The sequence below is a fragment of the Burkholderiales bacterium genome (genome assembly GCA_023511995.1).
Lineage (GTDB): Bacteria > Pseudomonadota > Gammaproteobacteria > Burkholderiales > Thiobacteraceae > Thiobacter.
The window spans coordinates 1-56,613 of sequence record JAIMAL010000011.1; the positions used below are offsets into that span (position 1 = coordinate 1).

The window sequence follows — 56,613 nt, forward strand, 5'->3', positions numbered from 1 at the left end:
GGCTCGCGCCGATGATAGTGGAGATCCCCTCCGCGAAAGTAGGTCACCGCCAGGCACCCCCACCCCACAAAGCCCTCAAAAAGAGGGCTTTGTCTTTTGCACGAGGTACACTTCGCATCCCCCTGGCCCTGGCGCACTGTCGGGCATGCCCCGGGGTGCCGGCCGTCTAAGTCTCCACCGGAGCATCCCAGCCGCGCTGGCGACAGCTTGAGTGCGCCAGCCTTAAGATGCCGGGCGGACCTGCCTGAGCCGCGGCGCACCCGGGGGCTTTGCCGCCGTGGGGAAGCCGTGGGCCTCTTTGCCGCGGGCCTCGCGGCAAAGAGCGGATTCCTTCCCTTAGTTCTTGTTTTCCTGTTATAATGGCCGACTCAAAGGGATGGGCGTTGCGCCCATTTTTTGTTTCTGGCGGTCGTATGGACTTGCAGGCGCTGTTGGAGAAGACATTGCCCGGACTTGGGTACGAGCTCGTGGACCTGGAGAGGGGCCACCGAGGCAGGCTGATTCGCCTATTCATCGACAAGCCGGGCGGGGTCACCATCGATGACTGCGTGCGGGTGAGCAACCATCTCACCCGGCTGCTCGCGGTGGAGCTCGACTATGACTACGACCGCCTGGAGGTGTCGTCGCCCGGCCTGGACCGCCCCTTGAAGAAGGCCGCCGATTTCGAGCGCTTCGCCGGCGAGCGGGCGCAGCTCAAGCTGCGTGTGCCGGTGGAAGGACGTCGCAACGTAAGTGGGGTGCTCAAAGGCGTGCACGAGGGCGTACTGGAAATGGATGTGGACGGAATGCTGAAGACGTTCGAGCTCGCGAACATCGAGAAAGCGCGTCTCATCCCCAATATTTGACCGGAGGTTGTTGTATGAGCCGCGAAATTCTTCTGGTGGTGGATGCGCTGGCGCGCGAAAAGAACGTGGACAGGGAAGTGGTGTTCTCCGCCCTCGAGCTCGCGCTCGCCTCGGCGACGAAGAAGCGGTTTCACGAGGACGTAGATGTCCGGGTGAGCATCGACCGGGAAACGGGCAAATACGAGACATTCCGTCGCTGGCACGTGGTGCCCGATGAAGAGTATGTGGACGAAGGCCTGCAGATCCCCCTTTCCGAGGCGCGCAAGAAGCAGCCGGACATCGAGGTGGGCGGCGTGATCGAGGAACACCTGGAACCCGTCGAGTTTGGGCGCATCGGTGCGCAGACGGCAAAGCAGGTGATCCTGCAGAAAATCCGGGAAGCGGAGCGGGAGCAGATTCTCAATGACTTCCTGGAGCGCAAGGAGCACCTGGTCACGGGCGTCATCAAGCGCATGGAGCGGGGCAATGCCATCATCGAGTCTGGTCGCATCGAGGCCGTGCTGCCGCGGGATCAGATGATTCCCAAGGAAAACCTGCGGGTGGGCGATCGGGTGCGCGCCTATCTACTCAAGATCGATCGTGCGGCGCGGGGCCCTCAGCTCATCCTGTCGCGCATCACGCCGGAGTTTCTGGTCAAGCTGTTCGAGCTGGAGGTACCCGAGATCGAGGAAGGTCTGATCGAGATCAAGGCGGCGGCACGCGACCCTGGAGTACGGGCGAAGATCGCCGTCAAGTCCAATGACCCCCGCATCGACCCACAGGGGACCTGTATCGGCATGCGGGGATCGCGCGTACAGGCCGTCACCAGCGAGCTCGCCGGTGAGCGGGTGGATATCGTGTTGTGGTCAGCGGACCCCGCGCAGTTCGTGATCAACGCACTGGCTCCAGCGGAAATCTCCAGCATCGTCGTCGACGAGGACAAGCACAGCATGGACGTGGTGGTGGAAGAGAACCAGCTTGCCCTGGCCATCGGCCGCGGTGGCCAGAACGTGCGCCTTGCCTCCGAGCTCACCGGCTGGGACCTCAATATCATGACCGCGGAAGAAGCCCAGCAGAAGAGCGCCGAAGAGGCGGAGCGGATCATGAAGGAGTTCATGGAAAAACTCGACGTGGACGAGGAAGTCGCCCAGGTGCTGGTGGAGGCGGGTTTCACGTCGTTGGAGGAAATCGCTTACGTGCCTTTGTCCGAGATGCTGGAGATCGAGGCCTTTGATGAGGAGACGATCAACGAACTGCGCAGCAGGGCCCGTAACGTGCTCCTCACCGACGCCATCGCCAGTGAAGAGAAAGTGGAGCACGTCGCCGAGGATTTGGCGAACGTGGCCGGGATGGATGCGGAAACCGCCCGCCTGCTGGCGGCCAAGGGGATCTCCACCATGGAGGAGCTGGCCGATCTCGCGGTGGACGATCTGGTGGAGATGACCGGCATGGACCCGGAGCGGGCCAAGAGCCTCATCATGACGGCGCGTGCGCCGTGGTTTGCGGCGGAACAGAGCGGCGGTTGAGAGAACGGACGGAATAGAGGGAGGGCTTCAATGCCACAGATGAGCGTAGCGCAATTTGCCTCGGAGCTGGGCGTGGCGGAAACGGTGCTGCTCGAACAGCTCAAAGCGGCCGGGGTGAACAAGAGCGCTGCCGAAGATCCCCTGACCGAGCAGGACAAGGCGCAGCTTCTGGACTATCTGCGTCGCGCCCACGGGGTCAAAGAAAACCGCAGCAAGATCACGCTCACCCGGCGGGAGACGACGGAAATCCGCAAGGCGGACGCCACGGGCAAGGCGCGCACCATCCAGGTGGAGGTGCGCAAGAAGCGCGTCCTCATCAAGCGTGACCTGGTAGCGCCGGCGGCCGAACCCGTGGCCGAAGCCAAGCCCGCGCAGGCGGTGATCGATGCAGAGCAGCAGATCAAGCGCGAGGAAGAGGCAAGAAAAGCCGCCGAACTCATCGCCCGCCAGAAAGAGGAAGCGGAGAAACGGGCGCAACGTGCCCGCAGCCGGAAGGCCGGCGAAGAGGCGCCGAAAGCCGAAGAGGCAGCGCCTGCCGAGGTGGCGCCGCAGGTGACGGCGGAGACCGCACCCGCCGCCCCCGCGGTGGAAGCAAAAGCGGAAGGCACGCTGCACATTCCCAAGGCCGAGGAAACCGCGGAAGCCGAGAAGAAGAAGGGCGCCAAGAAAAAGGCTGCTCCGGCCACCGGCTGGGTGGAGGAAGGGGCAAGGAAGCGCGGCATCAAGGTGAAAGGGGATGTGAGCGGCGCCGGCTGGCGGGAGAAGCCCAGGGCGGGCCGGCACAAGGCCGAAGAGGGGGCCCATGCCTTCACCGCGCCGACGGAGCCCATCGTGCGCGAGGTGCTCGTGCCGGAGACCATCACGGTGGCGGAGCTTGCCCATCGCATGGCCGTCAAGGCGGCCGAGGTCATCAAGGCCCTGATGAAGATGGGAACCATGGTCACCATCAACCAGGTGCTGGATCAGGAAACGGCCATGATCGTGGTGGAAGAGATGGGGCATGTGGCCAAGCCGGCGGCGTTGGACAACCCCGAGGCCTATCTCGAGGAAGCCCAGGTCAAGGAGGTGGAAGCACTGCCCCGGGCGCCGGTGGTCACCGTCATGGGGCATGTGGACCACGGCAAAACCTCCTTGCTCGACTACATCCGCCGGACGCGGGTGGCGAGCGCCGAGGCGGGGGGCATTACCCAGCACATCGGGGCCTATCACGTACAGACCCCGCGCGGCATGGTCACTTTCCTCGACACACCGGGCCACGAGGCGTTCACCGCCATGCGCGCCCGGGGAGCCAAGGCAACTGACATCGTCGTCCTCGTGGTGGCGGCGGACGATGGCGTGATGCCGCAGACCATCGAGGCGATCCATCATGCCAAGGCGGCCAACGTGCCTCTGGTGGTGGCCATCAACAAGATCGACAAACCCGAAGCGAATCCCGAGCGGGTGAAACAGGAACTGTCCAACCACGGGGTGGTGCCCGAGGAGTGGGGCGGTGACACCATGTTCGTCGAAGTCTCCGCCAAGACCGGCCAAGGCATCGACGACTTGCTGGAACGGGTGCTCCTGCAGGCAGAGGTGCTGGACCTCAAGGCACCGCGGGACTGCCCGGCCAAGGGCCTGGTCATCGAATCCCGTCTGGACAAGGGCCGCGGGCCGGTGGCCACTGTGCTCGTGCAGTCGGGCACCTTGCATCAGGGTGATGTGGTGCTGGCGGGCACGGCTTTCGGCCGCGTGCGTGCGATGCTGGATGAGAACGGCCGGCAGGTGAAGGAGGCGGGGCCGTCCATCCCGGTGGAGATTCTCGGTCTGTCCGATGTTCCCCAGGCGGGCGAAGAGGCGATCGTCGTCCTCGACGAGCGCAAGGCGCGGGAAATTGCACTGTTCCGGCAGGGCAAATACCGGGACGTGAAGCTCGCCAAGCAACAGGCGGCGAAGCTGGAGAACATCTTTGATCAGATGGCCGAAGGCGAGGTGAAGTCCCTTGCCCTCATCATCAAGGCCGACGTGCAGGGGTCCCAGGAAGCGTTGACCCATGCCCTGAGCAAACTCTCCACGCCCGAGGTGAAGGTCAACATCATCCACAGCGGGGTGGGTGGCATCACCGAATCCGACGTCAACCTGGCCCTGGCCTCCAAGGCGGTGATCATCGGCTTCAACGTGCGTGCTGATGCGCAGGCGCGCAAACTCGCCCAGAGTTCGGGGGTGGACATCCGCTATTACAACATCATTTACGATGCGGTGGACGAGATCAAGGCGGCGCTGTCCGGCATGCTGGCGCCCGAGAAGAAGGAGCAGCAACTGGGCCTGCTGGAGGTGCGCCAGGTCTTCCGCATCTCCAAGGTGGGCACGGTGGCGGGCTGTTACGTGCTGGAGGGCGTGGTCCGGCGGGGCGCCAGCGTGCGGGTGATCCGCGACGGCGTGGTGGTGCACACCGGCGAGCTCGATTCCCTCAAACGCTTCAAGGAAGACGTGAAAGAGGTCAAGGCCGGGTTCGAATGCGGTTTGTCCATCCGCAATTTCAACGACATCCGCGAAGGCGACCAGCTCGAGATCTTCGAGGTCGTCGAGGTCGCCCGCACACTCTGATGACCGCGTGAGTCCATGGCAAAGGATCATTCCCGTCTGCGGCGCGTTGCGGAACAGATCCGGCGCGAGCTCGCCGACCTGCTTCGCCTGGAAGTGAAGGACCCCCGCATCGGCATGGTCACCCTCACCGATGTGGAGGTCAGCAACGATTACGCCCATGCCAAGGTCTATTTCAGTCTCCTCGGTGACCAGGCGCGGGTCCAGGAGGCGCTGCAGGGCCTGCAGTCGGCGGCGGGTTTCCTGCGCAGCGAGGTGGCCAGACGGGTCAAATTGCGGGTGATGCCCCAGCTCCATTTCGTGCATGACACCTCCATCGAACGGGGCATGCAGATGGACAAGCTCATCGAGGCGGCGATCGCCGAGGACGCCAAACGTCATCAGGGCGAGTAGCACGCGCATGGGGGGCAAGTGGCCGAAGCGCGCCATCGACGGCGTGCTGCTGTTGGACAAACCTGTGGGCATGACCTCCAATGGCGCGTTGCAGCACGCAAGGCGCCTCTACCAGGCCGCCAAGGCGGGCCACACCGGCAACCTCGACCCGCTGGCCAGCGGCCTGCTCCCCATCTGTTTCGGTGAAGCGACCAAGTTCTCCCACTATCTGACCGACGCGGACAAACGCTATCGCGCCGTGATCCGGCTGGGCCAGACCACGGATACCGGGGATGCGGACGGGCAGGTGCTGGAAACCCGTCCCGTCGAGGTCAGCCGGGCACAGGTGGAGGCGGTCCTGGGCCGTTTCGTGGGCGAAATCGAGCAGGTGCCGCCCATGCACTCGGCGCTGAAATACCAGGGGCGGCCCCTTTACCACTACGCGCGCAAGGGTGTTGAAGTGGAGCGCGCCCCCCGGCGGGTGGTCATCCACGAGCTGCGGCTTCTCGACTTTACGGGGGACACCCTCGAAGTGGACGTGCACTGCAGCAAGGGTACTTATGTCCGGGTGCTGGCGGAGGACATCGGGCGTCTTCTTGGCTGCGGCGGCCACCTGGCGGCGTTACGCCGGACCGGTGTCGGGCCGTTTTCCGTCGACGACGCCATTGCTCTCGACCGGCTGGAAGCCATGGGCGAGGCGGACCGCATGGCCCAGCTGCTGCCCACCGACGTGCTCGTTGCCGATCTTCCCCGCATCGATCTCGATGCCGACGGGGCTTTCTATTTCAGACGCGGCCAGGCGCTTTGGCTGCCGCGCCTGGAATTTTCTCGGGTTTACCGGGTTTACGATGAAAAACAAAAATTTATCGGCATAGCCCAGGTTGACCGGGATGGCCGGCTCGCCCCCCGCCGGCTTTTGGCCGAAAGCCAGGCCGCGGCGCACCAGGCGGGGGGAGGAGCCGGGAAAAGCTTGTGAAACTGGATATTTGGCGTGTAAAATTTCGCCTTTCTCTGGAGCGAAACGAATGGCTGTCACCACCGCTGAAAAAGCAAAGATTGTGCGCGAGTACCAACTGGCGCAAGGCGATACCGGCTCGCCCGAGGTGCAGGTCGCGCTGATGACTGCGCGCATCAATGACCTCACCGAACACTTCAAGACCCATGTCAAGGATCACCATTCCCGCCGCGGTCTGCTCAAGCTGGTGAGCAAGCGGCGCAAGCTGCTTGACTATCTCAAGCGCACCAATGCGGACCGCTATCGGGCATTGATCGACCGCCTCGGTCTGCGCAAGTAAGGCGGGTGTGGGAAAGGCGCGGTCTCCGCGCCTTTTTCAATTGGAGGTTTGGTTTTTTCCTGGCCGTGGCTGCGGCCTTTCAGTTGAGGATTCCCAAGGTGGCATATTTCAAGAAGACCTTTGCCTACGGCAAACACCAGGTGACTCTGGAAACGGGGGAGATCGCGCGGCAGGCGAGCGGCGCGGTGATGGTTAACATGGACGACACCTGTGTGCTGGTCACGGTGGTGGCGGCGAAGGGGGTGAAACCGGGCCAGGATTTCTTCCCCCTGACCGTGGATTACCAGGAACGTACCTACGCTGCAGGGCGCATTCCCGGCAGCTTCTTTCGGCGTGAAGGCAAGCCCTCCGAGAAGGAAATTCTCACCTCCCGCCTCATCGACCGCCCCCTGCGGCCCCTCTTTCCCGATGGTTTCTACAACGAAGTGCAGATCGTGGCGACGGTGATGTCCGCCAACCCCGACGTGGATCCGGACATCCCGGCGCTCATCGGGGCGTCGGCGGCGCTATCCCTTTCCGGTGTGCCTTTCCACGGCCCCATTGGCGCCGCCCGCGTGGGTTACCAGGACGGCCAGTATCTGCTCAATCCCACCATCAGCGAGCTGAAGACTTCTGAGCTCGATCTGGTGGTGGCGGGCACGGAGCAGGCGGTGTTGATGGTGGAATCGGAGGCCATGGAGCTGCCCGAGGACGTGATGCTGGGGGCGGTGATGTTCGGCCACGAACAGTTGCAAACCGTCATCCGGGCCATCAACGAGCTTACCGAAGAGGCCGGTGCCGAGCCGTGGGACTGGACGCCGCCTGCGCGTGACGAAGCCCTGGTGGAACGCATCCGCCAGCTTGCCGAAGCGGAGCTTCAGGAAGCCTACCGCATCACCCAGAAACAGCAGCGAGTGGCGCGGGTGGATGCGATCCGGGAAAAAGTCTTTGCCGAGCTCATCACGCCCGACATGGATACCATGGCGCAGAACGCCATCAAGTCCCATTTCTTCGAGTTGGAAGCCAAGGTGGTGCGCAGCCGCATCCTCGCCGGTGAGCCCCGGATCGATGGTCGCGACACGCGCACGGTGCGCCCCATCAGTATCCGCACCGGCATCCTACCCCGTGCCCACGGCTCCGCCCTCTTCACACGGGGGGAAACGCAGGCGCTGGTGGTGGCGACCCTGGGTACCGCCCGCGATGCACAAATCATCGATGCCCTCGAAGGCAGCTATTCCGAGCGTTTCATGATGCATTACAACATGCCCCCCTATGCCACCGGTGAGACCGGGCGGGTGGGCGTGCCCAAGCGGCGGGAAATCGGCCATGGCTGGCTGGCGAAGCGGGCTCTGCTGGCCGTGCTGCCCAGCGAGGAGGAATTCGCCTATTCCATCCGCCTCGTTTCCGAAATCACGGAATCCAATGGCTCCAGCTCCATGGCTTCGGTCTGCGGCGGCTGTCTTGCCCTGATGGATGCGGGCGTGCCGGTGAAGGCCCATACGGCGGGGATCGCCATGGGCCTGATCAAGGAAGGGAACCGCTTTGCCGTGCTCACCGACATCCTGGGGGATGAGGACCACCTGGGTGACATGGATTTCAAGGTGGCCGGCACCGAACGCGGTGTCACTGCCCTGCAGATGGACATCAAGATCACCGGCATCACCAAGGAGATCATGCAGGTCGCCCTCAATCAGGCGCGGGAAGGGCGCATGCACATCCTCAAGCTCATGAAGGAGGCCATGCCCCAAGTGCGGGAGGAGCTTTCCACTTACGCCCCCCGCATGATCACCATGAAGATCAACCCGGAGAAGATCCGGGACGTGATCGGCAAGGGTGGAGCCGTCATCCGTGCCCTCACCGAGGAGACCGGAACCCAGATCGATATCGCCGAGGATGGCACGGTCACCATCGCCTGCGTCAATCCGGAAGCCGGCGCCGCCGCCAAGCGGCGCATCGAGGAACTCACCGCCGAAGTGGAAGTGGGCAAGGTGTACGAGGGGACGGTGCTCAAGCTGCTGGATTTCGGCGCCATCGTCAGTGTGCTGCCCGGCCGGGACGGCCTGTTGCACATCTCCCAGATTGCCCATGAACGGGTGAACAACGTCTCCGACTACCTCAAGGAAGGCCAGACCGTGCGCGTCAAGGTCCTGGAGGCGGACGAGAAGGGTCGCCTGCGTCTTTCCATGAAGGCCCTCTTGGAGCCGCCGGCAGGACAGAAGGCTGAGAGCGCGGAAAAGAAACCCGAGCCGGCGGCCTGATTTCTACTGGGGTCGGAAGAAGGGCGGCTTCGGCTGCCCTTTTTCATTGGCGAAGCCTTTTCAACCCGCCCCGCTCCCGCTAGCGTGGCGCCAAGGCGCCGGCGCCCAGGCCGGGAGGTGGGTCCTACCGATCGGCAGGGGGCTGGGCCGGAGGCCCTTTCAGCGCAGCGAGGCGAGGAAGCCCTGCCACCAGCGGCGTCGGCTCTGGGGCACAATCCAGGCCGGTTTCAGTTCCACTGGTGGCACCTGGCTCATCACCCAGCCGGGCAGGACGGGATTCCTGGAAGAGCCGCAACTGCTGCCGAGGTGGTTGGGGTCGTAGATCTTGATGAAGGTGGGATGCTCCAGATCGTCTGCATAGACGATGCTGCAGTAGTCCTCCCGGTGTTCTTCCCGCAGCAGGCGATCCAGGTCGGTGATGAATTTGCGCACGTGGTCGGCATCGGCCGGCGCGGTGGGGGGAGGCTCCCCCACGGCGTAGAGGTACCAGCCGGCCTGGGGATCGACCCGCTGCCAGAAGGCGGTGAGCTGATCCCACTGCATGATGCCGTACAACAGCCCGTTGAGCTTGCGGGTGAAGTCGGTATCCGGCAGTGGGGCAGGGGCGCTCATGGAGGGTTTACTTGGCCATTTGCCGCTCGCGCAGCTCGTCCAGGGTCTTGCAGTCGATGCAGAGTGTGGCGGTGGGACGGGCTTCCAGCCGTTTGAGGCCGATTTCCACCCCGCAGCTTTCACAGTAGCCGTATTCCCCGGCGTCGATCTTGGCCAGGGTCTCCTCGATCTTTTTGATGAGCTTGCGTTCCCGGTCCCGGTTACGCAGCTCCAAGGCCATGTCGGACTCCTGACTTGCCCGATCGTTGGGATCAGCGAATACCGTCGCCTCGTCCTGCATGGTGTGGACGGTGCGGTCGATGTCCTGGGACAGCTCGGCTTTCCACTCCTCCAGGATTTTGCGAAAATGCGCGAGCTGTTTCGGGTTCATATAGGCTTCGCCCTTCTTGGGTACGTAGGGGGCGAAGGTCTTGTGGAATTCTGCAGCCATCTCAGTGTCACCGTCGGCGAAAAGCCGATTTAATACCAGCTTTTCCCCGGTACCGCAAGCGCGGTTCTTCCCTCCCTCGAAGGAGCAGCCCCGTGACCCTGCAAGCCCTGATTTTCGACGTGGACGGCACGCTCGCCGACACCGAACGTGATGGCCACCGGCTCGCATTCAACGCCGCCTTTCGCGAGTTTGGCCTGGACTGGGAGTGGGATGGGGTCCTCTATGGGGAGCTTCTGACGATCACGGGCGGCAAGGAGCGCATCCGCCACTACGTGGCCCGGTACCGGCCGGATTTCGTGCCACCGCCGGACTTCGATGAACTGGTGGCGGCGCTGCACCAGGCCAAAACCCGCCACTATACGCAGCTTCTGGCCACCGGTGGCATTCCCCTGCGGCCGGGCGTGCGGCGGCTCCTGGAAGAGGCGCGGCAGGCGGGGCTTTCCCTGGCCATTGCCACGACCACCACGCCGGAGAACGTCACCGCCCTGCTGCGCCACAGTCTGGCGCCGGATGCGGAGGACTGGTTCGAGGTGATTGGCGCAGGAGACATCGTGCCGCACAAAAAACCGGCGCCCGATATCTATCATTGGGTTCTCGAGCACCTTGGGCTGGATGCTCGCGCCTGTGTGGCTTTCGAGGATTCGGAAAATGGCATCCGCGCGAGCCGGGCAGCCGGTTTGGCGACAGTGGTGACCGTCAACGACTACACCCGCAATCACGACTTCAGCGGTGCGATGGCGGTGCTGAGCGATCTGGGCGAGCCCGGGGCCCCCTTTCAGCTCATCGCCGGCGAGGCGGCGGGCAAGTCCTGGGTGGATGTGGCACTGCTTGAGGCCTGGCATCGTCGCCAAGCCGGGTGATCAAAGAGGGTCGTGCAGGTTGGCTGCCTGGAGGGTGTTGGCCAGCAGGGTGGCCACGGTCATGGGGCCCACCCCGCCGGGCACGGGGGTGATCCAGGCGGCGCGACGGGCAGCGGCTTCGAATTCCACATCGCCGCAGATGCGTCCATCGGGCAGCCGGTTGATGCCCACGTCGATGACGATGGCGCCCTCCCGCACCCACTCGCCCCGGATCAGCCCCGGCTTGCCCACTGCCACCACCAGGATTTCCGCCTGGGCGACCAGTTGCGGCAGGTCGCGGGTGAAACGGTGGGCAATGGTCACCGTGCAGCCGGCGAGCAACAGCTCCAGGGCCATGGGCCGACCCACGTGATTGGATGCCCCCACCACCAGCGCCTGCCTGCCCTTGAGCTCGGTGCCCGTGCTGCGCAACAGGTGCATCACACCCCAGGGCGTGCAGGAGCGCAGGATGGGTAGGCGCACTGCCAGCCGGCCGATGTTGTAGGGATGGAAACCGTCCACGTCCTTGTCCGGCCGGATGCGTTCGATCACCGTCTCCCCGTCGATGTGGGGGGGCAGGGGTGCCTGGACGAGGATGCCGTCCACACTGGCATCGGCATTGAGTTCGTCGATGAGGTGCAACAGCGTCTGTTCCGGGATGGCGGCGGGCAGATCATGGGAAACCGAGCGGACCCGCGCCGTCTCGCAGGCCTTGCGTTTGTTGCGTACGTAGATGGTGGAAGCGGGGTCGTCGCCCACCAGGATGACCGCCAGGGCCGGGGGGCGTTTGCCAGCGGCAAGCCGCACCTCCACCTGGCGGCGCACATCCGCGAGTAGCGTTTCGGCAAGGGCCTTGCCGTTGAGGATTCGGGCGCTCATGAAGGCGGGGGAAAAAAACCGAATGATCGCACTGCAAGCCCCTTTTCCTCAAGGGCTTTGCGTTGCTTTTTTGGGGGGCGGACGCTATAGTCGCGCGTCGTTCGGGGTGTAGCGTAGCCTGGTAGCGCGCCTGCTTTGGGAGCAGGAAGTCGGGGGTTCGAATCCCTCCACCCCGACCCCTCGCGCCCTTGCGGCGTCCTTGTCTTGCTGCCCGTAGCTCAACCGGATAGAGCACCAGCCTTCTAAGCTGGGGGTTACAGGTTCGATTCCTGTCGGGCAGGCCATTGTCCTGCCGGGCGGCTTGCGGCGCCTGACGGGAGCCGGTAGAATTGGCCGTTCCCCGATTGCCAATCGGGAAAAGAGGCAAACCTTGCCTGATCCGTGCGCACCGCGGCAGGCTTTATCCACAAGGAGAGTGCATGCGACATTACGAGATCGTGTTCATCGTCCATCCGGACCAGAGCGAGCAGGTGCCGGGGATGATCGAACGTTACAAAACCCTCATCACCGGCCGTAACGGCCGCATCCACCGGCTGGAAGACTGGGGCCGCCGGCAGCTTGCCTATCCCATCCAGAAAGTCCACAAGGCCCATTATGTGCTCATGAACATCGAGTGCGACCAGGCCACGCTGGACGAGCTGGACCATGCCTTCAAGTTCAACGATGCGGTGCTGCGCCACCTCATCATCCGCATGAAGGGACCGGTCACCGAACCTTCGCCGATGATGAAGGAGGAGAAGGCCAAGACCGTGCCCACCGGCGACAAACCGGAGGCGGTCGAGGCGCCCGCCGCCGCGGAAGCATCCAACGAAGGCTGACGTGGCGTGCAACCGGACGCGCATCTGCGGCCGGATCATCGACAAGGGCAGCCTGCGCCATACCCCGGCGGGGGTGGCCGTTCTGCGTTTCCTTCTGGCGCATCGCTCGGAACAGCAGACCGGGCAAAGCCGGCGCAGGGTCGAGTGTCTGATCCCCGCCATGGCCTTCGAGGCGTTGGCGGAAACCATTGCCCGCTGGCCCCGGGATGCGCAGGTGGTGTGTGAAGGTTATCTGACGCGGAAAAGCCGCACCGAGCCGCAGCTTGTGCTGCACGTGCAAACGATCGAATTGACCGACGAGAGGTGAAACATGTCCCGGCAAATGTACAAACGCCGCAAGTTCTGCCGCTTCACCGCGGAAGGCATCAAGGAAGTGGATTACAAGGATGTCAATCTGCTCAAGGATTTCATCAGCGAGACGGGCAAGATCATTCCCGCCCGCATCACCGGCACCAAGGCGCGCTATCAGCGGCAGCTTTCCACGGCCGTGAAGCGGGCCCGTTTCCTTGCCCTGCTGCCCTACACCGACCAGCACTGAGGAGGCGGCGATGCAAGTGATCCTGTTGGAAAAAGTGGCCAACCTGGGCCAGCTCGGCGATGTGGTGAAGGTCAAGGACGGCTATGCGCGCAACTATCTAATCCCGCAAGGCAAGGCCAAGCGCGCCACGCCGGAAAACATCGAGGAGTTTGCGCGGCGGCGTGCCGAACTGGAACGCCAGGAAGCGGAAAAACTCGCTGCCGCCCAGGCGCGGGCGGACCAGCTCGCGGGCATGAACGTCCAGATCGCGCAGCGGGCCGGTGTCGATGGCAAGCTGTTTGGCTCCGTGGGCACGGTGGACATCGTCGAGGCCCTCAAGGCCAAGGGCATCAGTGTCGCCAAATCGGAAATCCGCATGCCGGCCGGGCCCATCAAAGCCATCGGCGAATATGCGATCGACCTGGTGCTGCACACCGACGTGCGCACCAGCATCACGGTGACCGTCGTTCCCGAGTGAAAGGCGCGGCGTCGTCGGTTGCGGGGGCTGCCAGGGGGCAGCCCTTTTTGCTTCCGTGACCGCTATACTAGCTTCTCCCCGACCGCATCGCGGCGTGAGCGTGGAAACGACCATGGGCGACCAGCAGTTCGAAGCCATCAAACTCCCCCCCCATTCGGTGGAGGCGGAACAGGCCGTGTTGGGCGGATTGCTGCTCGACAACAGTGCCTGGGAGCGCATCGGCGATCTTTTGCGGGAGGAGGATTTCTACCGCTACGATCACCGCCTCATCTACCGCCACGTTGTCGGGCTGCTGGAGGCAAATAAACCGGCCGACGTCGTGACCGTGGCCGAGGCTCTGGAAAATGCCGGCGAACTGGCCACGGTGGGGGGGCTCGCCTACCTCGCCACCCTGGCGCAGAACACCCCCTCGGCGGCCAACATCCGCCGCTATGCGGAAATCGTCCGCGACCGCGCCATCATGCGCAGCCTGGTCGAAGTGGGGACGGCCATTGCCGATTCCGCCTACAACCCCGGCGGGCGCTCCGCCTCGGAGCTGCTGGATGAGGCCGAGGCCAAAGTGTTTCACATCGCCGAGATGGGCAACCGCGGCAAACAGGGCTTCAGCGAGATCCAGCCGCTGCTCACCCAGGTGGTGGAACGCATCGATCTCCTCTTCCAGCGCGACAGTGCCAGCGAGGTCACCGGCATCCCCACCGGCTACACGGATCTGGATCGCATGACCTCCGGCCTGCAACCGGGCGATCTCATCATCATTGCCGGCCGGCCCTCCATGGGGAAAACGGCGTTCTCCCTCAACATCGCCGAGCACGTGGCCCTGGAGACGCGCCTGCCGGTGGCGGTATTTTCCATGGAGATGGCCGGCACCCAGCTCGTCATGCGCATGATCGGTTCGGTGGGCAGGCTCGATCAGCACCGTGTGCGCACCGGCCGCCTCATGGACGAAGACTGGCAACGCCTCACCTATGCCGTGGGCAAGCTCAACGATGCCCCCATCTACATCGACGAGACCGCCGCCCTTTCCGCGCTGGAACTGCGCGCACGGGCGCGGCGGCTGCATCGCCAGTGTGGACGGCTGGGGCTCATCGTCATCGACTATCTGCAGCTCATGAGCGGCAGCAACCAGGGCGAAAACCGCGCCACCGAGATTTCCGAGATCTCCCGTTCCCTGAAAGCGCTGGCCAAGGAGCTGGATGTGCCGGTGATCGCCCTCTCCCAGCTCAACCGCAGCCTGGAAAGCCGTCCCAACAAGCGGCCGGTGATGTCCGATCTGCGGGAATCCGGGGCCATCGAGCAGGATGCGGACCTGATCCTCTTCATCTACCGGGACGAGGTGTACAACCCGGAAACACCCGACAAGGGAATCGCCGAGATCATCATCGGCAAACAGCGCAATGGACCCATCGGCACCGTCAAACTGACCTTCCTTGGGGAATACACCCGGTTCGAGAATCTGGCCCATCCGGGCACCTACTGAACTGCCTTGCCTTGCCCAAGGGAACTTCCGGCCCATGTCCCGCCCCCTCCAAGCGCTCATCCACCGTGACGCCTTAAGCCACAACCTCGCCGTTGCCCGCAGCAAGACCACGGCGCGCATCCTCGCCGTGGTCAAAGCCAATGGCTATGGCCATGGCCTGTTGCCGGTGGCCGCGGCCCTGGCGGCAGCGGATGGTTTCGCCGTGCTCACCCTCGAGGAGGCCGTGCGTCTGCGGGAGGCGGGGTTTCGCCAGCCCATCCTGCTCCTGGAGGGCGTCTTCGCCCCGGATGAACTGGGCGAAGCGGTGCAGCGGCAGCTTATGCTCGTGGTGCATGACGAGGAACAACTGGCCATGCTGGAGGCGCTGCCGCCGGGGCCCCGGCTCGAAGTGTTCCTCAAGGTCAACACGGGGATGAACCGGCTGGGTTTTTCCGCGGCGGATTTTCCTGCGGCCTGGGCGAGACTTCAGGCCTGCCCGGTGGTGGCCCGCATCACCTTCATGACCCATTTTGCCTGTGCCGACGAAGCCGGTGGGCCGGGGGAGCAGCTTGCCCGCTTTTTCCGGCTGATCGGGGACAGCCGGAATTTCAGTGCGGCCAACTCTGCCGCGCTTTTGCGCTACCCGGAAACCCATGGCGCGTGGGTCCGCCCCGGCCTCATGCTCTACGGCGCCTCGCCGTTTCCGGAGCAAACTGGGGCGGAGCTGGGGCTTCAGCCTGCCATGAGCCTCGTCTCCCGCGTCATTGCCGTGCAGCGGCTCGGTCGCGGCGATGGTGTGGGTTACGGTGCCACTTTCGTCGCCCCGGGGGACATGCGTGTGGGCATCGTCGCCTGTGGTTACGCCGACGGCTACCCCCGTCATGCGGGGACCGGCACACCGGTGCTCGTGGATGGTGCGCCCAGCCGGACGCTGGGGCGGGTGTCGATGGACATGCTGGCCGTGGACCTCACCCACCTGCCTGGCGCCGGCGTGGGCACGCCGGTCACCCTGTGGGGACGGGGTTTGCCGGTGGAGACGGTGGCTGCCTGTGCCGGAACCGTCAGCTATGAACTCTTGACCGGCCGCGCCGAGCGCGTGCCCCTCGTCGTCGAATAGCCATGGCCAAGGCAAAAACGGTCTACGTCTGCAGCGACTGCGGCGGGCAGAGCCTGAAATGGCAGGGACAGTGTCCCCATTGCGGTGCCTGGAACACCCTCCTGGAGACGGTGGCGGAAACACCGGCAACGGGCAGCCATCGCTACCAGGGGCTGGCGGCGGATGGACGCCTGAAACGGCTCGCGGAAGTGGATGCCGAAGAGATGCCGCGCTGGTCAACGGGGGTGGGCGAGCTCGACCGGGTTCTGGGGGGCGGGCTGGTGCCGGGCGCCGTGGTGTTGCTGGGCGGGGATCCGGGCATCGGCAAATCCACCCTCCTGCTGCAGGCGCTGGCCCACATGAGCCGGAAGCAGGAGGTGCTCTACGTGAGCGGCGAGGAGTCCGCCGAGCAGGTGGCCCTGCGGGCGCGCCGCCTGGCGCTCGATGCAAGCCGTGTAGCCCTCTTGGCGGAAATCGGGCTGGAACGGATTCTTGCGGCCCTGCGCAACTCGGCGCCCCGCGTGGTGGTGATCGACTCCATCCAGACCCTTTATTCCGATGCCCTGCAGTCTGCGCCGGGCAGTGTGGCACAGGTGAGGGAATGCGCCGCCCAACTGACCCGGTATGCGAAACAGTCCGGCACCGCGGTGCTTCTGGTCGGGCATGTCACCAAGGAAGGCGCGCTGGCGGGCCCGCGCGTGCTGGAACACATCGTGGATACGGTCCTCTATTTCGAGGGTGACACCCATTCCAGCTTTCGCCTCGTGCGCGCCTTCAAGAACCGTTTCGGCGCCGTCAATGAGCTGGGGGTGTTCGCCATGACGGAGAAGGGTTTGCGCGAAGTAGCCAACCCCTCCGCCCTGTTCCTTTCCCACCATGGCCGGCAGGTGGCGGGCTCCTGCATCCTGGTGACCCAGGAAGGCAGCCGCCCCCTCCTGGTGGAGGTGCAGGCCTTGGTGGACGAGGCCCACACGGCGAATCCCCGGCGACTGGGGGTGGGGCTGGAGCAGAACCGGCTGGCCATGCTGCTGGCGGTCCTGCACCGCCATGCGGGGATTGCCTGTTTCGATCAAGATGTCTTCGTCAATGCCGTGGGGGGGGTGCGCATCAGCGAACCGGCGGCGGACCTCGCCGTGCTGCTGGCCATCGTCTCCTCCTTGCGGGACCAGCCCCTGCCGCCCAAACTGGTGGTCTTCGGCGAGGTGGGCCTGGCCGGCGAGGTGCGTCCCGTGCAGCGGGGGCTGGACCGCCTGAAGGAGGCCGCCAAACTGGGTTTTGAGCGCGCCATCGTGCCGCGGTCCAACGTTCCCCGGCAGGCCCCGCCCGGGCTGGAGATCTTTGGCGTCGAGCGGGTGGAGGAGGCGGTTGCCATGCTCCGGGCGGCCCCGTAGAATGACATCGTAATAGCGCCGGCGCCGGGCGGTTGGCCCTGGCGGTCCCATAAAGACGCCCCGGCACTTTGACGAGGGTGCGTAGCATGCAGATGGAAACGGGCATGGAGTGGTCGGCTTCCCCTGACCGGGCGTTGCACGTGACCTTCGCGGCGCTTACCGATGCCGGCCGGCTGCGCACCAACAATGAAGATGCCCTGGCGTGGGACCTGGACGCGGGCCTATTCCTGGTGGCCGATGGCATGGGCGGCTGCAACGCGGGCGAGGTGGCCAGCCGGCTGGCGGTGCGCATGGTCCTCGCCGAGTTCCGTCAGCTTCCCCTTTCCCTGCCGGCGCAGGAAGGCTGCAGCGCGGTGCTGAGTGCGCCGGCCATGCGCCTGTGCACGGCGATTGTCAAGGCCAACCGGGCGGTCTTCGAAGCCAGTCTCCAGGAGCCGGCCTACGCCGGCATGGGCACCACCCTGGTGGCGCTGCTTTTGCAGGGCCAGCGGGCCATCATCGCCAGCATCGGGGATTCCCGGGTGTACCGTTTCCGCGCCGGCCAGCTCGCCCAGCTCACGGTGGATCATACCGTCCTCCAGGAACAGATCGATTTCGGGCTCATCACCCTGGAACAGGCACGCCTGATGGGGGGCCGCGGGCTCATCACGCGCGCCCTCGGGGTGGAACCGGGGTTGGAAGTGGATGTGCAGGAACAGGCTGTCGCCGCCGGCGATCTCTATCTCCTTTGCACAGACGGCTTGTTCGATATGATCCCCGATGAAGAAATCGCCGCCATTCTGAGTGATACCCAGGGGGAGGTGGAGGCGGCGGCCAAGGCGCTGGTGGCGGCGGCGAATACCGCCGGGGGCTACGACAACATCTCCGTCATTATCGTGGGAATCCGCTAGAGGGCACCATGTCCCGCCTGCTCATTTTCGATGCCAACGGCAACCCGCTGGGTGAGCGCCTCCTCGACCGGGAGCGTATCCGCATCGGCCGCCGCTTGGACAACGACCTCGTCCTCGATGACCTTTCCGTCAGCAATGAACACGCCCTGATCATCACCATCCGCAACGATTCCTTCATCCAGGATCTGAACAGCATGAACGGCGTGCGGGTGAACGGCCGGCTCATCCGCCATCACCATTTGCAGGCTGACGACGAGGTGACCATCGGCAGCTTCACCCTACGCTACCTGCATGAGCCATGGACGGAGCCGGCATCGGTGTGGCTGCCGCCGGAAACCCGCGCCCAGAAGGAAGCTGCAGTGCGCGCGGCGACCGCCGGGGAAGGGCAGACCCTGTTCCACCTGGAGGTGGAAGGGGGAGAGGCAAGTGAAGTGCTGCCGGATACGGAAATCCTGGGCAGCCCGACGGCTTTGCTAGCGCCGACGCCACCCACCACGGTCCAGGGCACGGGCCATCTGCGACTTCTGGCCGGGCCCGGTGCCGGGCGCGAGACCGCGCTCACCCGCGCGGTGACCACGCTGGGTAAGCCGGGCATTCAGACGGCGGTGATTTCCCGGCGGGGCCCCGCCTATTATCTGAGCTTCGTCGAGGGCGACACCTATCCCCAGGTGAACGGGATGGAAATCGGCGCCACCCCCCATCTCCTCAACGATCACGACATCCTGGACGTGGCGGGTACCCGCCTGGAATTTTTCTACCGCTGAAGATGCCTCAGCGGGAACGGCTGCGGGCCGCCATCTCCGACTTCACCGACCGGTAGATGGGCCCCCAGATGGGATGACCTTCCTCCGTGGGGTCCAGGCGGAAGTCCGGGTCCAGCTCGAAAATCCGGCGAAACTCGTCCCGGCAGGCCCGTTCCTGGCCCGAGGCGCAATAGATGAAGGCAAGGTATTTGCGCGCGGCAATCTTGTCCGACTGGAAGGCAAGCCCCGCGTCCAGGGCCTCGTTGAGGCTTTTCTGGGCGGCCTTGTAGTTGCCGTCCTCGTATTGGCTGATGCCCTGGGAGAGGAGCTTTTCCGCCTTACGTACGGCAAGCTTGTCCACGCCCAGGTCGCGCGCCGTCTGGCTGGCGCAGCCGGCGACCAGCAGGGCGGCAAGGAGGCAAAGCCAGCGAGCCAGGATCATGGGGGTGCCTATTTGCTGAATTTGTATTTGATCTTGTGGGTGCCGTCCGCTTCCACCCGGATCGTCTCCGTGTAGGGGGCGAAGGTCTGGTTGACGATCAGGATGCGATGTTCCCCGGCCGCGACCTTCAGCTCCCGCAGCGGCGGGCTGACCCCTTGGCGCACGCCGTCCACGAACACCTCGCCCCAGGGACTGATGGCCAGAAGGAGGGTGGCCGTCCCCGCCGCGGGGCCCGCCTCGTGCTCCACCACCCGGCTTTCCGCGGTGGAGGTGAGGGCCACCGCCTTGGGCCGGGGCTCGCTTTTCTCGCGGCGGGCGGCGGTGGCCTCACCGGCGGGCTTGGTGGCCATTTTGCCGGCGGGCGGGGTGGGTTTGGCTTCCGTTTTCTCTTCGGCTTGTTTCTTTTCCTCTTGCGCTCCCGGCCGGGCGGCGGGCGCCTCGGGGCTAGCCGCGGGCGCCTCGGGGGTAGCCGAGGTGGGCGCGGCTTGTTCCGCCTTCGGGGATGAGGCTTCTGCCACGACGACGGGCGGTGCGGCGACCTGCGGCGGCGGGGCCGGCGCCTTGCGGCTGACAATCAGCCCGATGAAGACGGCAAGCAGGAGGGGGATGCCCGCCAGCAGCGCCCAATGGGGCCAGCGCCGTCTGGCGGCAGCCGGTGCGGGGGGTGGGTTTTCCTCTTCCTCACTCAAGCGGGCGATGACCTGGGTTTTGTCACCCAGACTGTCGCGGGGCGTGCGGCGCCGCTCCAGGGGTGCCGCCGGGGCTGGGTTTTCCCCCGGCGCCGGCACCACCAGGGTCTTGTACTTGCGCAAATCCCGCGCCAGTTCCTTCGCCGTCTGGTAACGGGCATCCGGTTGCTTGGCCAGGGCCTTGAGGACGATGTAGTTGATGGAATCGGGGATGTTCTGGTTGAAGGCCTTGGGCGGGATGGGTTCCTCGTTGAGGATCTGGTACATGATGGCGCTGATGTTGTCGCCGACGAAGGGGGTCTTGCCGGTGAGCATTTCGTACAACACCACGCCGAGGGAAAAGATATCGGAACGTCCATCCACCGTCTGGCCCACCACCTGCTCGGGGGACATGTACTTGGGCGAACCCATGACCATGCCGGCCATGGTGCGGGAGGCGGAAGAGACCTGGGCGATGCCGAAGTCGGTGATCTTCACCATGCCGTTCTTCAGCACCATGATGTTGGCCGGCTTGATGTCCCGATGCACGATGCCATGCTCGTGGGCAAAGGCGAGGCCATCGCATACCTGGGCGGCAATGTGCACCACCTTCTCGATGGGCAGGACCACACCGGAATCGAGAATCTCCCGCAGCTCCTTGCCCTGCAGGAATTCCATGGCCATGTAGGCCACGCCCTCCGCGCGGCCCACATCGTAGATGGTGACGATATTGGGATGATTGAGTTTGCCCGCGGACTGGACCTCCCGCTGGAACCGCTTTTCGAAGGTTTCCAGCTCATCCCGGGACAGGTCCAGGTTGATGGTCTTGATCGCCACGGTGCGATCGATCAGAGGGTCCACGGCCTTGTAGACCACACCCATGGCCCCCTGGCCCAGCTCCTCGACGATGACGTAACGACCCAGCTTCTCGATGACCATGGCGGAAATGTCTTCAGCCCGTGCGGCTTCCGTGAGGCACTCAACGGTAGTTTTTAGGCCGGTCCCTGTCAAGGGAAAAGGGCGGGGGCCTCAAGTTTTGCGCCCGCGCGCCGTTAATCCCGGGCATTCGCCATGTGCTTGTCATGACAGGGAAAATGCCCCGGCCGCGGCCTTGCCGGGGCGCCATGCCATTAGCGTCAAAGTGAACAAAAAGTTAAGCCTGGCCCAACCGGCGGCGAAGTAATATGCTGTCGCAACAAATCGGAGGCAAGGGGGCGCGGCCCCCTGCCCAAGCAGGTGTTCCATGAAACTCAGTCATGCCTTGACCTTTGCCAGCCTGAGCGACGCCGGGCTGGTGCGCAATTTCAACGAAGACAGTGTGGCCGTGGATGAGGACATGGGGCTTGTCATCGTCGCCGACGGCATGGGAGGCTACAAGGCGGGCGACGTGGCGGCCGGCATGGCCACCCTCATCGTCACCAATGAGTTGAAGGGCAAGCTGGGGGACAAGGGGGCACGGGAGCCTGTCTCCACCGACGTGATCCGTGCCGCGGTCAACCGCGCCAACCAGGCCATCTACCATGCGGCCCACAACCGGCCCCAGTTCCAGGGCATGGGCACGACCCTGGTCATGGCGCTGTTCCACGACGACATGGTGACCATCGCCCATGCGGGGGATTCCCGCGCCTACCGCCTGCGGGAGGGGCGCCTGACGCAGTTGACGGTGGACCATTCCCTGCTGCAGGAACAGCTCGAGATGGGGCTCATCAGCACCGAGGATGCGCGCGTATCCCACAACCGCAACCTGGTGACGCGCGCCCTCGGGGTGAACCAGAACATTGTCGTCGATGTGAAACAGGAACGGGCACTGCCGGGGGATCTCTATCTCTTGTGCACGGACGGGCTCAACGACATGGTGGACGATGCGGACATCGAGCTTGCCATGGAAAGCCTCCAGGAAAACCTTCCGCTGCTTGTCAAACAACTGGTGATCATGGCCAACGACAACGGCGGCCATGACAACATCTCCGTGGCCGCGATCCGTGTGGATCGGCCCTTCCCCGCGCGGCGCGGGTTGTGGGCCCGGATTTTTCCCCGCTTGTGGAACCGGTGAGGCGATCGATATGGCGAAGCTGGTATTGAGCCTGAATGGCACGGTGCTGGGCAACTACTTCCTGGAGAAGGATCGGTTCGTCATCGGGCGCCGCGCAAGCTGCGACATCCAGATCACCGATCAGGGGGTGAGCAAGGAACACGCCGTCATCCTGACGGTGGGCAATGACCAGATTCTGGAAGACCTCAAGAGCACCAACGGCACCCTGGTCAACGGGCGCCGGGTAAGCCGCCATATCCTGCAGAACGGCGACGTGATCGAAGTGGGCCGCTACAAGATCAAGTACATCAACCAGAAGGCCCTGCCGGACATGGATTTCGACAAAACCCTCCTGATTCCCGCCTTCGACCGCAGCCGGCTGAAAGAGGTGGGGATCGATCTCGAGGCACAAACCGGTCTGCAGGTGGAGACCGCGGTGGCCACCGCGCGGGCGGTGAAGAGCGTCTTCCCCCTGGGGGCGGTGCGGCTGCTGTCGGGGGCGGAGGCGGGCAGGGAAATCGAGCTTTTGCGGCCCATCACGCCCTTCGGACGACCCGGCAACCGGGCCATCATTTCCCGCCGGCCCCACGGCTATTTCGTCACCCATGTGAGCGGCCGCCGGCTGCCGGTGGTCAACGGCCGCACTATCGGCAGCGAGCCCCATCCCCTGGACAATCTCGATCAACTGGAGATTGACGGGGAAAAACTGCAGTTCTTCCTCAAGTAAGCGGCTGGGCGTCGAGGACGGTGCCACTCACGCCCCGGCTGTCCGGACCCATGAGGTAGAGGTAGGCGGGCATGATCTCCTCGGGGCGGGGCAGAAGCGTGGGCAGCTCCCCCGGGTGGGTCCGGCGCCGCTGGGGGGATTGCACGGGGCCGGGCACCAGCGCGTTGATGCGCACCTGGGGCGTGATTTCCAGTTCCTGGGCCCAGGTCCTCACCAGCGCCTCCAGCGCCCATTTCGACACACCAAATGCGCCCCAGTAGGCGCTGGGTTTGCGCCCGTGGGTTTCCGAAGTCATGACCACCGAAGCGTCTCTCGCTGCCTTGAGCAGGGGCAGGCAGGCGCGGGTCAGGGCAAAGGGGGCCACCAGATTGACGCGCAGGATGCCGAGCCACTGCGCCATGGTTTCCAGCTCCAGAGGCACCAGGGCGTCCAGACGGGAGGCATTGTGCAGAATGCCATCCAGGCGGCCGAGCTGTCCCTCGATGGCATCGGCCATACGCTGGAAATCCTCGTCCGTGGCCTTCTCCAGGTCGAGACTGAAAATCACCGGCTCCGGATGGCCGGCGTCGGCGATGAGGTCATAGGTTTCCTCCAGGCGCCTTTCGTCCCGGCCGAGGAGAATCACCGTGGCGCCGTAGGCGGCGAAGGTGCGGGCGGCGGTCTGGCCGATGCCCTGGCCGGCGCCGGTGACGAGGATGACCCGCTCCTTGAGCAGATCGGGCGGGGGATGATAGGCGATCATGGGATTTGCCCGGCGTGGGGGGATCAACGGCGTCCGAGGATGTGGCGCGCGCATTGTACCCCACTTCGCACCGCGCCTTCGATGGTGGCGGGATAGTCCCGTTCCCCTTCTGCCGCGGCGACGTAATCGCCCGCCAGCAACAAGCCGGGCAGCGGGGTCTGACTGCCGGGGCGCGAAAGGCCCGGGGTGCAGGAGAAGGTGGCCTGTTTTTCGCCGATCACCCCCGTCCATTCCGGCTGGGGCAATCCCAGCTGTTCCGTGAGCTGCCGGGCCACGGTCTGGGCCAGGCGGGCGTGATCCCAGGTGTCGTGGGGGCCTTCTGCGCTGATGACCACGGCAAGGAGGCCCGCCTCGCCGGTGAGGGACTGCCGGTCGAACACCCACTGCCCGGGCCCTCGCGCCAGCCCCAGCATCGGCGCCGGCAGGCGCAGGCGCGCCCCATAGCGGAGATAGACGGTGTGGATGGGCTGCGGCGCGAGCCCCGAGATTTCCCGCGCCACCGCTTCCATCCCTGGCAGGGGCGAAAGGAGCCTCGCCGCGGCCTTGGGGGGCAGCGCGCAAATCACCTGGGGGAAGGTTGCACTGCCTTGCCGGGTTTCCACGCGCCACCCCCCTTCCGTCCTGGCGAGGGACTCCACCCGTTCCCCCAGGAGGAGGCTTCCGCCCCGGCGCAGCAGATAGGCGGCGGCGGGCTGGGGAAATAGGGCCGAGAGGTTCACCCGGGGCAGCAGCAGGTCGCTGTCAGCCCGGCTACGGGCGAGGGCGTCGTGGAGGACGTTGACGAAGACCTGCGCCGAAGCGATTTCCGGCGGCGTGTTGAGGGCGGCGAGACACAGGGGATGCCAGAGGAAGCGGGCAAGGCGTTCGGTCTGCCGCCGCGCGGCGAGGAAGTGGGCAACGCTCGTGTCTTCGTCGAGCTGAAAGCGGTGGCGCCGCAGGGATGCAAAGAGCCGCAGGGCCGCCAGCCGGTCCCGCCAGCCCAGTCCCTGGGCACGCAGAAGCGCCGCGGCGAGGTGCCAGGGGGCGGGCAGTCGCGGGGCGGCGAGCCTCACGCCCGGCTCCACCCGCAGGGTCAGGGGTAGACGCAGGAGGCACTCCCGCCAGCGGGGGTTGACCCGCGCCATGAGCGCCAAGGTCTGCCGGTAGGCGCCCAAAAGGATATGTTGGCCGTTGTCCAGGGCGATGCCCCGCAGCTTCACTGCGCGGGCACGCCCGCCGGGCTGGGGGGCGCTTTCGAAGACGGTCACCGTCATTCCGTGGTGCGCCAGTTCCACCGCTGCGGCCAGTCCCGCCCAGCCGGCGCCGAGCACAGCCACGGCGCCTTTCATGGGCTCACCCAGGTTTTCCAGGCGATCCAGAACTTGCGCAGGGGGGTGAGGGCGGTGCGGCGATCGAGGACCCGGAAACCGTCGCGTTCGATCTCGGTGAGCAGGGCCTGGTAGATGGCGGCCATGATGAGGCCGGGGCGCTGGTTGCGACGGTCCGCCGCGGGCAGTTGGGCAAAAGCCCGGGCATAGGTGGCGCGGGCACGCGCCACCTGGAAGGCCATGAGTTCCCGGAAGGCGGCCGTGTAGCGGCCGGCGAGGATGTCCTCCTCCCCCACGCCAAAACGGTGCAAGTCCTCCAGGGGCAGATAGATGCGGTTGCGACGGGCATCCTCCCCCACGTCCCGGATGATGTTGGTGAGCTGGAAGGCAAGCCCCAGATCGTGGGCGTACCTGAGGGTGCGCCGGTCGCTGTGACCAAACAGGGTGGCGGCGAGCTGGCCCACCACCGAAGCCACCCGGTAGCAGTAAAGCTCGAGGGTGCGGAAGTCCGGGTAGCGGTTGAAGGTGAGGTCCATTTCCATGCCATCCACGATTTCCTCCAACTGTTCCCGGGGCAAATCGTGGCGCGCCACCACGGGGGCGAGTGCCCGGCTCACCGGGTGTTGCGGCACGCCGTTGTAGAGGCGATCAAGCTCGGTGCGCCACCAGGCGAGCTTGGCCCGGGCCACTTCGGTTTCCCGGCACTCGTCCACGCAATCGTCTACCTCGCGGCAGAAGGCGTAGAGGGCGGTGATCGCCTCCCGTTTGTCCCGGGGCAGAAAGAGGAAGCTGTAATAGAAACTGGAACCGCTGCGGGCGGCCTTGTCCTGACAGTACTGGGTGGGGGTCATGGCGGCTTCATCGTGCCCGCAGGGCGCGCCAGAACATGTGGATCCAGTCGACGGGCTCGAGGCGGGGGCGGTGGTGGAAGACGTCGCCCTGTACCCCATGGATTTTGCGCAGGATGGTTTCCCCGCCGGCGATGATGAGGCGCAGCTCTAGCCCCAGCCGGCCCGGGAGACGTCTGGCCAGGGGCGCGCCCGCCTGCAGCAGCTTGCGCGCACGCTCGATCTGGAAGCGCATGAAAGGCCACCAGCTGCCGCCTGCATCCCGCTGCGCGATCTGCGTTTCGCTGACACCGAAGCGGGCAAGCTCGTCCTGGGGCAGATAGAGCCGGCCACGCCGGTAATCGATGGCCACGTCCTGGAGAAAATTGATGAGCTGCAGGGCGGCGCAGAGGGCGTCCGAGTAGGCCTGCGCGCGCCGGTCGTTTTCCCCGTAGAGGGCGAGCAGCAGGCGGCCCACTGGGTTGGCGGAGCGGCGGCAGTATTCCATCACCTCGCCGAAGTGGGCATAGCGGGTTTTCACCACATCCTGGCGAAAAGCGTTAAGCAGGGCGTAAAAGGGTTCCAGGGGCAGGTTGTGCCGGCTGATGGTTTCGGCCAGCGCCACGAACAGCGGGGTGGTGGGGGTTTTGCCGGCCGCGATGTGGTTGAGCTCGGCTCGGAACGCTTCCAGACGGGCAAGACGCACCTCCGGCGGCGCCTCCCCCTCATCGGCAATGTCGTCCGCCTGGCGGGCAAAGGCGTAGATGCGGCGCACCGGCTCCCGCCACCGCCGCGGCAGAATGACGGAGGCGACGGGAAAATTCTCGTAATGGTCTACGCCGTTCAACATGGAGGAGGGCGAGGATGGGCCGGCCGCGGCACCAGGCATGACATGGGAGGGGTAAAGGGCTAAAATATACCATTTTTCGCGAAAGTGGCGGAATTGGTAGACGCACTGGACTTAGGATCCAGCGCCGCAAGGCGTGCGAGTTCGAATCTCGCCTTTCGCACCATCGTCGAGGCCACTGGTCTCGTTCCGCCGAACCAAACGTACTCTCAGGGAATCAACATGCAAGCAACCGTGGAAAACATTGGCTCGCTTACGCGGCGTATTCGCATCACCGTGCCCCGCACCGAGATCGACAGCGAGGTGGAGTCCCGCCTCAAGCGGCTGGCGAAAACGGTCAAGGTGCACGGCTTCCGGCCGGGCAAGGTGCCGCTGAAGATCGTCGCGCAGCAGTATGGTGGCGAGGTGCGGCGGGAGGTGATCGGCGAGACCATGGAGCGCAGCATCGCCGAAGCGCTGCGGGAGCAGCAGTTGCGGGTGGCGGGTTACCCCCGCCTGGAAACCGTCTCCGAAGGGGGCGGTGACACCCTCGAATTCAGCGCCACCTTCGAGGTCTATCCGGAAGTGAAGCTGGGCGATCTGGCCGGCGTCACCATCGAACGCCCGCAGGTGGAAGTGACGGAAGCGGACGTTAACAAGACCATCGAAATTCTGCGCAAACAACGCATCACCTACGTGCCCGTGGAACGGCCCGCCCAGGCCGGGGACCGCGTGGAGCTGGATTACCGCGGCACCATTGACGGCCAAGCCTTCGCCGGCGGGGAGGGCAAGGACTATGCCCTCATCCTGGGTGATGGGCGCACGCTCAAAGATTTTGAGGAAGCGATCATCGGCATGAAGGCGGGGGAGACGAAATCGGTGCAGGTGACCTTCCCCGAGGACTATCACGGCCGGGAAGTGGCTGGCAAAACGGCCACCTTCGAAATCTCTGTCAAGCGTGTGCTGGAACCGAAACTGCCGGAGGTCGATGCAGAATTCGCCCGCTCCCTGGGGGTCGAAGACGGCGATCTTGCAAAGATGCGCGCGGAGATTCGCGCCAACGTGGAACGCGAGGCGAGAAAGCGGATCGAAACCAGAATCAAGGAACAGGTCATGCAGGCACTGGTTGACACCACGCCCGTGGAACTGCCCCAGGCCCTGGTGCAGATCGAAAGCGAGCGCCTGCAAAGCCATGCCCGCGAGGACCTGCGCCGGCGTGGTGTCAAGGAAGTCAACCTGCCCCCGGAGATGTTCCGCGAAGCGGCGGAAAGGCGGGTCAAGCTGGGGCTGATCCTGGCGGAGCTGGTGAAGGCGCACGGTCTGCATGCCACCCCCGAGCAGGTGAAGGCGGTGGTGGAGGATTTCGCCCAGGCCTATGAGCATCCGGAAGAGATCGTGCGCTGGTATTACGCCGATCCCAACCGTCTGGCGGAAGCGGAATCCTTGGCGCTGGAACAGAATGTGGTAAATTGGGTCCTCGGCGTGGCCAAGGTCACCGACAAGCCCATTACCTTCGACGAACTGATGGGTATTGCCAACAAATGAGGAACGGGTATCCGGACATGATGGACCATAACAAGATGGAACCGCAGGGGCTCGGTTATATCCCCATGGTGATCGAGCAGAGCGGGCGCGGGGAGCGGGCCTACGACATCTATTCGCGCCTGTTGCGGGAGCGGGTGGTGTTCCTCGTCGGCCCGGTCAACGAGCTGAGCGCCAATCTGGTGGTGGCGCAGCTTCTTTTCCTGGAATCGGAGAACCCGGACAAGGACATCTATCTCTACATCAACTCGCCGGGGGGTTCGGTGTCGGCGGGGCTGGCCATCTACGACACCATGCAGTTCATCAAGCCGGACGTGTCCACCCTCTGCATCGGCCAGGCGGCCAGCATGGGCGCATTCCTGCTTGCGGCGGGCGCCAAGGGCAAGCGTTATTGCCTGCCCAACTCGCGCACCATGATCCACCAGCCCATGGGAGGTTTCCAGGGTCAGGCCTCCGACATCGAGATCCACGCGCGGGAGATCCTCTATCTGCGTTCGCGCCTCAATGAACTGCTGTCCAAACACACCGGCCAGCCCATCGAGGTGATCGAGCGGGACACCGATCGCGATTTCTTCATGAGCGCCGAACAATCGGTGGCCTATGGCCTCGTGGACAAAGTGCTTGTCAATAGGAACGAAAGTTCGGTTTAATGTCTTCTCACCGTAGTCAAAGGGTCACGCCATGAGCGACAAATCCGGAAACGACAAGCTTCTCTACTGCTCTTTCTGCGGCAAAAGCCAGCATGAGGTGAGGAAGCTCATCGCGGGCCCGTCCGTTTTCATCTGCGACGAGTGCGTCGATCTGTGCAACGACATCATCCGCGAGGAGGTGCAGAACGAAAAAGCCGCCAAGGGCGGAGCCTCCGAGCTGCCGGTGCCGGCGGAGATTCGCAGCATCCTCGACCAGTATGTGATCGGCCAGGACTATGCGAAGAAAATTCTCTCGGTGGCCGTCTACAACCACTACAAGCGGCTGAAGACCGGTGCCAAGGCCGATGACGTGGAGCTGTCCAAGAGCAATATCCTGCTCATCGGTCCCACGGGTTCAGGCAAGACCCTGCTGGCGCAAACCCTGGCGCGCCTGCTCAATGTGCCTTTCGTCATGGCCGATGCCACCACCCTCACGGAAGCGGGGTATGTGGGCGAGGATGTGGAAAACATCATCCAGAAGCTCCTGCAGAAGTGCGACTACAACGTGGAGAAGGCGCAACAGGGCATCGTCTATATCGATGAGATCGACAAGATCTCGCGCAAGTCCGAAAACCCCTCCATCACCCGCGATGTCTCCGGGGAAGGGGTGCAGCAGGCGCTGCTCAAGCTGATCGAGGGGACCATCGCCTCGGTGCCCCCGCAGGGTGGGCGCAAGCATCCCAACCAGGAATTCGTTCAGGTGGACACCACCAACATTCTCTTCATCTGCGGCGGGGCTTTTGATGGTCTGGAGAAAATCATCCGCAACCGCTCGGAGAAGGGCGGGATCGGCTTCGGCGCCCAGGTGCAGAGCCGGCAGAACCGCAAGGCAATCGGCGAACTGTTGCGCACGGTCGAACCGGAGGACCTCATCAAGTACGGTCTGATCCCGGAGTTCGTCGGCCGTCTGCCGGTGGTGGCCACCCTGGAGGAACTGGACGAAAAAGCCCTGGTGCAGATTCTCACCGAACCGAAGAACGCCTTGGTGCGCCAGTACCAGAAGCTGTTCGCCATGGAGGGGGTGGAGCTGGAGTTCCGCGAGGAAGCGCTCACGGCCATCGCCAAACGCGCCCTGCAGCGCAAGACGGGGGCGCGGGGGCTGCGTTCCATCCTGGAACACGCCCTCCTCGACATCATGTTCGAGCTGCCCAGCAAGAAAGACGTCACCAAGGTGGTGGTGGACGAGGACGTCATCACCCACAACGCGCCGCCCAAGCTGATTTACGCCGACCAGCCGCGTGTGGCTTAAGGGCCATCGGGTGGCAGGCCGCCGCCAGAGAGCGGGAGGCCCGGCCGGCGATGGAACCAATGGCGAAAAAAGGCGCCCAATTCAAAACATGGGCGCCGCCCGGTGGACCCGGCCCACGGGGGCGTTGGCGCGGCCGACGGTGGGCCTTGAATTCCCCCTGCGCGCCCCCATCCCCGCAGCGTAGTCTTTTATTTACAGGTGGCCCAAGATGAACACCCTACCCGAAACCCCGGCCGAACAGGTCACACTGCCCCTGCTGCCCCTGCGCGACGTGGTGGTCTATCCCCACATCGTCATCCCCCTGTTCGTGGGGCGCCCGAAATCTATCAAGGCGCTGGAAGTCGCCATGGAGACGGGCAAACACATCCTGCTGGTGGCGCAGAAATCGGCCGCCAAGGACGAACCCTCCACCGATGATCTGCACCGGGTGGGCAGCGTGGCCAGCATCCTGCAGATGCTGAAACTGCCGGACGGCACGGTCAAGGTGCTGGTGGAAGGCAACGAACGTGCCGAAATTGTCCAGTTCCTCGACGAGAAGACGCATTTCGCCGCGCAGGCGATCGTGCGCAAAATCGAGACGCCGAACGACCATGAGACGCTGGCGCTCATGCGCAGCCTCTTTTCCGAATTCGAGCAGTACGTCAAGCTGAACAAAAAAATCCCGCCGGAGATTCTGACCTCCCTGGCGAGCATCGAGGACGCGGGCCGTCTGGCCGATACCATTGCCGCCCATCTGCCCATCAAGCTGGACCAGAAGCAACAGATTCTGGAGATGATGGATGTGCGGGCGCGGCTCGAGCATCTGTTCACCCTTTTGTCTGCCGAGATCGACATTCTCCAGGTGGAAAAACGCATCCGCGGCCGGGTGAAGCGGCAGATGGAGAAAAGCCAGCGGGAGTACTACCTCAACGAACAGGTCAAGGCCATCCAGAAAGAGCTTGGCGAACTGGAAGAGGGGGCCGACCTCGACGAGCTGGAAAAGCGCATCAAGGCGGCGCGTATGCCGAAGGAGGCGCACAACAAGGCCATGGCCGAGCTGAAAAAGCTGCGCCTGATGTCGCCCATGTCGGCGGAAGCCACCGTGGTGCGTAACTACATCGAGACGCTGGTGAGCCTGCCCTGGCGCAAGAAGACCAAGATCAGCAACGATCTGAAGAAGGCCGAGGAGATCCTCGAGCAGGATCATTATGGCCTCGAGCGGGTCAAGGAGCGCATCATCGAGTATCTGGCGGTGCAGCAGCGGGTAGACAAGCTGAAAGCCCCCATCCTCTGCCTGGTGGGGCCTCCCGGCGTGGGCAAGACCTCCCTCGGACAATCCATCGCCAAGGCCACCAATCGCAAGTTCGTGCGCATGGCCCTGGGCGGCGTGCGCGACGAGGCGGAGATTCGCGGCCATCGCCGCACCTATATCGGGGCCATGCCGGGCAAGATTCTGCAGAGCATGGCCAAGGTGGGGGTGCGCAATCCCCTGTTCCTCCTCGATGAAGTGGACAAGATGGGCATGGACTTCCGCGGCGATCCCTCCTCGGCGCTGCTGGAGGTGTTGGATCCGGAGCAGAATCACACCTTCGTCGATCACTACGTGGAGGTGGAATACGATCTTTCCGATGTGATGTTCGTGGCGACGGCCAACTCGCTCAACATCCCGGCTCCCCTGCTGGATCGGATGGAAGTCATCCGCCTCGCCGGTTACACGGAGGATGAGAAGATCAACATCGCCACGCGCTACCTGTTGCCTAAGCAGATGCGGACCCATGGGCTGAAGCCGGAGGAAATCAACGTCACGCAAAGCGCGATCCGCGACATCATCCGCTATTACACGCGGGAAGCCGGCGTGCGCGGGCTGGAGCGGGAAATTGCCAAGATTTGCCGCAAGGTGGTGAAAAGCCTGCTCGTGGAGAAGAAACAGCGCCGGGTGACCATCACCTCGCGTAACCTGGAGCATTACCTGGGCGTGCGCCGCTTCACCTACGGCATGGCGGAAAAAACCAACCAGGTGGGGCAGGTCACGGGTCTGGCCTGGACCGAGGTGGGCGGCGAGCTGCTCACCATCGAGGCGGTGCGTCTGCCGGGCAAGGGCAAGACCATCACCACCGGAAAGCTGGGCGAGGTGATGCAGGAATCCATCCAGGCGGCCCTCTCGGTCGTGCGCAGCCGCGCCGCGCGCTTGGGCATTCCCGTGGATTTCTACCAGAACAATGACATCCACATCCACCTGCCGGAGGGCGCCACGCCCAAGGATGGTCCCAGCGCGGGCATTGCCATCTGCACTGCCCTGGTGTCGGTGCTGACGGGGATTCCGGTGCGTGCGGATGTCGCCATGACCGGGGAGATCACCCTGCGCGGCGAAGTCCTGCCCATTGGCGGCCTCAAGGAGAAGCTTTTGGCGGCGCATCGGGGCGGCATCAAGACGGTCTTGATCCCCGAGGAGAACGTCAAGGATCTGGTGGAGATTCCGGACAATGTGAAGAACCGCCTCGACATCCAGCCCGTGCGCTGGATTGATCAGGTCCTCGACATCGCCCTGGAGCGCAAGCCCATGCCTTTGCCGGAGGAAACACCGGCGCCGGCGGTGCCAGCGGTGGGCCAGGCGGAGAGCAAGGTGGAGGCCGACGCCATCATCAAGCATTGACCGTGCCCGCGGCAGGCGGGAAGCCGAAAAAATGGGCGCGCGGGCGCCCATTTTTTTTGGTGGCAGGCGGCCTTGGCGCACCGTTTTGAGGCAGCGCGTGAAGTTTTCGGCGATGCCTCATGGGAGCGCGCAACAGCAGGCGAATTGCCTTGACACCCCATTTTCCACGCTGCTATAAAGCGCTTTGCAGTCAGCCACACTCCTGCCACACCAAATCAAACGAAAGGGGACTTCACGTGAACAAATCCGAACTCATCGAAGCGATCGCCAAAAATGCCGATCTGTCCAAAGCCGCCGCGGGCCGTGCTCTGGACGCCGTGTTGGCCGCCGTGCAGCAGAGCCTGAAGAAGGGTAACGCCGTGACACTAGTGGGGTTTGGCACCTTCTATGTGGGTAAGCGCGCAGCGCGGACCGGCCGCAATCCCCGCACCGGTGCCACCATCAAGATCAAAGCCGCCAAGGTGCCGAAATTCCGTGCTGGCAAAGCGCTGAAAGATGCGATAAACTAACGCGCTTTGGGTGAGGGGTCACCGGGGCAGTTTTCCGTGATCCCGGCCCGCTGAGCACCGGGCTGCCGCCGTCTGCGGGAGGAAAGTCGGGCAGGGTGTCCGGCCGCAAGCCGCGCTGCGGTGAGCCGGGTCGCGACGGGGTGCTCAAACCGGGTGCTTAGCTCAGCTGGTAGAGCGTCGCCCTTACAAGGCGAATGTCGGCGGTTCGATCCCGTCAGCACCCACCAGCGCAGCCGAACAGATGTTGCGGTCCGGCCGCAAGGCGGCTGGGCGGCAGCCGGATGTAACAGTTTCAGGAGTGGTAGTTCAGTCGGTTAGAATACCGGCCTGTCACGCCGGGGGTCGCGGGTTCGAGTCCCGTCCACTCCGCCAGACAAGGGCGAGCTCGTCTCGCCCTTTTTCATTGCTGCGCCAGCCAGGGCGCGGCCACGGGATGTGAGCGATGCTGTCGGAAACCATTCACGAGCGCATGAAGGGCTGGTTCGCCCGGATTCTGCTGGGCCTGATCATCATTTCCTTTGCCCTTTTCGGGGTCGATGCGTATTTCCGCGGGACCGGGGGCCAGCAGTGGGTGGCGGAGGTGAATGGCGAAAAAATCCCCGCCCTGGAGTTCGAGGACAGGCTTAAGCGGGAACAGGCCCGCCTGCGGGAGATGGGGGTGCGGGATCCGGCGGAGCTCGAATCCGCGAAGCTCCGCCAACAGGTGCTGGACGAGCTCATCCGCGAACGGGTGTTGTTCCAGGCGGCGCTGGCGCGGGGTTATGACCTGCCGCCGCAGGCGGTGCTAGCCCGGCTTGCCCAGGAGCCCGCCTTTCAGGAAAACGGCCAGTTCTCGGAGCAGCGCCTGCAGGCTTTCCTTGCCCAGCGTGGTCTGTCCCGGGCGCAGCTCGTCCAGATGCTGCGCCAGGACGCCCTGATCAATCACATGATGAGCGTGGCGGTGGCCTCCGCCCTCGTGCCCCAGGAACCTGCCGGCCGCCTGGCGCGCGCCCTGGCGGAGACGCGCGAGGTGAGCCGGGCTTTCCTGGCGGCGGAGGCGGTGCTGCCCGAGGTGAAGGTGAGCGAGGCGGAGATCGAGGCGTACTACCGCGCCCGTCCGGAACTGTCCCGTGTCCCCGAGCAGGCGCGGGTGGCCTATGTCGTTTTCTCCCCGGAGGCGCTGCTGCCCGGCATCGAGCTCGACGAGGCGGCGATCAAGGCGTACTACCAGCGCCATGCGGCGGAATTTGCCGAACCGGAGCGCAGACGTCTGTCCCACATTCTGCTCAGGCTGCGTCCGGATGCGCCGCCCGCCGAGGTGGAAGCGGCGCAGAAAAAAGCGGAAGCCATCCTGCAGGAGGTGCGGGCCGCTCCCGGACGCTTCAGTGAGCTGGCGAAACAATACTCCGCCGATCCTTCCAGTGCCCAGCGGGGAGGGGACCTCGGCTGGATCACGGCCGGTGCCCTCTTTCCCGAAGTGGAGCGCGAGGCCTTTGCCCTGAAGCAGGGCGCCATCGGCGGTCCGGTGCGCTCGCCGGCGGGCCTGCACATCATCATGGTGACGGCGGTGGAACCGGCACGCAGCCGTCCCTTCGAGGCGGTGCGGCAGCAGGTGGCGGAAGCGGCGCGACGGGACGCGGCCATGCGACGCTTCAGCGAGGAAGCGGAAAAATTCTCCGATCTGGTCTATGCCCAGTTCCAGTCCCTGGAGCCGGCGGCAAAACAGTACAACCTGAAAATCCAGGTTACCGGCTGGCTTCCCCGCGCGGGGCAAAGCCCACCGCCCTTCGACAATGAGCGCCTGCGCGCGGCCGTCTTTGCCGATGAAGCGGTCCGGCAGCAACGCAACACGGAAGCCATCGAGGTGGCCCCCAACACCCTGGTGGCGGCCCGCGTGCTCGAATACCGGCCGGCGGGCCAGCGCAGCCTTGGCGAAGTGCGCGGCGAGATCGAGCTGATCATCAAGCGGGAGCAGGCCCTCAAACGGGTGCACGAACGGGGCCAGGCGCTGCTGGAACGGCTGCGCAAGGGGGAGAGTGTGGCGGGATTGAGCTTCGATGCGCCGCGCCTTCTCGATCGGCGGGGGGCCGAGGGCTTCGATGCCGATGCGGTGCGGGCCGTGTTCGCCGCCCGCGCCGAGCCGCTGCCATCCTATGCGGGACAGGCGAGGCGGGACGGCTTTGCCATTTACCGCATCTCCCGGGTGACGGTGGACGATGACCGTCTGCGTCAAACGCAGAATATCGCCCCGGCACTCCTTCAGCGCGCGCAGGCCTCCCTCATCGCGCAGGCCTATGCAGAGAGCCTGCGCAGCCAGGCGAAGGTGGAGATTCGCAAGGCGGTGCTGGAAAAAAGCGAGCGGTAAGACTCGCCAGAAGAAGAGAGAAGAGCATCTTTTGGCCCGGGAAGGGGCGGCGCCGGTGGTTTCCTGGCGGCCGCCTGAAGCGCTCAGCCCGCGCCGACGGTGGTGTTGAAGCCGGCATCCACGTAGGTGATCTCACCGGTGATGCCCGAGGCCAGGTCGCTCAGGAGGAAGGCGGCGGCATTGCCCACTTCCTCGATGGTCACGTTGCGCCGCAGTGGGGCATTGCGTTCCACATGTTCCAGGATTTTGTGGAAATCGGTGATGCCGGAGGCGGCCAGGGTCTTGATGGGGCCGGCGGAGATGGCGTTGACGCGAATCCCCTTCGGCCCCAGGCTTTGCGCCAAATAATAGACGCTGGATTCCAGGCTGGCCTTGGCCAGCCCCATGACGTTGTAGTTGGCGACCGAACGCACCGCGCCCAGATAGGTGAGGGTGAGCAATGCGGCCTTTCGCCCTTCCATCAGGGGCAGGGCGGCCTTCGCCAGCGCGGTGAAGCTGTAGGCGCTAATGTCATGGGCGATGCGGAAATATTCCCGGTTCACCGAGCTTAAATAATCGCCGGACAAAGCCTGTTTCGGTACGAAGGCGATGGAGTGCACCACGCCATCCAATCCGTCCCAGTGCTGGCCGAGGCTGGCGAAGGCCTGTTCGATCTGGTCATCGGAGGCCACGTCCATTTCGAAGACCAGGCGCGTGCCGAATTCCTCCGCCAGTCCCAGGACGCGTTCCCGGGTGCGCTCGCCCTGGTAGGTGAAGGCAAGTTCTGCTCCCTCCCGTTGACAGGCCTTGGCGATGCCGTAGGCAATGGAACGGTTGGAGAGCATGCCGGTGATGAGAATGCGTTTGCCTGCGAGGAATCCCATGGCGCGTCCTTATGTCGTTTGCGGATGCGCGATTATAAGGGATCGGGGACATTCATCGTAGGCGTCCCTCAAATGGGCTACACTTGGACGCCATGACCGGCCTGCGCCTGTTTTCCCTCCTTTTCCTGCTGGTGCTTGCGGGTGGGTGCGGCGCACCGCCCTGGAACGATCCCTATCCGGCGTCGCAGCGGGGTGCCAACATCCGCTATGCCGCCTTCGCCGAACGCCCCAAGCACCTGGACCCGGCCCGCTCCTACAGTTCCAACGAGGTGGAGTTCATCGGCCAGATCTATGAGCCGCCGCTGCAGTATCACTACCTGAAGCGGCCCTATGAGCTCATTCCCGCCACCGCGGTCGCCGTGCCGCAACCCCGTTATTTCGACGCCGCAGGCCGGGTGCTCGCGGCCGACGCGCCCCCTTCGCGCATCGCGTGGAGCGTCTACGAGATTCGCATCCGGCCGGGCATCCTCTATCAGCCCCATCCCGCCTTCGCGCAGGATGCCGACGGGCGTCCCCTCTACTACCCCTTGAAGCCGTCTGCGCTGGCGAAGGTGGAAAAAATCAGCGATTTCGTCCATACGGGCACGCGGGAGCTCGTCGCCGAAGATTACGTCTATCAGATCAAGCGACTGGCCGATCCCCGGCTGCATTCGCCGATTTTCGGCCTGATGGGGGAACACATCGTGGGCCTGCGGGAGCTTGCGGCGGAAATCGAGCGCAGGCGCAAAACGCTGTCGGAAGGCGCCTGGCTCGATCTACGCTCCATTCCGCTCCAGGGGGTGGAGCTGGTGGACCGCTACACCTACCGCATCCGCATCAAGGGCAAGTATCCCCAGTTCCTCTACTGGCTGGCGATGCCTTTTTTCGCCCCCGTGCCCTGGGAGGCGGATCGCTTCTATAGCCAACCGGGGATGCAGCAGAAAAATCTCGTCCTCGATTGGTTTCCCGTCGGCACCGGGCCCTACATGCTCACCGTCAATGATCCCAACCGGCAGATGGTGCTGGAACGCAACCCCAATTTCCACGGCGAGAACTATCCCAGCGAAGGCGAGCCGGGCGACCGCGAGGCCGGGCTCCTGCGCGATGCAGGCAAGCGGCTGCCCTTCATCGACAAGGCGGTGTACAGCCTGGAAAAGGAGGACATTCCCTACTGGAACAAATTCCTCCAGGGCTATTACGACAGTTCCGGCATCACCTCGGACACCTTCGACCAGGCGATCCGCATCGGTGCCACCGGGGATGCGGTGCTCACACCGGAGTTGGCGGAGAAGGGCATCCGCCTGGTGACGGCGGTGATGACCAGCATCGGTTACATGGGTTTCAACATGCAGGACCCGGTGGTGGGGGGCTTGAGTGAGCGGGCGCGCAAGCTGCGGCAGGCGATTTCCATTGCCGTGGACATGGAGGAGCGCATCTCCATCTTCAACAACGGACGGGGCATTCCCGCCCATGGGCCCATTCCCCCGGGCATATTCGGCTATCGCGAGGGCAGGGCGGGCATCAACCCCTACGTCTATGACTGGGTGAACGGGCGGCCGCAGCGCAAATCCCTTGCCGAGGCGCGGCGGTTGATGCGGGAGGCGGGCTATCCCGACGGACGCGATGCCGAGACGGGCAAGCCGCTGGTGCTCTATTTCGATACGGCCGCGGTGGGGGTGGATGCCAAATCCCGCCTGGAGTGGCTGGTGAAGCAGTTCCGCAAGCTCGATATCGAACTGGTCATCCGCGCCACCGATTACAACCGCTTCCAGGACAAGATGCTGAAAGGCACGGCACAGATTTTCGAATGGGGGTGGAATGCGGACTACCCCGACCCGGAGAACTTTCTTTTTCTGCTCTACGGTCCCAACCGCAAGGTGGGCATGAATGGGGAGAATGCCGCCAATTACGAGAATCCCGAGTTCGATCGGCTGTTCGAAGAGATGCGGCACATGGACAATGGACCGGAACGGCAGGCCATCATCGACCGGATGCTGGAGATCGTCCGCCGCGATGCGCCCTGGGTGTGGGGCTTTTATCCCAAGGCCTTCGGCCTCTACCATGGCTGGCTTGCCAACGCGAAACCCAACCTGATGGCGAACAACGGCCTCAAGTATCTGCGGCTGGATCCCGCCTTGCGGGAGCGCCGGCGCCGGGAGTGGAACGAGCCCGTGCTCTGGCCCCTGTGGCTGGGGTTAGCCTGCCTGGTCGGGGTGCTCACGCCGGCGGCCATAAGCTACTGGCGGCGGGAACATGGTGCGCCGGTGAAAGGTGCATGAGCGATGCTGGCTTACATCGTCCGTCGTCTCCTCTATGCCATTCCCATCCTGATTGGGGTGAACGTCCTCATCTTCGTTCTCTTTTTCGCCGTCAACACACCGGATGACATGGCGCGTCTGCATCTGGGTGTGAAACACGTCACGCCCGAGGCCATCGCCAGGTGGAAAGCGGAACGGGGCTATGACAAACCGCTCTTCTACAATCCGGGAGCAGCGGGCCTTGCGCGGTTCACCGATACGCTTTTCGTCCACCGCGCCGTACCCATGTTCGCCTTCCGTTTCGGCGCCGCCGACGATGGACGCGACATCGGCCGGGAAATCCGCACCCGCATGTGGCCCAGTCTGGCGGTGGCGGTGCCGGTCTTCCTCATCGGCCTGCTCGTCAATATCACCTTTGCCCTCATCCTCGCCTTCTTCCGCGCCACCTACGTGGATACCGCCGGTGTGGTGCTGTGCGTGGCGATGATGTCCATATCGGGCCTCTTCTACATCATCGGCGGACAGTTCCTGGTGAGCAAACTGTTGCACCTGGTCCCCATTTCCGGTTACCAGGAGGGCTGGGACGCCTTCAAATTCCTGGTGCTGCCGGTGGCGGTGGGGGTCATCTCCGGCATCGGCAGCGGCACCCGCTGGTACCGCACGATCTTCCTTGAGGAGATGGGCAAGGATTATGTACGCACCGCGCGGGCCAAGGGGTTGGCGGAAGCCACGGTGCTCTTCCGCCACGTGCTGAAAAACGGCCTCATCCCCATTCTCACGGGGGCGGTGGTGGTGATTCCCACCCTGTTCATGGGCAGTCTGATCCTGGAATCCTTCTTCGGCATTCCCGGCCTTGGCAGTTACACCATCGACGCCATCCGCCAGCAGGATTTCGCCATCGTTCACGCCATGGTGTTCCTCGGCTCGGTGCTCTACATCGTCGGCCTGTTGGCCACGGACATTTCCTATACCCTGGTCGATCCGCGGATTCGCCTGTCATGATGCCCGTGCAGCCTGTCCTGCTGTGGACCGACCTTCTCCTCTTCCTGCTGCTGGCAGTGCTGGCCCTCTATGCCTGGCAGGCGCGCCGGCGTCCCCACCTCGCCGCGCCGTGGCGGCGGCTCGCCCGCCGGCCGGCGGCAATGGCGGCCGCGGTGATCCTGAGCGCCTTCGTGGCGGTGGGGCTGCTGGATTCCATTCATTTCCGGCCGCTGCTGCCGACCCAGACACCGGGCGCCGCACCCCAGTATGCGCCGGAGACGCTGAGCCTCCTGGATCAACTGCTGCGACCGCTGCGGGAGCAGAAGGAGAAGACCTATTCCGCCCCCTTTGCCACCCATCTCTATGCGATGGAGAGCGTGGAGGTGTCCGCCGGACGCATTGTGCGGCTCTATCCACGGCTGCGTTACGGCGGTGCGCATCTGGGCGACGATCTCGGCCGGCGGGAAGCCGACATCCTGCTGCGCGCCGTGCGCGCAACAGGGGTGGCGCTTCTCCTTTGGGCCGCAGCGGTGGCCTTGGTGGCCGTGGGGCTTGCCCGGCGCCATGGCGTCACGTGGGGTGCGGGCCTTATGCGTCTTATGAGGGGTGAGACGGCGCTGCCCTGGCGCACCATGCTCGCCACCTTCGGTGTCCTGCTCTGGCTGGCCTGTCTGGCCGGCCACTGGACGCCGGAATGGCACATCTTCGGCACCGACAAGGTGGGGCAGGATGTCTTCTATCTTTCCCTGAAGAGCATCCGCACAGGTCTCATCATCGGCACCCTCACCACGCTGGTGATGCTTCCCTTCGCCCTGGCCCTGGGGATCATGGCGGGGTATTTCCGCGGCTGGGTGGACGATGTCATCCAGTATCTCTACACCACTCTGAATTCGATTCCCGGTGTGCTTTTGATCGCCGCCGCGGTGCTGGTGCTGCAGGTGCGCATGGATCAGCTCCCCGACTTGACGCTGGTGGAGCGCGCCGATCTGCGGCTGCTGTTTCTGTGCATGATCCTGGGGATTACCAGTTGGACCGGCCTGTGCCGCCTGTTGCGGGCGGAGACGCTCAAGCTGCGCGAGATGGAATTCGTGCAGGCGGCGGAAGCCTTCGGTGTCGGTCCGGCGCGCATCATGATGCGCCATGTGCTGCCCAATGTGATGCATATCGTGCTCATCACCCTCACTTTGGAATTCAGCGGGCTGGTGCTCGCCGAGGCGGTGCTCGCCTATGTCGGGGTCGGGGTGGACCCGTCCATGCACAGTTGGGGCAACATGATCAATGGCGCACGCCTTGAGCTCGCCCGGGAACCCATGGTGTGGTGGCTGCTCACGGCGGCGTTTGTCTTCATGTTCGTGCTGGTGTTGGCTGCCAACGTCTTCGCCGACGCGGTACGCGACGCCTTCGATCCGAGGGTGGCCTGATGGCTGGCCCTGAACTGCTTCGTATCCACAACCTGCGGGTTCACTTCGCCAGCGCCGGGCGCACGGTGCGCGCGGTGGATTGCGTCAGCCTCGAAGTGCGGCGGGGTGAGACGGTGGCGCTGGTGGGCGAATCCGGTTGCGGCAAGTCGGTGACGGCGCTCTCCATCCTGCGCCTGCTCCCTCCTGCGGCGCGCATCGTCGGCGGCAGCATCCGGCTCGAGGGGGAGGAGCTCCTCGCCCTGCCGGAGGTGGCCATGCGCCACGTGCGGGGGGCGCGGGTGGCCATGATTTTCCAAGAGCCCATGACCAGCCTGAACCCGGTGCTCACCGTGGGCCGCCAGATCGCGGAGGGGCTCGCCCGCCATCAGGGTCTGCGCGGCGAGGCATTGCGCCGACGCGCCCAGGCGCTCCTGGAAGCGGTGCACGTGCCGGACCCCGGGCGCATCCTGGAGGCCTATCCGCACCAGCTTTCCGGGGGCATGAAACAGCGGGCGATGATCGCCATGGCCATTGCCTGTGAGCCCAGGCTGCTCGTCGCCGACGAGCCCACCACGGCGCTGGACGTCACCATCCAGGCGGAAGTGCTGGCGCTGCTGCGGGAATTGCAGCAGCGAACCGGCATGGGGCTGCTCTTCATCACCCACGATCTGGGCGTGGTCGCCCAAATGGCCGACCGGGTGGCGGTGATGTACGCCGGGGAGGTGGTGGAAAGCGCGCCCCGCGAGGCCTTCTTCCGCCATCCTCTGCATCCCTATTCCCGCAAGCTGTTCGCCGCCCTGCCCGGGAGGACGAGGCGCGGTGAGCCGCTGGCGGTGATCCCGGGCATGGTGCCGCCCCTTGACCGGCTGCCGCCGGGCTGCCGCTTCCAGGATCGTTGCGAGTTCGCCTGGGAGCGCTGCCGCAGCGAGACCCCACCGTGGGTGGAGACCGGCGGCCATGGCGTGCGTTGTCATCTGGGGCTGACGGCGCCACCCCAAGGCGGCAGCCCCCCCTCCACCGGGGTGGTCTCAGCGCCGCCGCCGTCCGGCGAGTCCGGCTCGCTCCTCGAGGTGCGCGACCTGCGGGTGTATTTCCCCATCCGCCGCGGCGTGTTCCAGCGCATGGTGGGCCAGGTGAAGGCGGTGGATGGCCTCTCCTTGAGTCTGGCAGCGGGGCGCACACTGGCCCTGGTGGGGGAGTCGGGCTGCGGCAAGACCACGGTGGGCAAGGCAATCCTGCGCCTCATCCCCATCACTGGCGGTTCGGTGCAATTCCAGGGGGAGGAGCTGACGGGCATGTCCCCGGCCCGTCTGCGGCCCCTGCGCAGCCGCTTCCAGATCGTGTTCCAGGATCCCTTCGCCTCCCTCGATCCGCGCATGATGGTGGCAGACATCCTGGAAGAGGGCATGGCCGCACTGAATGTGGTGAAGGAGGGCGCGGCACGGGCGAGAGAAGTGGAACGGCTGCTGGAGGCGGTGGGGCTGCCTGTGGAAGCCAAGCATCGCTATCCCCACGAATTCTCCGGGGGCCAGCGGCAACGCATCGCCATCGCCCGGGCGTTGGCGGTGAATCCCCGGCTCCTTGTCTGCGACGAACCCACCAGTGCCCTGGATGTGTCAGTGCAGGCGCAGATCCTCAATCTGCTCGCTGAGCTGCAGTGGCAGCGGGGCCTCAGCTATCTTTTCATCACCCATAATCTCGCCGTGGTGGAGTTTCTCGCCCACGAAGTGGCGGTGATGTATCTGGGCCGCATCGTGGAAACGGGCCCGGTGGAAAAGGTGCTGGCTGCCCCGGCGCATCCCTACACCCAGGCTCTGCTGTCTGCGGTGCCACGGGTGGAAAAAAGCGGCCGCCCGGTGATCCGTCTGGCGGGGGAATTGCCTTCGCCCGCCAATCCTCCCGCCGGGTGTCATTTCCATCCCCGTTGTCCCCAGGCCATGCCCGTCTGTCGGGAACATTATCCGGAGGAAAAGGAAGTGGATGGCCGCCGGGTGTGCTGCCACCTCTATTGAGGCAACCCAGTGGAGAGTAGAGGAAGTCAGCCGGCGCGGGCGAGGACGAGCACGTCGCCGGGCTGGATGCGATCTTTGCGGCCCAGCCTGTTCCAGCGGCGCAGATCATCCACTTCCACGTCGAAGCGCTGGGCGATGCCATAAAGGGTGTCGCCACGGCGCACCGTGTAGCGGAGGGGACGGCTGGGCTCGCGGGCCGCTTTCCTGCTCAAGGGTTTGCCCGCTTCAAGGGGTTTTGCCTGCGCGAGCTTGAGCGGAGCGGCTGCCACGACGAGCTTCTGGTTGGGGACAAGCCGCGTCGAAGTCAGCCGATTCCACGCTTTCAGTTGTTCTACCGTCAGCCCGTGTTTGCGCGCGATGGTGGCCAGGGTATCGCCGCGGCGCACCACATAGGTGATCTGCCGGGGGGACGCTTCATCCCTGCTCGCCGAAGCCACATCGGATGCTTTTTTCTCCGCCGTTGCCGGCACCAGCAAAAGCTGCCCATGGCTTAAGCGACGGGTGCGGGCATCGAGACTGTTGACCTCCCGCAGACGGGCCAGGCTGATGCCATAGCGGCGGGCGATGCTGTCCAGACGTTCCCCCCTTCTGCCTTGGTAGGGCTGCCAAGAGACCAGGGGTTTGCCGTAGTTTTCCAGGTTGCGCGCGAACACCTCCGCCTTGTCCACGGGCAGAAGCAGGGTGGTGGGTTCCCGGACGTGGATGATGGGACGGTTGTAATGGGGATTGAGGGAAAGGAACTCGGATAGGGGGATTTCTGCCAACCGCGCCGCCACTGCCACGTCCATGTGCTGGTTCAGGGTGATCTGGGCGAAATAGGGCGCGTTGGGCAGCGGGCCGAGATTGGCGGAAAAATCCTGCGGCCGCTGGATGAGATGTTTGACGGCGAGCAGGCGGGGCACGTAATTGGCCGTTTCCACCGGCAGGCGCAGGCTCAGGTAATCGGTGGGGAGTCCCTGGGCCTGGTTGCGGGCGATGGCGCGGCTCAGGTTGCCTTCGCCCCAATTGTAGGCCGCAAGCGCCAAGTGCCAGTCGCCGAACAGGGCATAAAGTTTCTGCAGGTAGTCGAGGGCCGCCCGGGTGGCGGCGAGCACCTCGCGGCGCTGATCCACCCACCAGTTCTGCTGCAGGCCGAAGGTGCGCCCCGTGCCCGGCATGAATTGCCAGATGCCGGCGGCTCTGGCGCGCGAATAGGCCTGCGGGTTGAAGGCGCTCTCGATCATGGGCAGCAAGGCGATCTCCGTGGGCATGCCGCGGCGTTCCACTTCCTCCACGATGTAGAAGAGATAACGCCGGCTGCGCTCCAGCATCCTCGCCACGTATTCGGGACGCTCCGCATACCAGGCTTCGTTTTCCGCCACCAGCGGTGTGTCCAGCTCGGGCAGGGCGAAGCCGGCGCGAAGCCGCGCCCATAAATCGGTGCGCGGGTCCCCTTGGCCCTCGATGGCGCGTAGCAGGGGTTCGATGGTATCGGGCGGACTCTCGATGCTGATGATGCTGGGCGATTCTTCTTCCGCCGCCGCCTCCGGCTGGCCCAGATGGGCGAGCTGGGTGATCCCCGCGGCGGGCTCGGTTGCCTCGCCGGCGTAAGCCAGGAGGGGGGAAGCGAGCAAAGAAAGGCAGAGGAAGAGACGGCGAACTCGGGCCATGTGTTGTGGTTCTTGTCCGGGCGGGTGGCCGCATGGTAAACGCCCACGACCCTCCGGGTCAAGGCGCCGCCGCCGGGGCTTTTGGCCCGGCACTTGGGCAGGACATGCGCCTCAGCCTCCGAGATAGTTGAAGAGGGAGAGTTGGCTTACGGCGAGGAAGGATTTCTGCGCCGCTTCCAGCGAGGTCTGGGTGCGGGTGAGATCGGTGATGGCCTTGGTGTAGTCGAGGTCCATCAGGACGGATAGCGTCGCCTGGTATTGCAGGACGCTGTCGGCATGGGTGCCGTCGGTGGCATCCAACTCCCGCAGTCGCGCACCCACGCCGGCGCGCACGCGCAGGACGTTGCCCAGGGCATTGTCCAATCCGGACAGGGCCGCGCTCAATTGGGCGGGCGTGATGCTGCCGCTACCCAGTTGGTTGATGAGATCGTCCAGGGTCTTGAAAACATCCTGCCCCGGCACGCCCGGCTGGAAGATGTCCTGCCCGTTGTCGTTGATGGCGATGCGGCGAGAGGCAGAAATCTGCACGCTGCGCACGCCGGTGTCGCCGGCATACACACCGGGTCCGGAGGATTGCGTGAAGGGCTTGACGTTGCTTTTATAGCCGGCGAAGAGGTATTGGCCATCTCCATTCTGGGTATTGGCCAGACCCAGCAGTTCCTGATAGCGGCCCTTGAGTTCCGTGGCCAGGGCCTTGAGGTTGTCCGGGGAGAGGGTGGGGTTGCCGGCATTGACCGCGGTCACCTTGGCGTCCTGGATGACCCGGGTGATTTGTGCGAGGACCTTGTCTTCCAGGCTCAAGGCATTGGTGGCATGGGTGATATTGGCCTGGTATTGCTGGGCAACACTCAGCGACTGCTTGAGCTGCAGGCTTTGTGCACTGGCCACCGGGTCATCGCTGGGCGCCAGCACACGCCGGCCCGCGGCCAGTTGCTGCTGAGTTTTGACGAGTTCCGCCATCCGGTTCTGGATGGCGGAAACGCCCAGTTCATAGATCATGCCGCTGCTGATACGCATGGTGAACCTCCCTCAGCGGAGCTCAAGAATCGTTTCGAAAAGCAGGCTGCCGGTCTGGATCACCTTCGCCGCGGCCTGATAGGCCTGCTGGTAGCGGAGCAGATTGGCCGCCTCCTCGTCGAGATTCACCCCCGAGAGCTCCTGCTGCGCCTGTTTGGTCTGGGTGAGCAGCGCGGCCTGGGCCTTGGCGTTGATCTGGACTTCCTGGGAGCGCGTGCCCACCGCGCTCACCATCTGGCTGTAGGCGCCCTGATAGGTGGCGGTGAAGCCGGCAACGAGGTTGCGGATTTGCAGCGCGGCAAGCTCCAGCGCATTGCGGCCGTCGGCGATGCCGCCCGTGTTGGGGCCGATGGTGAAGGTGTCGCCGGCAGCCGGCGAGCCGTTGATCTGGACGATCCAGCCGTTGTAGCTGATGTTGGCCCCTGGTGTGTAGGTCAGCCCCGTGGGGTTTCCCGTTCCTGTCCCCGTGACATCGTAGGTGGTGGGACTGGTGAAGGTGATGGTCACCGGCTGGAGCAGGTTGGGATTGAGGGGCGGCTGGCTGGTGGCATCCACGGTGCCCGGCGTGATGGTGCCGCTGCCCGTGTTGGAAGCGCTTGCCTGGGCTCGAATGGGGGCGGCGGCGGCGATCCGGTTCACGTCGGTGATGGCAACAGAAACATCCCGCGCGCCATAGCGGGTGGGCAGCACGAGGAAGCTGTCTCCATCATTGGGGGTGCCACTCATGGAAAGCACGAGGCCGGGGATGGCGGTGGCCAGCGTACCCGGGGCAACGACGCTGCTCGTGTGGTTGAGCAGATCCTCGACCAGATAGTCATTGGTGCCGGACCGGTAGGTGAGCCGGTAGCTGCCCGTGGTGAGTGCAGCAGCCCCGGCATTGGTGGTGTCAAGGGTGGCGGTGAGAATGCCGCTCCCCGTGTTGTTGCTGCTTGCCTTTGCCGTGGGGGAAGTGCTGGCAATGGTGAAGAAATTGCCACCCAGGGCACCCAGCAGGTCCTGCCCCAAGCGATGCTGGTTGTTGAAGGTCTCGGCAAGCACCAGAGCGACGCGACCCAGGCCGTTCTGCGCCGCCTCCAGCACTTCGCGCCGGAAGGCGAGCAGCCCGCCCAGGCGGCCGCCGGTGAGGTCGCTTTCATTGAGGGGAATCTGTCCACTGCTGCCCGCTTTGAGCACCACCTCCAGGTTGTCGGCATCGAGGGGCGAGCGGACGGCGGCGAGCTGGAAGGCCACCTGTCCCACCACCAGGGGCTGGCCGTTGCCGATGAAGACATTGAAGGTGCCGTCGTCCTGTTTCACCACGCTGGCCCGGACCCGCTCGTTCAATTCGGCAATGAGCTGGTCCCGTTGATCGAGAAGATCGTTGGGGGGTTGCCGGTTGGTGTTGAGGGCGAGCACGATTTTCTCGTTGATCTGGGCGATCTGGCTGGCGTAGCTATTGATTTCCGCCGTCACCGCGGCAAGCTGGGTGTTCACCCCCTGGCGGATGCCCTGCAGTCTCTCATCCAGCGCATGGAAGCGGGCGACGAGGGCCTCCGCGCTGGAAAGCATGAGCTGGCGCGCCGGCACCGAGGCGGGATCGTTGGCCACGGTATGGACGGCGGTGAAGAACTGCTGCAACGCCGGCGCGAGCCCCGAGTCGGGGTCGCCGAGGAGGTTGTCCACCTGGCGCACCTGGAAGGAATAGGTGTCGAAAAAGGCGCTCTGGGCCGTGGCCGCCAGCACCTGGTTGTCCAGGAACTCGTTGTAGATGCGCTTGACGGTGTCCACCTTCGCCCCCTGGCCCAGCCAGCCGGCGCCGGTGCTGAAGGGAAGAAGGGTGGACTGGGTGATCTGTTGCCGGTGAAAGCCCGGGGTGTTCACATTGGCGATGTTGTGCTGGGTGGTCACCAGGCCATATTGGGCCACGTTGAGGGCACGCACGCCGATATCGATGATGCTGCTGGTCATGACCGGTCTCCCGTCGAGACCGGGCTCTGCCCGGTTTCGACCATTGGGTTAACGGCAGGGCGGGGGATTTCTTGAATCACGCCAGGGCCTCCCGGAACAGGCTGCTCGTCATCACCCGCGCAAGCTTCTCTTCATAGGCCGGATCGGTGGCATAGCCCGCCTCCCGCAAGGCCCTGGCGAAGGTGGCAAAGTCGGCGGCGCCCACGGCGGCCGCGTAGCGGCGGGATTGGGTCAAAAGCCGCGCATAGTCGGCGAAGGCTTCGGCATAGGAGGAGTAGGCGCGGAAGCGGGCCGTGCGGAGCCTGGGCAGGCCGTTTTCGTATTCCGTGGTGGTGACCTCCACACTGGGACCGGACCAGTCTGCCCCGGCCTTGATGCCGAACACATTGTGACTTGCGCGCCCATCGGGCAGCCGTATTTGCCGCTGTCCCCAACCGGATTCCAGCGCCGCCTGGGCGACCAGGAAGGCTGGGGGAACCCTGACCTGACGCGCTGCGGCCACAGCCGGCTCCCAGACTGCCTCGACGAAGGCCTTTGCCGTCGCCGGGCGCGGCGCGGCTGGAAGGAGGGGAGTGATGTCGCTGCCCGGCAACTCACCCTTTACGGGAGGGGCTGGGGGCTGCCGGCGCAGGGGCAATGCCTCCGGTGAGGCCGCAGGCGCATGGGGCGCGCGGGTTTGGGCCTGCAGCTGGGCGGCGAGTTTATCGGCAAGCCCCAGCCCCTTGCCCGACTGAACGAGGCTGCGGGCAAGCTGCTGATCCGCCAGTTCGCGATAGAGGCGGGTGGCCTCACTGTCCAGGGGACCGCCCGGGATGCTGGCGCGCATGTTTCTGAGCATGAGCTCGAGAAAAAGGCTTTCGAATTCTCGGGCGATGTCCTTCAGGCTGGAGGTCTCCTCCACCGTCGCCTTGCGCCGCAGGGCGGTGATCGCCCGCGGGTCGGCGGCAAGCAAAGGGGCATCGGCGAGGGGAAGCATCAGATGATCTCCAGTTCGGCGCGCAGGGCACCCGCCGCCTTCATCGCCTGCAGGATGGCGAGCAGGTCCTGGGGGGTGGCCCCCACCGCATTCAAAGCCTTCACCACTTCGGCGAGATTGACACTGGTGGGGATGGTGACGAGATTGCCTTTTTCCGCTTTCACCTCGATTCTCGCCTGCTCGGTGACCACGGTCTGACCGCCGGCCAGGGGCGCGGGCTGACTCACGCGGGGCTCGCTGGTGATGGTCACCGACAAATTGCCATGGGCCACGGCGCAGGTGTCCACCTGCACGGCCTGATTCATGACCACCGAGCCGGTGCGGGCGTTGAGCACCACCTTGGCCGGGGCATCGCCGCCGATCACGTTGAGGTTCTCCACCTGGGCGAGGAAGGCCACCCGGGCACTGGCCTCGCGGGGGGCGCGCACCTGGATGAGGCGCCCGTCCAGGGCTGTCGCCATGCCGGGGCCGAAGGCGTTGTTGATGGATTGCACGACGCGGTTGGCGGTGGTGAAGTCGGCCTGGTTGAGCTCCAGATGCACCACGTCCCCCTGGCCCAGGGGCGTGGGCACGACGCGTTCCACGGTGGCGCCGGCGGGAATGCGCCCCGCGCTCAGGTGGTTGACGGTGACACTGCTGCCCGCCGCCGCGGCGCCGGCTCCGCTGACCAGGACATTGCCCTGGGCGATGGCATAGACCTGCCCGTCGGCACCCTTGAGGGGCGTCATGAGCAGGGTGCCACCGCGCAGGCTTTTCGCATTGCCGAGGGAGGAGACGGTCACGTCGATGGTCTGCCCCGGCTTGGCAAAGGGCGGCAGGCTCGCCGTGACCATCACCGCGGCGACGTTCTTGAGTTGCAGGCCTCCCGCCACCGAGGGCGGCAGGTTCACGCCGAGCTGGGTCAGCATGTTGGCGATGCTTTGCACCGTGAACGGCGTCTGGGTGGTCTGGTCGCCGCTGCCGTCCAGCCCCACCACCAGGCCGTAACCGATGAGCTGATTGCTGCGCACCCCCTGCACCATGGCCAGATCCTTGATGCGTTCCGCCGCGGCAAGGGCCGGCAAAAAGGTGAGGAGCAGGAGGATGAGGATGCGACGGGTCGCCATGGCATGGCCTCCTCAGAAGGGCAGGAAGGTGAGGAAGAAGCGGGCGAGCCAGCCCATGATCTGGGCCTCGTCCACATAGCCGCTGCCCCGGTACTCGATGCGGGCATCCGCCACCTGGGTGGAGGAGACGGTGTTGCCGAAGCCAATGGTGGCAGGATCCACCACGCCGGAGAAGCGGATGTATTCCGTGCCCTGGTTGATGCCCAGTTGTTTCTCCCCGGAGACCAGGAGATTGCCGTTGGGCAGCACCTCGATCACCGTCACCGTGATGGTGCCGGTGAAGGTGTCACTGCTGTTGCTTTCTCCCTTGCCTTCGAATTTGTGGTTGCCGGAAGTGGACAACTCCATGCCCTGGAAGGACTTGCCGGGCAGACCGAGGATGGTGGGTACACTGACCGCATTGCTGCTCTGGCGGCTGGCGGAACTATTGCCTTTCTTCGTCGCCGCCGTCTTCTCGTTGATCTGGATGGTGAGGATGTCGCCCACATTGCGTGCCCGCTTCATCTCGAAGAGGGAAAGCGCCGTATTGGCGGAATAGATGGCGCCATCGGTTCTCTCCGGGGCCGCTGCCGGCGCGGGCCGCGCCGTCATGGGCTGGTGCACGTTGGTGGGGGGCACGGTGCTGCAGGCGGTGGTCAGAAAGGCGGCGAGGAGAAGCAGGCGTTTCATGGTGTCACCTCACAGTTGCGCTAGGCGCTGCAGCATCTGGTCGGAGGCGGTGATGGCGCGCGAATTGAGTTCGAAGGCCCGCTGCGCCTCGATCATTTTCACCAGTTCCTCCGCCACATTGACGTTCGAGGTTTCCAGGTAGCCCTGGTTGAGCACGCCCAGCCCGTTGGTGCCGGGCGTGTTGGTGGAGGGCGCGCCGGAGGCGGCGGTTTCCAGATAGAGGTTTTCCCCCATGCCTTGCAGACCGGCGGGATTGATGAAACTCGCCAGTTGCAGCTGGCCCACCTGCACCGGTGTGGGATTGCCCGCCTGCTGCACGGAAATGATGCCGTCAGGGCTCACGGTGATGCTCAAGGTGTTGGCGGGGATGGTGATGGCCGGCGCAACGGTGTAGCCGCTTGCCGTCACCAACTGACCCTGGCTGTTGATCTGGAAAGACCCATCGCGGGTGTAGGCCGTCGTGCCATCGGGCAGGGTGATCTGGAAAAAGCCGTTGCCGTTGATGGCGAGGTCGAGGGGGTTGCCCGTCTGGGTGAGGTTGCCCTGGGTGAAGATGCGTTCCGTGGCGATGGGGCGCACCCCGGTACCCAGTTGCAGGCCGGAGGGAATCTCCGACTGCTGGGAGGATTTCGCCCCGGGCTGGCGCAGGGTCTGGTAGAGCAGGTCCTCGAACACGGCACGGCTGCGCTTGAAGCCGGTGGTGCTGACGTTGGCGAGATTGTTGGCGACCACGTCGATGTTGAGCTGCTGGGCATCGAGCCCGGTCTTGGCGATCCAGAGGGAACGAATCATGATGCGTTATCCATTGAGGTTGAGCAGGGCCGCGGCCTTGGCGGCATTCTGTTCGGCGTTTTGCAAAAGCTTCATCTGCATGTCGAACTGACGCTGCAGGGAGATGAGGCTCACCAGGATTTCCGCCGGATTCACGTTGCTGGTCTCCAGCGCCCCCACGTGCAGGAACACCGTGTCATCGGCTGGCGCACGTCCCCCGTTGGCCAACCGGAACAGGCCATCCTCGCCCCGCACCAGGTCGCCCTCCGGCGGGTTGACCAGCTTGATGCGTCCCACCTCGGTGAGCTGGTTTTTCTGATTGGTGCCGGGCACCGTCGACAGGGTGCCGTCCTTGGCGATGGTGAGCTCCGTATCCGGCGGCACGGAAATGGGGCCAGCATCCGAAAGCACATTGAAACCGTCCCGGGTCTGCAGCACGCCATTGGCGGTGAGCTGCAGGCTGCCATTGCGGGTATAGGCCTCGGAACCATCCGGCGCCTGCACGGCGATCCAGCCGCGGCCATTGATGGCCACATCCAGAGGCCGCCCCGTGGTCTGGATGACACCGGGCCGGAAATCCGTTCCCACCGTGGCATCCACCGCATAGGTGCGGGTGGGCAGCAACGCGCCCACCACGGGCACGGCGCGGAAGGCGTCGAGCTGCGCCCGGAAGCCCGGTGTGCTGATATTGGCCAGGTTGTGGCTGTTGGTGGCCTGCTGCGCCAGCACGTTGCGGGCCCCAGTCATGGCGAGATAAATGAGGCGGTCCATGGTTCAGCGCTTAGCGCAGGTTGACCAGGGTCTGCAGCACGGCGTCCTGGGTCTTGATGGTTTGCGCATTGGCCTGGTACACCCGCTGGGCGGTGATCATGGCCACCAGCTCCGCGGTGAGGTCCACCGTCGAATCCTCGGTGGCGGAGGACTGCACCACGCCCAGGCTGCCTGTGCCCGGTGCCCCCACCAGGGGTTGACCGGAAGCCGCGGTTTCGGCGTAGAGGGTGTTGCCCAGGGGCTGCAGGCCCTGGGGATTGGTGAAGTTGGCCAGCACCACCTGACCCTGCGGCTTGTTCTGGCCATTGGAATAGCGGGCCTGGATCACGCCTTTGTCATCAATGGCAAAACCGGTCAGGCGTCCCGAGGTGTAGCCATCCTGGGTGATGGCATTCACCGAGAAGGGACTGCCGAACTGGGTGGAGCCGGTGAAATCCAGAGTGAAATTGAGGGCGGCCGCCCCTGTGCCCAGGGTGCCGGCGGGGATGGTGATCGCCGTCGGCGTCCAGCCTGTCAGCGCGCCTGCCGTATCAAAGTTGAGCGTGGTGGTGGGTGTGGGGCTGAGCAGGGTGGTGGTGCCCGCCGGGTTGGTCAGGCTGGTGTAGACCTCCCAGGTATTGCTTGCCGTCTTGCGGAAATAGAAGGTGTAGGTCTGCGCATTGCCCAGGCTGTCGTAGAGGGTCATGGAGGTGGAGCTGTTGTAGGTGGTGGGGTCCAGATAGTTGAACGGGTTGGTGGGCGGCGTCTGCCGCGAATCCAGATTCACCAGCACATTGGCATTGGCAGTGGCGGAGGGGGCAATGTCGGCCTGGGAAAGCTGCAGATTCACCAGCGCGCCGGGCAGAATCTGGCCCAGGGAATTGGCGGCGTAACCGGTGAGTTTCTCCCCGGCGGCGGTGACGATGTAGCCGTCCTTGTCCAACTGGAACTGGCCATTGCGGGTGTAGTAGATGGTGCCCTGCTGATCCACCCGGAAAAAGCCCTTGCCATTGATGGCGATGTCCAGGGGATTGTTGGTGATGGTGATGTTGCCCTGGGTGAACTGGGTGGCGATGGTGGCCACCTTGGTGCCGATGCCCGCGGCAAGTCCCGTCGCGCCGGCGAGGGAGGCGGCATAGACATCGGCGAACTGCGCCTGGGAGGCCTTGAAGCCGACGGTGGAGGCGTTGGCTACGTTGTTACCGATCACATCCAGGCTCTTGGCCGCGGCATTCAGTCCGGAAAGTCCTTGCTGGAAGCTCATGGTGTTCTCCTTCTCGGCTCGGCTACATGATCTGTTTGATCTGGCTCAGGGTCACCGACCCCAGCCCAAGCAAATTGAGTTCCACGTTGTCCCGGTCGAGGCTCACGCTGGTCACCGTGCCGTGACTGAAGCGGGTCGCGGTCACCGGCTGGCCGTTTTGCGTGGCCTGGATTTCGAAGCGGTAAGTGCCCTCGGCGGCAGCGGTCCCGTCATCACGGAGGCCATCCCACTGGAAGACATTCATGCCCGCCGGCTGCGGCCCCAGGTCATTGGCATAGACGAGCTGGCCGTTGCCGTCCTTGATCTGCACCAGGACATGGTCGGCGGGGCCGGCGAGCTCGAAACCGGCCAGGGCCCTGCCGCCCGTCAGCAAAAGGAGGCTGCCCTCGGTGAGCACCCCGCGGCCAATCATGCCTGCCGCCTGCAGGGACTGGGCGGTGTTGAAGCTGGCGCTCAGGGATTGCAGAAGCTGGGCGAGCTTGTTGATGCCGGTGACCGTGGAAAGCTGGGCCATCTGCGAGGTGACCTGGGCATTGTCCAGGGGGTTCAAGGGATCCTGGTTGCGCATCTGGGCAATGAGGAGCTTCAGGAACCGGTCCTCGGTGGCGACCACGGTGTCAGTGGGGCGCACGCTGGAACCGGGTGTCGTGGCAGCAAGCGGGTTGATGGCAGTCATCATCCATCCTTTCACTGACCCAGGGTCAGCAGCTTGAGCATCATGGTTTTGGCGGTGTTCATGACGTCCACGTTGTTCTGGTAGGAGCGGGAGGCGGAAATCATGTTCACCATCTCGTCCACCACGTTGACGTTGGGATAGGTGACATAGCCATCCCGGTCGGCGGCGGGATGGCGGGGATCATAGACCCGGCGCAGGGGAGAGGGATCTTCCACCACCTCCCGCACCACCACCGCCGCGCCCTGGCTGAGACCCGCACCGCTTAGGGGGATGGCCTGGAAGACCACCTGTTTGGCCCGGTAGGGGCCGCCATTGGCGCTGGTGGCACTCTCCGCATTGGCCAGGTTGCTTGCCACCACGTTGAGGCGCTGGGACTGTGCGGTCAGGGCGCTGGCGGCGATGTTGAAGACATTGAAAAGGGACATGGGCGTGCCTCACTGGGTGCGCAGGGCGGCCTTGAGGTGTTGGATTTCCACGTTGAGCAGGCGCACGAGGGCTTCATAGCGCAGGGCGTTTTCCGCAAACTGGGCACGCTCCCGGTCCATGTCCACGGTATTGCCGTCGATGTTGCCCTGCACGTCGGTGCGATAGAGCACCGCTACGCCAAAGGGCCCGCTGTTGCTTGCCGTAAGATGGCGCGGATGGGTGGTGCGAAGCGCCGAGCCCGCCAGGGCCTGGTGCAAGGCCTGGCCGAAGTCGATGTCCACCGCCTTGTAATGGGGCGTATCGGCATTGGCGATGTTGGAGGCCAGCAATTGCTGGCGGTAACTCCGCAGCTTGAGCGCAACCGCATAGTCATCGAATGCGTGTTCCAGTTTGCCGATCATGGCGGTCCTCTTTGTCTCTTGGCTGCGAGAGCACTAGCAGCAAGCGTGCCAGGCGGCGGAGGTCATGGCCGCGGCGGGTTTTCCACTTCTGGATGGGGGTTTGTGGCGGGGCGGAAGAAAAACGGCAAGGGCGGCCGGCAAAGTTTGCCGGCTCAGGCGGTGGCGTTGCCGGCTGGGGCGGCAAAGACCCGGTTGCGCCCGGCCTGCTTGGCCCGATAGAGGGCTTCGTCGGCGCGGCTCAAAAGCGAGTCGGCGGATTCACGCCCTTCTCGCTGGGCCACGCCGGCGCTGAAGGTGATGAGGATGCGCTGGTTGTCGTGGAGGAAGAAGCGTTTGGTGAGCTCCCGCTGCAGGCGGGTCATGATTTTCACGGCCTCCTCAAGCGTGGTGTCGGGAAAGAGGATGACGAATTCCTCTCCGCCGTAACGGGCAACGGTATCGCTGGGCCGCAGGATTGCCTTGATTACCTGCGCCAGATGCCGCAGCGCCTGGTCGCCTGCCTCGTGTCCATAGGTGTCGTTGAGGCGTTTGAAATGGTCCACGTCGAGGAGAGCAATGGAAAGGGGCGTACCGTGGCGCTCGGAACGGGCGAATTCCCGGGCGAAGGCGTCTTCCAGGCCGCGGCGGTTCAGGGCGCCGGTGAGGTAATCCTGATAGACGAGGTCTGACACCTGCTCCAGTTCCGCCTCCAGTTGACGGATGCGGGCCTCCGCCGCCTCCACCTGTTGCCGCGCCGCCACCAGTTCGTCGTGGGAGCGGATCATGTCCAGATGCAGGCTGCGCGTGTCGGCGAGGATGTCCTGCAGCACCTGGTTGAGGGTGGGCAGGTCCTCGGTGTTGCTCAGGATTTCCGTGTAACGCTCGATCTTCCTGTGGTAGCCGCCGGTGCTTTCCGACATCTCGCCGATGCGTTCGATGAAGACGGTGACCAGATTCTTCAGGGTGGCCTTGGCCTCGTTGAGGCTGTGCTTGAGGGTGCTCTGTTTGAAGATGACTTCCTTGAACCGCTTCTCGGCATCGGCAATCACCCGGCTATCGAGGGGCTGGCGGATGATTTCCTGCACCACGATGAGCTGCCCCCGCAGCCATTGGTCGTCCAGCAAAAGCTCGCCGATGTTATCGATGACGAGCTCAAGCAGGCGCTTCAGTCCTTCGATGACGCCCGTTTCGGCCTCGGTCTGCAGTTCCACCTGGATCCAGAACTGCCGCATTGACCGGGCCAGGGCGGCGAAGGCTTCCGGGCTGCGGGCGACGCGTGCCTCGTCGGCAAGGCGCTCGGCCTCGCGCGCCAGCGCCGGCAGATGACCGAGACGCGGGCGCACGCCCTGGAGGAGGGCCTGGGCGAGGAGCTCCGCCAGGGAGGCGGCCAGATCCTCCGCTGCGGCGACGTTTACCGGCAAACCCCGGCGGTCTGCCGCCGGCTCGGCAGCAGGTTCAGCGGGGGCCGCAAGTTCGATGTCGCTGGCCACCGCGGCGCCTTCCGCCCAGGCACGGCTCAAAGCGGCAAGCTTGACCGCAAGCTCCTCCCCATTGCGGCCGAAGTTGATCAGCACCCGCTCCAGGGCCTCTTTCTTGCGCAGGGTGGTGAGACCCGGCTGTTTCAGGTCCCACTGGCGGATGAGCTCGCGGATGATCTCTGCCCAGTTGGCCTGCGCCTCGCCACGGGGTTGGACGAGGCCCTCCAGCGTGGTGGTGAACGCCTCCCAGTTGCGCTCCTCCACCGCCTTGGCGAGCTGGCGCAGCGGCCCACCCTGCGCCGGCAGGCGGCGGGCAAGGTTCTCCAGCACGCGGGCCAGATTTTCCTCCACCCCTTCCGCCGCGGCAGTTTGCGGTGCCAAGCCCGCCAGTTCCCGATAGATGCGCTGGTAATTCTCCGGTGTGGGGGCAATGCGCCGGGCGGCGAGCTGTTTCAGGGTTTCCCGGGCAAGCTCGGTGGGGTTGTTCGAAGG

The 56,613-nt window shown here is 64.7% G+C and carries 52 protein-coding genes and 5 tRNA genes (1 of these 57 only partly in view); 34 read left to right on the forward strand and 23 right to left on the reverse strand.

The window, feature by feature from the left end; genetic code table 11:
* Positions 1–413: 413 nt before the first annotated feature.
* The 7 genes from rimP (at position 414) to pnp (ending at position 8,834) form a co-directional block, all read left to right on the forward strand.
* Positions 414–845, forward strand: a complete 432-nt coding sequence (gene rimP / locus K6T56_07125) for a ribosome maturation factor RimP (GenBank protein MCL6556116.1) — start codon at positions 414–416, stop codon at positions 843–845.
* A gap of 14 nt (positions 846–859) precedes the next feature.
* Positions 860–2,350, forward strand: a complete 1,491-nt coding sequence (gene nusA, locus K6T56_07130) for a transcription termination factor NusA (GenBank protein ID MCL6556117.1) — start codon at positions 860–862, stop codon at positions 2,348–2,350.
* 30 nt (positions 2,351–2,380) lie between these two features.
* The gene (infB, locus tag K6T56_07135) at positions 2,381–4,933 is read left to right on the forward strand and encodes a translation initiation factor IF-2 (GenBank protein ID MCL6556118.1); all 2,553 of its coding nucleotides are present in this window, start codon (positions 2,381–2,383) and stop codon (positions 4,931–4,933) included.
* 15 nt (positions 4,934–4,948) lie between these two features.
* Entirely contained in the window at positions 4,949–5,323 is a 375-nt protein-coding gene (gene rbfA, locus K6T56_07140; GenBank protein MCL6556119.1) for a 30S ribosome-binding factor RbfA, read from the forward strand.
* A gap of 7 nt (positions 5,324–5,330) precedes the next feature.
* On the forward strand, positions 5,331–6,278 hold the full coding sequence (gene truB, locus K6T56_07145) for a tRNA pseudouridine(55) synthase TruB (protein ID MCL6556120.1): 948 nt from the start codon (positions 5,331–5,333) through the stop codon (positions 6,276–6,278).
* Between the two features lie 49 nt (positions 6,279–6,327).
* On the forward strand, positions 6,328–6,597 hold the full coding sequence (gene rpsO / locus K6T56_07150) for a 30S ribosomal protein S15 (GenBank protein MCL6556121.1): 270 nt from the start codon (positions 6,328–6,330) through the stop codon (positions 6,595–6,597).
* An 89-nt stretch (positions 6,598–6,686) separates the two neighbouring features.
* Positions 6,687–8,834 (forward strand): polyribonucleotide nucleotidyltransferase, encoded by a 2,148-nt coding sequence (gene pnp / locus K6T56_07155; protein MCL6556122.1) that lies wholly within the window; start codon positions 6,687–6,689, stop codon positions 8,832–8,834.
* A gap of 159 nt (positions 8,835–8,993) precedes the next feature.
* On the opposite strand, the gene K6T56_07160 is transcribed toward pnp, so the two are convergent.
* Positions 8,994–9,446: a hypothetical protein gene (locus tag K6T56_07160; protein ID MCL6556123.1), complete on the reverse strand. Its 453-nt coding sequence runs from the start codon at positions 9,444–9,446 to the stop codon at positions 8,994–8,996.
* A 7-nt stretch (positions 9,447–9,453) separates the two neighbouring features.
* Complete coding sequence (dksA, locus tag K6T56_07165) at positions 9,454–9,876, reverse strand: RNA polymerase-binding protein DksA (protein MCL6556124.1); 423 nt, start codon at positions 9,874–9,876, stop codon at positions 9,454–9,456.
* 98 nt (positions 9,877–9,974) lie between these two features.
* Between dksA and K6T56_07170 the strand changes: the two genes are divergently transcribed.
* Positions 9,975–10,736 carry an HAD family hydrolase gene (locus K6T56_07170; protein ID MCL6556125.1) on the forward strand — a complete coding sequence of 254 codons (762 nt, stop codon included), beginning with the start codon at positions 9,975–9,977 and terminating at the stop codon, positions 10,734–10,736.
* Here the strand turns inward: K6T56_07170 and folD are convergent, their stop codons facing one another.
* Positions 10,737–11,594 (reverse strand): bifunctional methylenetetrahydrofolate dehydrogenase/methenyltetrahydrofolate cyclohydrolase FolD, encoded by an 858-nt coding sequence (gene folD / locus K6T56_07175; protein ID MCL6556126.1) that lies wholly within the window; start codon positions 11,592–11,594, stop codon positions 10,737–10,739.
* 102 nt (positions 11,595–11,696) lie between these two features.
* Here folD and K6T56_07180 point away from each other — a divergent pair.
* From K6T56_07180 to K6T56_07230, 11 genes are all read left to right on the forward strand, one after another.
* Positions 11,697–11,770 (forward strand) — tRNA-Pro (locus K6T56_07180).
* A gap of 31 nt (positions 11,771–11,801) precedes the next feature.
* A tRNA-Arg gene (locus tag K6T56_07185) sits at positions 11,802–11,878 on the forward strand.
* A gap of 135 nt (positions 11,879–12,013) precedes the next feature.
* On the forward strand, positions 12,014–12,412 hold the full coding sequence (gene rpsF, locus K6T56_07190) for a 30S ribosomal protein S6 (GenBank protein ID MCL6556127.1): 399 nt from the start codon (positions 12,014–12,016) through the stop codon (positions 12,410–12,412).
* 1 nt (position 12,413) lies between these two features.
* Positions 12,414–12,719, forward strand: a complete 306-nt coding sequence (priB, locus tag K6T56_07195; protein ID MCL6556128.1) for a primosomal replication protein N — start codon at positions 12,414–12,416, stop codon at positions 12,717–12,719.
* Between the two features lie 3 nt (positions 12,720–12,722).
* On the forward strand, positions 12,723–12,950 hold the full coding sequence (gene rpsR / locus K6T56_07200) for a 30S ribosomal protein S18 (protein MCL6556129.1): 228 nt from the start codon (positions 12,723–12,725) through the stop codon (positions 12,948–12,950).
* Between the two features lie 10 nt (positions 12,951–12,960).
* Positions 12,961–13,407 carry a 50S ribosomal protein L9 gene (gene rplI, locus K6T56_07205; protein MCL6556130.1) on the forward strand — a complete coding sequence of 149 codons (447 nt, stop codon included), beginning with the start codon at positions 12,961–12,963 and terminating at the stop codon, positions 13,405–13,407.
* Positions 13,408–13,507: 100 nt separating this feature from the next.
* Entirely contained in the window at positions 13,508–14,884 is a 1,377-nt protein-coding gene (locus tag K6T56_07210; protein MCL6556131.1) for a replicative DNA helicase, read from the forward strand.
* 34 nt (positions 14,885–14,918) lie between these two features.
* Positions 14,919–15,980, forward strand: coding sequence for an alanine racemase (alr, locus tag K6T56_07215; protein MCL6556132.1), 1,062 nt, complete (start codon positions 14,919–14,921; stop codon positions 15,978–15,980).
* Between the two features lie 2 nt (positions 15,981–15,982).
* Positions 15,983–17,350 (forward strand): DNA repair protein RadA, encoded by a 1,368-nt coding sequence (radA, locus tag K6T56_07220; GenBank protein MCL6556133.1) that lies wholly within the window; start codon positions 15,983–15,985, stop codon positions 17,348–17,350.
* A gap of 104 nt (positions 17,351–17,454) precedes the next feature.
* Positions 17,455–18,240, forward strand: a complete 786-nt coding sequence (locus K6T56_07225; GenBank protein ID MCL6556134.1) for a protein phosphatase 2C domain-containing protein — start codon at positions 17,455–17,457, stop codon at positions 18,238–18,240.
* 8 nt (positions 18,241–18,248) lie between these two features.
* Positions 18,249–19,004, forward strand: a complete 756-nt coding sequence (locus K6T56_07230; GenBank protein ID MCL6556135.1) for an FHA domain-containing protein — start codon at positions 18,249–18,251, stop codon at positions 19,002–19,004.
* Positions 19,005–19,011: 7 nt separating this feature from the next.
* Here K6T56_07230 and K6T56_07235 read toward each other — a convergent pair whose 3' ends face one another.
* Together K6T56_07235 and K6T56_07240 are read right to left on the reverse strand one after the other, a co-directional pair.
* Positions 19,012–19,425, reverse strand: a complete 414-nt coding sequence (locus K6T56_07235) for a TssQ family T6SS-associated lipoprotein (GenBank protein ID MCL6556136.1) — start codon at positions 19,423–19,425, stop codon at positions 19,012–19,014.
* 8 nt (positions 19,426–19,433) lie between these two features.
* Positions 19,434–21,032 (reverse strand): protein kinase, encoded by a 1,599-nt coding sequence (locus K6T56_07240; protein MCL6556137.1) that lies wholly within the window; start codon positions 21,030–21,032, stop codon positions 19,434–19,436.
* A 304-nt stretch (positions 21,033–21,336) separates the two neighbouring features.
* Between K6T56_07240 and K6T56_07245 the strand changes: the two genes are divergently transcribed.
* Together K6T56_07245 and K6T56_07250 are read left to right on the forward strand one after the other, a co-directional pair.
* Positions 21,337–22,146, forward strand: a complete 810-nt coding sequence (locus K6T56_07245) for a Stp1/IreP family PP2C-type Ser/Thr phosphatase (protein ID MCL6556138.1) — start codon at positions 21,337–21,339, stop codon at positions 22,144–22,146.
* 10 nt (positions 22,147–22,156) lie between these two features.
* Complete coding sequence (locus K6T56_07250) at positions 22,157–22,852, forward strand: FHA domain-containing protein (protein ID MCL6556139.1); 696 nt, start codon at positions 22,157–22,159, stop codon at positions 22,850–22,852.
* Here K6T56_07250 and K6T56_07255 read toward each other — a convergent pair.
* Genes K6T56_07255 through hpnC form a run of 4 tightly spaced genes read right to left on the reverse strand, consistent with a single transcriptional unit; the run spans position 22,845 to position 26,578 of the window.
* Positions 22,845–23,594, reverse strand: coding sequence for a YciK family oxidoreductase (locus tag K6T56_07255; protein ID MCL6556140.1), 750 nt, complete (start codon positions 23,592–23,594; stop codon positions 22,845–22,847). The two genes, K6T56_07250 and K6T56_07255, sit on opposite strands and share 8 nt — an antisense overlap.
* 23 nt (positions 23,595–23,617) lie before the next feature.
* Positions 23,618–24,922 (reverse strand): hydroxysqualene dehydroxylase HpnE, encoded by a 1,305-nt coding sequence (gene hpnE / locus K6T56_07260; GenBank protein MCL6556141.1) that lies wholly within the window; start codon positions 24,920–24,922, stop codon positions 23,618–23,620.
* Positions 24,919–25,752: a presqualene diphosphate synthase HpnD gene (gene hpnD, locus K6T56_07265; protein MCL6556142.1), complete on the reverse strand. Its 834-nt coding sequence runs from the start codon at positions 25,750–25,752 to the stop codon at positions 24,919–24,921. Before hpnD ends, hpnE begins: the two co-directional genes overlap by 4 nt.
* Before the next feature lie 7 nt (positions 25,753–25,759).
* Positions 25,760–26,578, reverse strand: a complete 819-nt coding sequence (gene hpnC / locus K6T56_07270) for a squalene synthase HpnC (GenBank protein ID MCL6556143.1) — start codon at positions 26,576–26,578, stop codon at positions 25,760–25,762.
* Between the two features lie 78 nt (positions 26,579–26,656).
* Here hpnC and K6T56_07275 point away from each other — a divergent pair.
* From K6T56_07275 to K6T56_07315, 9 genes are all read left to right on the forward strand, one after another.
* Positions 26,657–26,741 (forward strand) — tRNA-Leu (locus tag K6T56_07275).
* 56 nt (positions 26,742–26,797) lie between these two features.
* Positions 26,798–28,099 carry a trigger factor gene (tig, locus tag K6T56_07280; protein MCL6556144.1) on the forward strand — a complete coding sequence of 434 codons (1,302 nt, stop codon included), beginning with the start codon at positions 26,798–26,800 and terminating at the stop codon, positions 28,097–28,099.
* A complete protein-coding gene (gene clpP, locus K6T56_07285; GenBank protein MCL6556145.1) occupies positions 28,096–28,746 on the forward strand; it encodes an ATP-dependent Clp endopeptidase proteolytic subunit ClpP in 651 nt (216 codons plus the stop codon). Before tig ends, clpP begins: the two co-directional genes overlap by 4 nt.
* Positions 28,747–28,777: 31 nt before the next feature.
* A complete protein-coding gene (gene clpX, locus K6T56_07290) occupies positions 28,778–30,034 on the forward strand; it encodes an ATP-dependent Clp protease ATP-binding subunit ClpX (GenBank protein ID MCL6556146.1) in 1,257 nt (418 codons plus the stop codon).
* A gap of 208 nt (positions 30,035–30,242) precedes the next feature.
* The gene (gene lon / locus K6T56_07295; protein MCL6556147.1) at positions 30,243–32,666 is read left to right on the forward strand and encodes an endopeptidase La; all 2,424 of its coding nucleotides are present in this window, start codon (positions 30,243–30,245) and stop codon (positions 32,664–32,666) included.
* 236 nt (positions 32,667–32,902) lie between these two features.
* Positions 32,903–33,175, forward strand: coding sequence for an HU family DNA-binding protein (locus K6T56_07300; protein ID MCL6556148.1), 273 nt, complete (start codon positions 32,903–32,905; stop codon positions 33,173–33,175).
* A 151-nt stretch (positions 33,176–33,326) separates the two neighbouring features.
* Positions 33,327–33,402 (forward strand) — tRNA-Val (locus K6T56_07305).
* A gap of 68 nt (positions 33,403–33,470) precedes the next feature.
* Positions 33,471–33,547: transfer RNA gene (locus K6T56_07310), tRNA-Asp, on the forward strand.
* 70 nt (positions 33,548–33,617) lie between these two features.
* Complete coding sequence (locus tag K6T56_07315; GenBank protein ID MCL6556149.1) at positions 33,618–35,519, forward strand: SurA N-terminal domain-containing protein; 1,902 nt, start codon at positions 33,618–33,620, stop codon at positions 35,517–35,519.
* 83 nt (positions 35,520–35,602) lie between these two features.
* Here K6T56_07315 and fabI read toward each other — a convergent pair whose 3' ends face one another.
* On the reverse strand, positions 35,603–36,382 hold the full coding sequence (gene fabI, locus K6T56_07320) for an enoyl-ACP reductase FabI (GenBank protein ID MCL6556150.1): 780 nt from the start codon (positions 36,380–36,382) through the stop codon (positions 35,603–35,605).
* 92 nt (positions 36,383–36,474) lie between these two features.
* Between fabI and K6T56_07325 the strand changes: the two genes are divergently transcribed.
* The 4 genes from K6T56_07325 to K6T56_07340 are packed head-to-tail and all read left to right on the forward strand — an operon-like array spanning position 36,475 to position 43,012.
* On the forward strand, positions 36,475–38,640 hold the full coding sequence (locus tag K6T56_07325) for an ABC transporter substrate-binding protein (protein ID MCL6556151.1): 2,166 nt from the start codon (positions 36,475–36,477) through the stop codon (positions 38,638–38,640).
* Between the two features lie 3 nt (positions 38,641–38,643).
* On the forward strand, positions 38,644–39,621 hold the full coding sequence (locus tag K6T56_07330; protein ID MCL6556152.1) for an ABC transporter permease: 978 nt from the start codon (positions 38,644–38,646) through the stop codon (positions 39,619–39,621).
* Positions 39,621–41,021 (forward strand): ABC transporter permease, encoded by a 1,401-nt coding sequence (locus K6T56_07335; protein ID MCL6556153.1) that lies wholly within the window; start codon positions 39,621–39,623, stop codon positions 41,019–41,021. Before K6T56_07330 ends, K6T56_07335 begins: the two co-directional genes overlap by 1 nt.
* Positions 41,021–43,012 (forward strand): ABC transporter ATP-binding protein, encoded by a 1,992-nt coding sequence (locus K6T56_07340; protein ID MCL6556154.1) that lies wholly within the window; start codon positions 41,021–41,023, stop codon positions 43,010–43,012. Before K6T56_07335 ends, K6T56_07340 begins: the two co-directional genes overlap by 1 nt.
* A gap of 26 nt (positions 43,013–43,038) precedes the next feature.
* Here the strand turns inward: K6T56_07340 and K6T56_07345 are convergent, their stop codons facing one another.
* The 13 genes from K6T56_07345 to K6T56_07405 all read right to left on the reverse strand — a co-directional run.
* A complete protein-coding gene (locus K6T56_07345) occupies positions 43,039–44,661 on the reverse strand; it encodes a LysM peptidoglycan-binding domain-containing protein (protein MCL6556155.1) in 1,623 nt (540 codons plus the stop codon).
* A 111-nt stretch (positions 44,662–44,772) separates the two neighbouring features.
* On the reverse strand, positions 44,773–45,678 hold the full coding sequence (gene flgL, locus K6T56_07350) for a flagellar hook-associated protein FlgL (protein MCL6556156.1): 906 nt from the start codon (positions 45,676–45,678) through the stop codon (positions 44,773–44,775).
* A 12-nt stretch (positions 45,679–45,690) separates the two neighbouring features.
* The gene (gene flgK / locus K6T56_07355; GenBank protein MCL6556157.1) at positions 45,691–47,625 is read right to left on the reverse strand and encodes a flagellar hook-associated protein FlgK; all 1,935 of its coding nucleotides are present in this window, start codon (positions 47,623–47,625) and stop codon (positions 45,691–45,693) included.
* 76 nt (positions 47,626–47,701) lie between these two features.
* Positions 47,702–48,601, reverse strand: a complete 900-nt coding sequence (flgJ, locus tag K6T56_07360) for a flagellar assembly peptidoglycan hydrolase FlgJ (GenBank protein ID MCL6556158.1) — start codon at positions 48,599–48,601, stop codon at positions 47,702–47,704.
* Positions 48,601–49,707 carry a flagellar basal body P-ring protein FlgI gene (locus K6T56_07365; protein ID MCL6556159.1) on the reverse strand — a complete coding sequence of 369 codons (1,107 nt, stop codon included), beginning with the start codon at positions 49,705–49,707 and terminating at the stop codon, positions 48,601–48,603. The genes flgJ and K6T56_07365 overlap by 1 nt, the downstream gene beginning before the upstream one ends.
* A gap of 12 nt (positions 49,708–49,719) precedes the next feature.
* Positions 49,720–50,376, reverse strand: a complete 657-nt coding sequence (locus tag K6T56_07370; GenBank protein MCL6556160.1) for a flagellar basal body L-ring protein FlgH — start codon at positions 50,374–50,376, stop codon at positions 49,720–49,722.
* 9 nt (positions 50,377–50,385) lie between these two features.
* The gene (flgG, locus tag K6T56_07375) at positions 50,386–51,168 is read right to left on the reverse strand and encodes a flagellar basal-body rod protein FlgG (protein ID MCL6556161.1); all 783 of its coding nucleotides are present in this window, start codon (positions 51,166–51,168) and stop codon (positions 50,386–50,388) included.
* A 6-nt stretch (positions 51,169–51,174) separates the two neighbouring features.
* Positions 51,175–51,918, reverse strand: coding sequence for a flagellar basal body rod protein FlgF (locus K6T56_07380; GenBank protein ID MCL6556162.1), 744 nt, complete (start codon positions 51,916–51,918; stop codon positions 51,175–51,177).
* A gap of 10 nt (positions 51,919–51,928) precedes the next feature.
* Entirely contained in the window at positions 51,929–53,161 is a 1,233-nt protein-coding gene (gene flgE, locus K6T56_07385) for a flagellar hook protein FlgE (protein MCL6556163.1), read from the reverse strand.
* 22 nt (positions 53,162–53,183) lie between these two features.
* Positions 53,184–53,837 (reverse strand): flagellar hook assembly protein FlgD, encoded by a 654-nt coding sequence (locus K6T56_07390; GenBank protein MCL6556164.1) that lies wholly within the window; start codon positions 53,835–53,837, stop codon positions 53,184–53,186.
* A gap of 11 nt (positions 53,838–53,848) precedes the next feature.
* Positions 53,849–54,262 carry a flagellar basal body rod protein FlgC gene (gene flgC, locus K6T56_07395; GenBank protein MCL6556165.1) on the reverse strand — a complete coding sequence of 138 codons (414 nt, stop codon included), beginning with the start codon at positions 54,260–54,262 and terminating at the stop codon, positions 53,849–53,851.
* Between the two features lie 9 nt (positions 54,263–54,271).
* A complete protein-coding gene (gene flgB / locus K6T56_07400) occupies positions 54,272–54,664 on the reverse strand; it encodes a flagellar basal body rod protein FlgB (protein ID MCL6556166.1) in 393 nt (130 codons plus the stop codon).
* A gap of 152 nt (positions 54,665–54,816) precedes the next feature.
* Positions 54,817–56,613 carry the 3' portion of a GGDEF domain-containing protein gene (locus K6T56_07405; protein MCL6556167.1) on the reverse strand. It continues 6 nt past the right edge of the window, so 1,797 of the gene's 1,803 nt are visible here — the last part of the coding sequence; its start codon lies off the right edge, out of view; it ends in the stop codon at positions 54,817–54,819.

Coding starts and splice junctions, on each gene's coding strand:
- rimP (MCL6556116.1), top strand. CDS start 414: ATGGACTTGCAGGCGCTGTTGGAGAAGACATTGCCCGGACTTGGGTAC.
- nusA (MCL6556117.1), top strand. CDS start 860: ATGAGCCGCGAAATTCTTCTGGTGGTGGATGCGCTGGCGCGCGAAAAG.
- infB (MCL6556118.1), top strand. CDS start 2,381: ATGCCACAGATGAGCGTAGCGCAATTTGCCTCGGAGCTGGGCGTGGCG.
- rbfA (MCL6556119.1), top strand. CDS start 4,949: ATGGCAAAGGATCATTCCCGTCTGCGGCGCGTTGCGGAACAGATCCGG.
- truB (MCL6556120.1), top strand. CDS start 5,331: ATGGGGGGCAAGTGGCCGAAGCGCGCCATCGACGGCGTGCTGCTGTTG.
- rpsO (MCL6556121.1), top strand. CDS start 6,328: ATGGCTGTCACCACCGCTGAAAAAGCAAAGATTGTGCGCGAGTACCAA.
- K6T56_07160 (MCL6556123.1), bottom strand. CDS start 9,446: ATGAGCGCCCCTGCCCCACTGCCGGATACCGACTTCACCCGCAAGCTC.
- dksA (MCL6556124.1), bottom strand. CDS start 9,876: ATGGCTGCAGAATTCCACAAGACCTTCGCCCCCTACGTACCCAAGAAG.
- folD (MCL6556126.1), bottom strand. CDS start 11,594: ATGAGCGCCCGAATCCTCAACGGCAAGGCCCTTGCCGAAACGCTACTC.
- rpsF (MCL6556127.1), top strand. CDS start 12,014: ATGCGACATTACGAGATCGTGTTCATCGTCCATCCGGACCAGAGCGAG.
- rpsR (MCL6556129.1), top strand. CDS start 12,723: ATGTCCCGGCAAATGTACAAACGCCGCAAGTTCTGCCGCTTCACCGCG.
- rplI (MCL6556130.1), top strand. CDS start 12,961: ATGCAAGTGATCCTGTTGGAAAAAGTGGCCAACCTGGGCCAGCTCGGC.
- alr (MCL6556132.1), top strand. CDS start 14,919: ATGTCCCGCCCCCTCCAAGCGCTCATCCACCGTGACGCCTTAAGCCAC.
- radA (MCL6556133.1), top strand. CDS start 15,983: ATGGCCAAGGCAAAAACGGTCTACGTCTGCAGCGACTGCGGCGGGCAG.
- K6T56_07225 (MCL6556134.1), top strand. CDS start 17,455: ATGGAGTGGTCGGCTTCCCCTGACCGGGCGTTGCACGTGACCTTCGCG.
- K6T56_07230 (MCL6556135.1), top strand. CDS start 18,249: ATGTCCCGCCTGCTCATTTTCGATGCCAACGGCAACCCGCTGGGTGAG.
- K6T56_07235 (MCL6556136.1), bottom strand. CDS start 19,425: ATGATCCTGGCTCGCTGGCTTTGCCTCCTTGCCGCCCTGCTGGTCGCC.
- K6T56_07240 (MCL6556137.1), bottom strand. CDS start 21,032: ATGGTCATCGAGAAGCTGGGTCGTTACGTCATCGTCGAGGAGCTGGGC.
- K6T56_07245 (MCL6556138.1), top strand. CDS start 21,337: ATGAAACTCAGTCATGCCTTGACCTTTGCCAGCCTGAGCGACGCCGGG.
- K6T56_07250 (MCL6556139.1), top strand. CDS start 22,157: ATGGCGAAGCTGGTATTGAGCCTGAATGGCACGGTGCTGGGCAACTAC.
- K6T56_07255 (MCL6556140.1), bottom strand. CDS start 23,594: ATGATCGCCTATCATCCCCCGCCCGATCTGCTCAAGGAGCGGGTCATC.
- hpnE (MCL6556141.1), bottom strand. CDS start 24,922: ATGAAAGGCGCCGTGGCTGTGCTCGGCGCCGGCTGGGCGGGACTGGCC.
- hpnD (MCL6556142.1), bottom strand. CDS start 25,752: ATGACCCCCACCCAGTACTGTCAGGACAAGGCCGCCCGCAGCGGTTCC.
- hpnC (MCL6556143.1), bottom strand. CDS start 26,578: ATGTTGAACGGCGTAGACCATTACGAGAATTTTCCCGTCGCCTCCGTC.
- tig (MCL6556144.1), top strand. CDS start 26,798: ATGCAAGCAACCGTGGAAAACATTGGCTCGCTTACGCGGCGTATTCGC.
- clpP (MCL6556145.1), top strand. CDS start 28,096: ATGAGGAACGGGTATCCGGACATGATGGACCATAACAAGATGGAACCG.
- clpX (MCL6556146.1), top strand. CDS start 28,778: ATGAGCGACAAATCCGGAAACGACAAGCTTCTCTACTGCTCTTTCTGC.
- lon (MCL6556147.1), top strand. CDS start 30,243: ATGAACACCCTACCCGAAACCCCGGCCGAACAGGTCACACTGCCCCTG.
- K6T56_07315 (MCL6556149.1), top strand. CDS start 33,618: ATGCTGTCGGAAACCATTCACGAGCGCATGAAGGGCTGGTTCGCCCGG.
- fabI (MCL6556150.1), bottom strand. CDS start 36,382: ATGGGATTCCTCGCAGGCAAACGCATTCTCATCACCGGCATGCTCTCC.
- K6T56_07325 (MCL6556151.1), top strand. CDS start 36,475: ATGACCGGCCTGCGCCTGTTTTCCCTCCTTTTCCTGCTGGTGCTTGCG.
- K6T56_07330 (MCL6556152.1), top strand. CDS start 38,644: ATGCTGGCTTACATCGTCCGTCGTCTCCTCTATGCCATTCCCATCCTG.
- K6T56_07335 (MCL6556153.1), top strand. CDS start 39,621: ATGCCCGTGCAGCCTGTCCTGCTGTGGACCGACCTTCTCCTCTTCCTG.
- K6T56_07340 (MCL6556154.1), top strand. CDS start 41,021: ATGGCTGGCCCTGAACTGCTTCGTATCCACAACCTGCGGGTTCACTTC.
- K6T56_07345 (MCL6556155.1), bottom strand. CDS start 44,661: ATGGCCCGAGTTCGCCGTCTCTTCCTCTGCCTTTCTTTGCTCGCTTCC.
- flgL (MCL6556156.1), bottom strand. CDS start 45,678: ATGCGTATCAGCAGCGGCATGATCTATGAACTGGGCGTTTCCGCCATC.
- flgK (MCL6556157.1), bottom strand. CDS start 47,625: ATGACCAGCAGCATCATCGATATCGGCGTGCGTGCCCTCAACGTGGCC.
- flgJ (MCL6556158.1), bottom strand. CDS start 48,601: ATGCTTCCCCTCGCCGATGCCCCTTTGCTTGCCGCCGACCCGCGGGCG.
- K6T56_07365 (MCL6556159.1), bottom strand. CDS start 49,707: ATGGCGACCCGTCGCATCCTCATCCTCCTGCTCCTCACCTTTTTGCCG.
- K6T56_07370 (MCL6556160.1), bottom strand. CDS start 50,376: ATGAAACGCCTGCTTCTCCTCGCCGCCTTTCTGACCACCGCCTGCAGC.
- flgG (MCL6556161.1), bottom strand. CDS start 51,168: ATGATTCGTTCCCTCTGGATCGCCAAGACCGGGCTCGATGCCCAGCAG.
- K6T56_07380 (MCL6556162.1), bottom strand. CDS start 51,918: ATGGACCGCCTCATTTATCTCGCCATGACTGGGGCCCGCAACGTGCTG.
- flgE (MCL6556163.1), bottom strand. CDS start 53,161: ATGAGCTTCCAGCAAGGACTTTCCGGACTGAATGCCGCGGCCAAGAGC.
- K6T56_07390 (MCL6556164.1), bottom strand. CDS start 53,837: ATGACTGCCATCAACCCGCTTGCTGCCACGACACCCGGTTCCAGCGTG.
- flgC (MCL6556165.1), bottom strand. CDS start 54,262: ATGTCCCTTTTCAATGTCTTCAACATCGCCGCCAGCGCCCTGACCGCA.
- flgB (MCL6556166.1), bottom strand. CDS start 54,664: ATGATCGGCAAACTGGAACACGCATTCGATGACTATGCGGTTGCGCTC.